This is a genomic window from Companilactobacillus nantensis DSM 16982 (assembly GCF_001435815.1).
GTDB lineage: Bacteria > Bacillota > Bacilli > Lactobacillales > Lactobacillaceae > Companilactobacillus > Companilactobacillus nantensis.
The window spans coordinates 1-57,671 of record NZ_AZFV01000007.1 but is presented as its reverse complement, the minus strand read 5'-3'; the positions used below and the strand labels follow the sequence as shown (position 1 = coordinate 57,671).

Genomic DNA, 57,671 nt, shown 5'->3' with positions numbered 1-57,671 from the left:
AACTATTCTCGATTCTTCCGACTGAAGTCTTTTATAAATCTTATTTTTTTGAAATTGTATGAGATATATTAAGATATGGTCAATATGTATTTTTTAAACCGGTATTTTCATTGCTTAAGCTTGTACTAGAACTACAACTAAATAATCATCTTATTATAATTATATGATACTATACGCATGATAGTAGTTAATTTTTAAACTTGAGAATTTATTTTTATTAAAACAACAGATAAACTAGCCGGAAGGAACAAGAATTTAGGTCGCAGTGAAGGTGGCGTTATGGCTTTAGCCATTACACCACGGGACGAGTTTTGAAACTCGCGATTTATGCGAGGTTCAAAATCGAGATTCGAGACCGCTCTTTGGCTCGAATCGGTCCCCACAGCGACCTAAATTTCTTGTTCCTGGAGGCGGACTATTACTATTCATTTATTAGGAGGGTTCCATGAATATTTTTACAGCAGATATAATTCTCTACTTATTACTAATTTCAGTTTTTAATAATCCCGTGTTAAATGTCATGCAAGCCATTGGTTGGAATTTTTTAGGTAGCGAAATGGTTATTGGCTTGGTTTTATTAGGTATAACCATATTGATTCATAAATTCGTTTTTCGGAAAATTTGGAAAAAATAATTGGTGATGTAATGAAAAAAACAATTTTATTGGTTGAAGATGAGGAGAGTTTAGTGGCTTATTTACAACCAGAATTAGAGTTTGAAGACTATCAGGTTTTAACAGCGACTGATGGTGAAATGGGTTGGAAGATGTATCAAGAACATGAAGATCAGCTTGATTTAGTGATTCTTGATTGGATGATTGCAAAGTTAGACGGGCTAGAAGTTTTGCGTCGGATTCGTAAACAGTCTGGCAAGCCAGTTATCATGTTGACGGCCAGAGATTACGTTGGTGATAAAGTGGCTGGACTTGATAGCGGTGCTGATGATTACATAACGAAGCCGTTTGAAATTGAGGAATTATTGGCACGGATTCGAGTCGTTTTGCGGCATCAACAAAAGAACTCGACTGAACCAACGATTTATAAGGTTAAGAATCTCATACTTGATACCAAAGCGCGACAGGTGAAACGTGATAATAAAGTTGTTCAGTTGACGCAACGAGAATATGAGTTATTGTTAATTCTTTTGAAAAATATCAATGAAACGTTGACTCGTGATGAATTGTTAAATGATGTTTGGGGTGTTGATTTTGAAGGACAGCCTAATATTGTGGACGTTTATATCCGCTATTTGCGTCATAAAATTGATAGTGATGACCAAAATTCAATCATTAAAACAGTTCGTGGCATTGGTTACACATTGAGGGATGACGATTATGAAACTGGTGAAAAATAATTCAAGTGCCGCCCAAATGACATGGACTTATACGCTGATATTGGCATTAGTTACCGTAATTATGGGACTATCATTAGTTATTGGTGTTGGTTATTCCTTAGCTGCTTCAACAGTTGATGATGCGAATGGCTTAATGGATAGTTTACAACGTTCATTTATAGATGATCGTCCTGATTGGGAACAGTGGCGACGCAACAGCAATATCAATACTAAGGATACTCATGTCCGGGTATCGTTTACTGAACAAGGCAAAAAACACGTTTATTATTCTCCAGGAACCAATAAGTTTTTGGCTAAAAAAGTTAAACATTTACCATTTGATCAAAATATTGAAATTCGAAATCTCTGGCGTCCATATTACTATACAGCACAGACGACTAAGGGGATTCGTTATGAAATCTGGGTCAGCTTTCACAGTGTGACACATATTTTTCATTTAATTTTTGATATTTTGTTAGTGGTTATGTTGATTAGTTTTTTGATTGGTTTATGGCTAGTGATTACTTTAGCTAAGAAACTTAATCGGCCACTCCAAAATTTAACTTCCTCCACACACCAAATAAATCAATCTGGACAGCTGTCTTATGATACCCAGTTGCCAATACCCGATAAACCACAAGAAGTTAAAGATTTGACCAATGAATTTAATCAACTTTTACGGCAACTGAATCAGCAAGCTATTCGTGACCGACAATTTGTTTCCGATGCATCACATGAATTGCGTACACCAATCACCGCGATTCGTGGACATGTGCAATTTATTCAACGACATGGACAAGATCATCCCGAAATAGTTGAACGTTCAGTAGGATTTATCGATAGTGAATCAAAACGAATGCAAAAGTTAGTTGAAAGTTTACTACGTTTATCACGAATGGATAATTTAAAAGTTAAACGTGAAAAAGTTGAAGTTAGACAATTAACTGAGATGATTTTAGAAACTTATCAAGAAAGTATTCCACAAAAGTTAGTGATAATAGGAGCGTCCAAATTATATTTAGTAGTTAATCGAGATAATTTGGAACAAATTTTAGTGGCATTGTTGAATAACGCTAGTAAATATTCTGATAAATCAACAACTATTACAGTCAACTTAACTGAACATGCCATTGAAGTAATCGACCAAGGTCAAGGGGTTCCTGATGAAGATAAAACAGAAATCTTTGAACGATTTTATCGAGTTGATAAGGCGCGTACCCAAAAAATTCCCGGAACAGGACTTGGATTGGCAATCGTGAAAAAATTAGCCGATCTCAATCAAATTAAAATACAAGTGGTTGATAATAAACCACAAGGCAGTAAGTTTATTTTGATTTTTAAATGAGAGATTTGTTGAAGTATGCAGTCACAGGATGAAAACTAAAAAAGTCGCTGTGAGGACCGGCTCGAGCCGAAGAGCGGTCTCGACCCTCGATTTTGAGCTTCGCAAAAAACGCGAATCTCAAAATAAGTCCAGTGGGTAAGTGATAAGTCGCTAACACCACTACCACTGCTGACTTTTTAGTTTTCATCCCGTGGCTAAGGTATTCGTTGTTTTTGGTATGATGTGACTTTTAATTTATATTAATAATATTTGGTTCCATATCGTAATTAATATTTGTAACATATATTATTATCTGAAAAACTTTAATAAGATAGAATGGAATTTCAAAGAGGTTAGATAAAATTTATTATAAATTTATCTAGCCTCTTATTTTTAACTTTTCTACTTTGATAGTTTGTTTAAGGTCATACAACCAACTCACAAACAAACTAGTCGGAAGAGCGGAACCATATTAACTGGCAGTGAAAGTGGCGTTAGAGCTTTAGCTCTTACACCACCGGGCGTGTTTGGAGACTTGCGTGCAAGGCTTCAAACCGAGAATCGAGACCTTGGCTCGAATCGGTCCGCACAGCCAGTTAATATGGTTCCGCTCTGGAGACGGCAAACATAAAAAAATCAATTCTGAAAAATTCTCAGAATTATTTCATTTTTTATACGTTTAACCTTCATGGCTAACTGATTAAACTAACGTTAATCAATTAATCATGGAGGTCTTTTTTTATGATAACTGCAATCGTAACTTTTCTATTTCACTTAGATACAGTTCTACCACAACTAATGAGCCAATCAGGTCTGATGGTTTATGGTTTGATTTTCTTAATGATCTTCATTGAGACAGGAATTGTTGTCTTACCATTTTTGCCAGGAGATTCATTGTTGTTTCTCTGTGGCTCCTTGGCTGCTATTTCGAATAGCTCCTTAAATCCCTTACTTTTGATTGTCTTATTAGGTTTAGCAGCATCTTTAGGGGATAGTTTGAATTTTGAGATTGGCAAACGTTTTGGTGAACACATTAGTCAGAGTCCGCGCTGGCAAAAAATTGTAAAGCCTAAGCATTTACAACAGGCACATGAATTCTTTGACCGTCATGGGAATTCAGCCATGTTCTTAGGCCGTTTTATGCCAATTATTCGAACACTCGTACCATTTACAGCTGGCGGTAGTGAAATGAAGTACAAGAACTTTTTGATTTATAACATTATCGGTGGTTTCTCATGGGTTTTGTTGTGTATCGGCGCAGGTTTCTTTTTCGGAAATATCGCAGTAGTTAAAAATCATTTTTCATTAATTATGGTGATGATTGTCGTTATTTCGTTACTACCAATTATGATTATCACTTTGAGAAATTACTTAAGTAATAGAGGAGGATTGGATTAGGGATGGATTCAAAAAAAATAAAAAAATATTCATATTATCCCATCGCGTTCTTGATTCCATTTTTGATTGTTATTTTAGTTTTTATTAATCTACGATTGACTCCATTTGGAAATGCCAATCTTTTGATAAGTGATACTGGTACACAGTATTTATCATTTTTGACGTATTTACGTAATACGTTAATTAGTGGTAAATTCTCATTTTATTCATTCAGCTTGTCACTGGGAGATAATATTTTTCCGTTAATGGCATATTACTTATTGAGCCCATTTAACTTAATATTGTTTCTTTTTCCAGCCAATCAAATTACAACTGCAATTGACATAATTATTTTGTTAAAAATTTCAACAATCGGTTTGACAATGAGTTACTTTTTAAAGAACGTTTATCAATTGAAATATAGTAACTTATTATTCTCAACTATCTTTGCTATGTCGGGTTTTGTAGCCTTATATTTCTATGATTTGATGTGGTTGGATGCTTTGATTTTATTGCCTCTAGTAACTTTAGGTATTAGAAGAATTTTTTATCAAGGCTCCAGTAAGTTGTATGTTGTCAGCTTATTAATGACAATCGTAGCTAATTATTATTTGGGATACATGACTTGTTTATTCTCAGTATGCTACTTTCTTTATCTATGCTACTTAGAAAAAAAGTTTCCTAAGAAAACAGTCAGCAAGTATATTGTAGCGTCAGTTTTAGGTGGATTAATGAGTGCCATCATCTTAATTCCAACTTTACTGGGTATGATGCAAACAAGTAAACAACAGTTGAAATTGGCTAGCTTTTTACCAACACCAACATTTGGTTTATCGGCATTCAGTCAATTAGGTGTTGTCGGCAGTGACTATACACAGCGTGTTTCACACAACCCTAGTTTTTATATGAGTTGCGTTGTAGCAATTTTAGTACTACTTTTCTTTTTCAATCGAAATATTGCTCGTCGTCAAAAAACTAGTGCAGGTCTTTTATTACTGACATTATTCTTAAGCTTATTTATCCGTACATTTAATACTATTTGGCACATGTTCCAGCAGCCAGAAGGTTTTCCCTTTCGAAATGTCTATTTCTTTACCTTCCTCACTATTATCCTGGCCTATGAAGCTTTTCAAAATAAAAATACTAATAAAAATATTTTTCTGGCAACGATTTTAATTATGGCAATGGTCACAATTGGTTATTTCTTTGCGATAAAGAATTCCCAACTGGTTAATGTCAAATATTTACCAATTAGTTTAGGTTTTATCGTCGCCAGTGGTTTGTTGTTAGCTGTTTATCAACGTTCAAATTATTACAAAGCATTCATAGTATTGTTAACTTGTTTGGAACTAGCTATCAATTTTAACTTTAGTCTCACAGGTGCTAGTTTCGGAGATCAAGGTCCATACGAAAAAAATTATCGAATTGAAAATAAATGGTTCAAAAAAATTCAAGCTTCTGACAGTAGTTTTTATCGAGTTGACAATGAAAAATCTTTAATCAATGGTGCTTTTGATATTAAATACAATAATTACAATGATGCACTTTTATTTAATAGCCGTGGTGTCAGTCTATATAGTTCAACGCTTAATGATCAAACACGACAAATGTTGAATAAACTCGGTTACTTTAGCAAAAATAGTCGTCGTATCGGTTCATTAGGTGGCACTCAATTAACGGATGCATTGCTGGCAGTTAAGTATCGATTAAGAATGTCAAAAAATGATTATGACTTATTCACAAATAAAGTACTTACATTGGGGACTGTCGCTGACCGTTCGATTTTAAAAGTAACTTTAGGTAGTAGTGCTTTTCAAAATCAAGAACGTATTTGGAAATCGTTAACAGACAAGTGGGAAGATTACTTTTTGGCACCAAAGGTTCAAAGTAGCGGATCAAAAACATTAGTCGTTAAACCACAAGCAACGGGCAGGCTATATTTATTAAAACCCAAAGGACTGACCAGTCTGAAAGTTGATAATAAAAAAATAGATGTTAGCTCTGTCAGTACTGGTGATGTGATTGATTTAGGAAAGCAGCAACAAAATCAATCCGTTACGATCAATAGTTCCAAAAAGATACCAATCAAAAAATTGGCAACATTAAATGAACAGACTTTTGCACAATCAGTCAATAAGTTGAATCAGCAGAAATTGAATGTCTATAAATCAACCTCAGATAATATGTTGGGAACAGTAACCATCGCTAAAAAGAATCAAGGTCTGTTCTTGAGTATTCCGTTTGATAAAGGTTGGCACGCGACTGTCGATGGTAAGGAAGTTCCCTTACAACAAGTCGCAGGAAATCTCAGTTATTTGAAATTAGACAAAGGATTTCACCAGATTGAGCTGCAGTATAAAGTTCCAGGGCTACAACTAGGAGCAATTGTCAGTTTTATTTCATTAATTATCTATGTGGCAATAATTATAAGAAAGAAGTTTTTATCATGATGTTTAAAACAAATAAAAATCGTTCCATTTTAACAGTGGTCTACTTGGTATTATTTTTATCGTTAGAAGTTTTGGTTACGACTAAAAATGCATTCATAGCAAATTTTGATACGCAAATCCAAAACAGTATCACACCAATGGTTAATGCGATGAGAACTTCAATTATGGTCGTTGTATCTTTTATCGGTAGTCCAGTGGTATCACTTTTGTTAGCCATGTTCATCGCCATTTTATTTTATTCCAAAAAACGCAAAGTCGATGGTATTTGGACAGCATTAACCTTTCTTGGTGGGGATGCATTAGCATTTATCGTTAAAGAGGTCGTTCATCGAGCTCGTCCAACGGACAAAGTTGTTCCAGATTCGGGATACAGCTTCCCAAGTGGACACATTTTTGGTTTAACGTTACTAGTTTTAATCATAATTTACCTAGTCTTACCATATGTTCAAAATCAAGAATCACGATTTGTTTTTGGCTTGTTAGCAGTCATTTGGTTACTCGTTGTTTCATTTGCTAGGTTGTATTTACGAGGACACTTTGCCAGCGATATTTTAGGAAGCATGTTATTAGCAGGTACTTGGTGGAAGTGTTGTGAAATGTTGTATATCAGATATTATCAAAAAGTAACGAGTTATTTAAAAATAAAATTAAATTAAATGCCGCCTCCAGGAACAAGAAATTTAGGTCGCTATGGGGACCGATTTGAGCCAAAGAGCGGTCTCAAAACTCGTCCGGTGGTGTAAGCTTAAAGCACTAACGCCACCTACACAGCGACCTAAATTCTTGTTTCCTCCGGCTAGTGTATCGTTATTTTGAATGTTTCATTTTCTGAATTGTCGGAGAGCCAAGATTTAAAGACTATTTTTAAGAATGATTTTCTTTAGTATGGACAATTAAATATTTTAATAAATTAACTGCTTTTTCTAGTCGCATGAACTTCGCCCTTTGGTTTTAAAAGTGTAAAATTAAAGTAACTACATTTCCACCAAAGGAGAGATTAGATGGAAAGCGATATTTCACAACGTGAGTTAGAAAATCAAGAATTAGCTAAGACGGCAGCTGAGGAAGCTATTGTCTTGCTACAAAATAAAAATCAAGTACTACCTTTACGCAATAAAACAGTTGCTTTATATGGACATGGTGCTTTTGCCACTGTCAAAGGAGGCACTGGTTCGGGTGATGTTAATCAACGTAGTATCGTAAGTATTTTACAAGGATTAGAAAACAAGGGTTTTACTGTTACTTCAAAATCATGGTTGATGCGTCTCCAACGTTATTATCAACAACAGAAGAGTTTATATGAAGATAAATTAAAAGATGATCCAATGGCTCTGTTAGCTCCTGCATTTAACTTCAAGGATCCTGAGATTGCTGAATTTGATGATGCAACGACTGGTATTTACGTAATTTCACGTAGTTCCGGGGAAAATTATGACCGTCGAAATCATAAAGGCGATTTTCGTCTAACAGATAATGAATTGTCGAATATTCAACGAATGAGTGAATACTATACTAACAGCATTGTTTTGCTGAATGTTGGTGGTGTGATGGATACTAGTTTCATTGACAAATGTCCCACACTTGATAGTGTCATTTTGGTTTCTCAATTAGGGATGACGATTGGCGATGCGATTGCTGATATTTTAGATGGTACGAAGAGTCCTTCAGGTAAATTGACTGATACGTGGGCATATTCTTATCATGATTATCCAACGTCGGAAAACTTTGGGATGTCGAATCCAGAATATATTGAAGGTATTTTTGTCGGTTATCGTTACTTTGATAGTTTTGATATTAAACCACGCTTTGAATTTGGTTATGGTCAAAGTTATGCTAATTTCTTCATTAAAACAACAAAGGCTAATGTGAATGAAAAACGAATTCGTCTTCAAGTAAATGTTGAGAATACGAGCGATAACTTTTCCGGTCAAGAGAGTGTGCAAGTGTACGTTTCTAAACCACAGACGGAAATTCCTGTAACTTATCAAGATTTAGTTGAATACAGTAAGACAACCAATCTTCGTCCTCATGCTCAACAAACGTTGGAGTTTGAAGTTCCAATTACTGATTTGAGTGTCTTTGATACCGAATTAGGAGCCTATGTTTTAGTTCCTGGAACTTATCTCGTTAGAGTTGGTAGCAGTTCACGTAAAAATGATGTCGTAGCTAGTTTTAAATTAGATGAAAAAGTTATTTTGAAGAAAGTAGAAAATGTTCTCAAGCCAAGAATTGACCCAACGACTTTATTGAAGAGCAAGGTGCCATTGAAACAAGTCAGTGGCGTGCCATTCTTTATTTTAAAAGCTGAGAATTTCCCCGAAACAAAGTTTGTTCAATATCAAGAAAGTTCTGATGTGACAACTTTTTTGGCTGAGCGTGAGAACTTACCTGGTAAAGGTTTAGATCAAGTCATCGAACACGTCCGAAACGCTGAAGGTAAGACTTTGCAAGATGTTGCCTCTGGGGATGTTGAATTGGCTGAATTTATCGCCAGTTTGTCAGAGCAGGAGTTGGTCGATTTAGTTGAGGGTCAAATGTCGAGTGGTGAGAATAACATGGTCGGCATTTCGTCTGATTTAGTACCGGGTGCTGCTGGTCAAACTGGTCAGATTGCTAATAAACGAGTCCCGGCAGTAGTTATGGCTGATGGACCTGCTGGATTGCGAGTTGAACCTGTTTTTGAACGAAATCAACAAACTATTACGCATTACGCGACAGCTTGGCCTATCGGAACGGCTTTAGCTCAAACATGGAATAAAGATTTGATTGAAAAAGTTGGCTTTGCTATTGGAACGGAAATGAAGGGATTTGGCGTTGATCTCTGGTTAGCTCCTGGGATGAATATTCATCGTGATCCACTTGGTGGTAGAAACTTTGAATATTTTGCCGAAGATCCTTATCTATCAGGAACAATGGCTGCTTTTGAGACTAAAGGTGTCCAAGCGCATGACAATGTTGGTGTAACATTGAAGCATTTCTTAGGTAATAATCAAGAAAATTTCCGTAATTTTGGTAATAGCGTTATCGGTGAGCAAGCCTTACGAGAAATTTATTTGCGTAATTTTGAAATAGCTATTAAATTAGGACAACCAATGGCTATTATGACGTCATATAACCGAGTTAACGGCATCTTCTCGGCTGCTGATTTTGGCTTGTTAACGAATGTTTTGCGTGATGAATGGAACTTCCAGGGGGCAGTGATGACCGACTGGTTCAGTGCCGCTGATCCAAAACAAAGCATGCATGCGGGAAATGATTTAATTATGCCTGGTAATTCTAAGTCAGAGTTGATGAGTGCAGTTAGTGACTTTGGACCTGAATTTGATGAACAAGGCAATATTAAGATTAAAAGGGATTACGATTTATTGAAGAAACAATTCATCGAAACAGAAATGTGGAATGATTTTGTGGTTGATGCTGACGGTGAAGTAATCGTGAAGGTTAGAATCGATAGTAATTCACGACTCAATGATCGTGTCAAAGACTGGATTTACAATGGCGAGGCTCAAATTATTGATGATGAACATGTTCTTTTGACTGGTAAGTGGGAAGACAATAATGAATTGTATCTGGGTGATTTGCAGAAGTCTGCGATTAATGTTTTGAGATTGGTCTTGAAGTTGAAATTTTAGCAGTATTCCACTTTTGGTTGCCGAAGGATATTGTACTTTTAAAGTGGATTGATAATTTTTATTATATTTAGAAATGATAAATGTTAATAAATAAAGCAATAAGAGCCACGATTAATTAAAATCGTGACTCTTATTTTTTTGCTTAATGAGCTTTTTTATATTGATTGTAAAAACGTTTTCATTGAGATATATTGTAAAAGTAATCGAGGATTAAAGGCATTTTTGACGAATAATAATATTGATGCATTAATATTATTTGAATGAATTAATTGTTTTTAATGCAACAATCCTCACAAATTTAATAGGGATGGTGATATTTGGGGAAAATAATTATTTTTTTTGCATAGGGAACCAGAGGGCTTAAAAATATATTCGAATGGTTTTAATAGGATAAGAAGGAGATTCTATTTATGAAAAAAAGATATATGATTTTTATCAGTGCTACGTTGTCAGTTTTGGCTTTACAAGTTAACAATGTTGATGCCGCAACAACTGATAATGGGGATAATAGTAAAGCAGAAAATGTCCAAGATAATTTTGAAACAAAGAGTAAAATTTCTGATGATTCAAAAACTACCACAGATCAAACCACAACATCAGATATTAACAATGCTTTAAAAAATGATAGACCAACTACCACTTATAATGCTTTAGTTCAAAATAAATCAGTTCCGCAAAAAGAAAGTATTACTACCACAACACCGCAATCAAAGAGCGTTGCTGTAGTAACGGCCGCCCAAGATACTCCCAAAACAGATACATCTAATAAAGATGACTACGACAAAATGTTACAGTCATGGAAAGATGTTGTCGTAGGTGATAGTTATTATGACAACTCCAATCAAGAAATGACTCAAATGGGTTCACAAAAGGACAAGAAAGTCACTCAACTTTGGAATTCTATGGATAAGAGTGATCAACGTAAGAACCTTTGGAATGGAATCGAGGAATTAACAACTTCAGCACATATCACAACTGATTATCGTAATTTGGAGTCGTTAGCTATTGCTACCGTCAATCCAGGTTCGAAGTATTACAATGACCCACAAATGGTCAAAGATGTTGTGGATGGTTTCAATTGGTTGAACGTCAATAAATATAATCAAAATATCAAGGCTTATGGTAATTGGTGGGATTGGGAAATTGGTACGCCACTTTTCGTCAACAATATTGCAACAGTTATGCAGCCATATTTAACCAAAGAACAAGTTAAAAATTCAATGGATGCAATTACTTTCTTTGTACCTGATCCTGATTATTTCCGAGGTAGTGTCTATCCCCAATATAAAGCCGAAGCAACGGGTGCCAATCAAGTTGATATTGCTAAAGTTAAAATCATTCAAGCATTGATTGAAAAGGATGAGTCTGGTTTGAAGAAAGCAATCAAGGCTTTGGAAAAAGTCTTTCCGCTGGTCAATGATGGAGAAGGGTTTTATCGTGATGGTTCATTCATCCAACATGAGAATGTTGGCTACAATGCCTCATACGGCAATGTTTTGGTTGATGGTGTTTCACAATTGTTGCCGGTGATTCAAGGCACTCCCTATGCTTTAAGCGATGATTCGATGAATTCAATTAAGTTTTGGGTTGAAAAAGGATTTTCACCTTTTGTTTATAAAGGTAATTCGATGGATATGGTCCGTGGTCGAGCAATTTCACGAGCTTATTTCCAATCAAATGACTCTGGGGCGGATCTAATCAGATCGATTACACGTGTTATCAGTACTTATCCAGCATCCGAAAAAGCCAAATTTCAAAGTTTGATTAAATATTGGCTGAGCTACGGTAATAATTATGAAAATTATATTCAACAATTGACGAGTTATCGTGATGTTGATTTGATTTCTAAGATTATGAATGATGATACGATTGAAGCCGCTGATTTTCAAAATACTAATCTATATAATTTTGCAACGATGGACAAAGTTTTGCTGAAGAATGGTTCCAAGAATTTTGCGATAGGAATCAATATGTCTTCTAGTCGTATCAAGCGTTATGAATCACTTAACAACGAGAATTTACATGGTTGGTACACAGGTGACGGGATGCTGTTTGTCTATAATAATGATTTGAATCAATACAATGACAACTATTGGGCGACAGTCGATCCGTACAGACTTCCTGGTACAACAGAAACTGATGCTGTTCAGAAGAATGCTGCCGGTGCCAAACCTTCAACCAAAAGTTTTGTCGGTGGCTCTGTATTTGGAAATATTGGTTCAATTGGTAATGTTGGTTCCATCGCCATGGATTTCATCAATAATGACGGAAATTTAACAGCTCACAAGTCGTGGTTCTTGATGAATGATGGCGTGGTTGCTTTGGGAAGTGCAATCAATAATACCTCCAAAAATAAAGCTCTGACAGTGATTGATAACCGTAAATTAGCAGATACTTCAAAATATACGATTTATGTTAACGGAGCTGTTTATGAACCAAAATTGAATAATCCTCAACAATTAGAAAATGTTTCTTCTATATATTTACAATCTGATAAGCCAGACGAGTCGATTGGGTATAAATTTATTACACCTCAAAATCTCAATTTGGGATTGATTGAACGTCAAGGTGCTTGGTCCGAAATCAATACTGCTGAGAGTAAGACCGAATATATTAGAAAGTATTTAGAAATTTATAAGAATCATGTTCAAGCGGATGATACTTATAATTACGTAATTTATCCGAATGTCAGTTTAGATGAGTTTAATAACATAACAGTTCCGAAGATTATTAAGAATACTAATGATGCTCAAATCGTTAAATATGGTGCTACTACTGGAATTAATATCTTCAAAGCTGGTGATGAAAAAGTTGATGGTATGGAGTTTACCAATCCAATTTCAGTCACAAAGATTGATAATGGTAATCAAAAGTTATTTGGTATTTCTGATCCAAGTCAAAATATTGGAGCTGAAACAACTTTCAAGATTAAAGATAATGGATATAGACTTATGAATAGTGATAAGAATTTACAAGTGAAATTGGTTGATGGATATTGGAATGTCAGTCTCTTAACCAACGGTCATAATGGAGAAACACATTTCTTGTCGTTAGCTAAGTAGAACTTTTTTCAGTTAGAATGATGGTTTAGTGAAAAATGTCATTTCCAGAACTGAAGGTATTCATTAGGTTGTGCGGAATCGTTCGATCCAAATGACAGTCTCGAGTTTTTGCTGCATAGGAATACTCTCAGCTCTTCCAACCATTTTTTTCAAATGAATTAATAATATAGAAGTAAAAAATCCAGATAATCTAAGAGAACATTAAAGTTCTCAAGATTATCTGGATTTTGTTTTTAAATTATTAAAATATCTTAGTCAGAGGTTTCTCATAGCAGGTAAAAAAAACAATGAGTAACCGGATAACGACATATTTTAGTATCTATTTACTAAACCAACATAAGCATCAACAATACTTTGTAAGAAGCCAACAGTACCTTCAGCAACGTTACCATCTTCATCAAGAATCTTTGTAACATTTCCGATGTAAGCTTCTGGTTGTTGTAATGTAGGCATATTTAAGAATACCAATGATTGACGTAGGGCATGGTTAGCACCAAAACCACTGATAGCACCAGGTGAGACGCTGACAACAGCAGCTGGCTTGTTATTCCAAGCATTTTCACCATAAGGACGTGAACCAACATCAATAGCGTTCTTTAAGCCACCAGGGATTGAACGGTTATATTCGGGTGTAACGAACAAGACACCGTCAGCAGCCTTAATTTGGTCTCTGAATGCAGTATATTCAGCGGGAACTGTTTCTGGTGTATCAATATCTTCACTATATAGTGGCAAGTTACCAAATTCCAAAAATTCTAATTCGTAGTCACTAGGGAACAACTTCATCATGTTCTTAGCAATTTGCTTTGAATATGATCCTTTACGTAGACTACCTACAACAACAGCAATTTTTTTTGACATTTAAAATTCCTCCATCACTTTCGATATTTCTAAATTATCACAAAAAAATTTATTCAACAAATATTTGTTCTCGCAAACAAACATTTTTTTATTTTTATCGTAATCGGTTACAAAAATATTGCTAAAAGTATCACAATATGTTAAAATTCTTCACTTTGTGTAATTACTAATAATATATTTAGTATTATTTGACCCTTATTACGAGAATGTTACAAAAAATGAGTTCAACAGAAATTTCTTATTATTCCTGTAATATGTTTGTTATATTCATCTTGTATAGTTGCCTCTGGTAAACATAAAACCGGGGAGAGATTAGTTGCTAAAGCAAATTAAATTAGATGCACTACTTATCATTAGTTTGATAATTACAGGGGGTATGGGATATTCAGTTGCCTATGCTGCAGATTCATCATCAAGCCAAGTAAGTAATACAACAGATTTTCAAAAGACATTAACTAACTTGGAAACAAAACAAGCAGTTAGTGGCGATGCTTATACACTAAACAAAAAAGTATCGTTATCAGACAATAAGGAATTTATGCCTGGTATCAGTCATAGTGAAAAGGATCCAAATATGGGGGACGTCACATCACAATCAGACGATTCAGATGTTGACCATGCACCAGTCCAAACTTCACAACCAGAACAAATCGAAGCATCACAACAAGCTATTACACAAGCGGCCGCAGAGCCACCAGTCGAAATGCAATCAACAGGTAAAAATGTTGGTACATTTAAAATTAGTTTTTACGATCCAGCTGTTTTAGGATCAGACATGGGTTATTCAGGAGTTGCTACAAATCTAAGTGTGATTCCACGTTGGTCACGTTTGAAGATTACTACAGCTCAAGGGGATGTCTACTATCGTACCGTTAATGATACAGGTACATTCGCCTATGACAATCCATACCAAATCGATATGGCAATGCCAAATAGTATGATTCCTTCATACGGAATTACTAGTGCAACTGTTGAGATTATTGGTTAATACATTTGAATATTGAAAAAACGACTTCCATTTTGGAGGTCGTTTTTTTGTTCTAGTAGCATATTGGTTTAATAAATACTATTGTTTGGCTTTATTAATTAAATTAAATAAGATATTATTAACGCATATTCTAAAAAGACTGGTAACTTAAATGAAAATTCTACATGAAACGGTGCAATCATTGGCACAATTGCCTTTTAAATTTTACGAGCATGACTCTCAAACGATTCATGTAAATCCACATTGGCATCAAGAAATTGAAATTAATTATTTGGTTCAGGGTGGACCAGTAAATTTTGTGATTGATGGGCAAACAAAACGCTTTCAACCTGGTGATATTTGGGCAACTAATCATCGAGAAATTCACAGTGCCACTGCACTGAGAAATGAACATTATTTGGAGTTTGGCTTAATTATTGATGATAATTTTTTACAACAACAAGTTCCCCAAAGCAAGGATTGGCAACTTATTTTAAAAGGAATTGATTCAGCGCACAGGCACCATCAATCATATCAACGGATTAAAAATCATTTACTAGCAATTCAACAAATCTTACGTGAACCTTTAACTGATCTTTCACGATTAAATGTTTTGAGTCATTTTTACGGTTTGTTAAATGAATTAGGTGAAAATTTTACGCAATCACATAGTAATAAGGATGTAAGTCCCAATTCAAATTTGGTCGATGATGTTATGGTACAAATTAATCAAAATTACGCTGAAGAGCTTGACGGCAATATTTTGGCAAGTAAACATCATATTTCTTTGACAACCTTAAATAAACAGTTTAATGCCAATATTCAAATGTCAGTCAATCAGTATTTGCGTTTGATACGCCTATTGAATTCACGACGTTTGTTGCTCGAAACTGACCGGACAATTGATTACGTTGCCGCCAGTTGTGGCTTTTCAAGCGGAAAGACTTTTAACCGTAATTTTAAAGCTTGGAAGGGAATCACTCCCAGTGAATATCGCAATAATTTTGCTAAAGATTATCAAATTGATACTAGTTGCTTTTAAAAATGTCCCTTGTTCAAGTTATTCAGATGCTAAACTACTGCTATCAATTAATAACGAGGTAAATTACTATGATCAAACTTATTGCAACTGATATGGACGGAACTTTTTTACGTTCAGATATGACTTATGATGAAGCAAAATTTGCACGGCTATATCAAGAACTCCAAAGCCAACAAATTCAATTTGTCGTTGCTAGTGGGAATCAATATTTCCAACTCAAATCTTTCTTTAAAGACTATCCAGATATTATTTATATTTCGGAAAATGGTGCCTATATTCGTAACACCAAACAAACTTTTGCCAAGCATGCTTTTAGTCAAAATAACGTTCAGACAATTTTAGATAAAATTCAAGCTATTCCTAATTTGAAACTTCTTGTTTGTGGTGCTAAGAGTGCATATGCTCTTTCTACAATGGATTCTGAACATGTTGAAGAAATGCGACACTACTACCATCATTTAGAAGTGATGGATGATTTTGAATCAATTGATGATGATATTTTAAAATTTGCTATTAGTTGTCCTGTTGCAGAAACTGACAATATTGTTGAGCAACTTCGTGAATCATTAGTTGGTTTAGCTGAACCGACAAGTAGTGGTCACGGTGATATTGACGTCATTCAACTAGGACTTAATAAAGCTGCTGGACTCAAAGAACTTGGTCAAATTTTGAATATTGATTTGAGTGAAATGATGGCTTTTGGTGATGGAGGTAACGATTTAGAAATGTTGCGTGAAGTAGGATGCGGCGTGGCTATGGAAAATGCTCAAGCTAACGTATCTGCTGTGGCTGACCAAACTACTGCCAATAATCAAGACCAAGGTGTTTTACAAACGATTGATAAATTCTTGGAACACTAATTATGAAACAAGTATCTGCTAAAACAACAATCAGTATTCTCAGTCTTTCAACTGTTAGTGGAATTACGACTGTCATTACGGGAATTATTCCACAATTAAAACAAACTTTTCCAACGATACCGACAACGTTTATTGAATGGTTAGTTACGATTGCTAATCTCAGTGCCTTATTAACTTTGCTACTAAACCCCTATTTAGTCAGAAAATTTAACCTTCGCAAAGTTGTAATTAGTGGGTTAGTAATCAGTGGATTATGTGGATTGATTCCCGCATTAACCAATAACTTTTGGTTAATAATGTTTAGTCGAATACTATTAGGACTGGGAATTGGTCTATTCTCGCCGCATGCTATCAGTTTAATCGCACACACATACCACGGAAACTTGCGAGCTCGATTATTGGGTTATCAAACCGGTTTGTCGGCTTTGGGAAATGCCTTACTTTTAGGTTTAGCCGGATTACTCATCAGTTTAAGTTGGCATGCAGTTTTCTGGTTGCATATGATATTGTTTATCATTGCTATATTAGTTGGATTTTTCGTTCCAGAACCAGTAGTCAAAGAAGAAGATACTACTCATTCGATCAAACTACCTAGCCGTCAGTGGAAATTAATTGCGTTAACTTTTCTAACCTACTTATTAATTTGGGGCGTTCAGTTAAAGCTACCCAGTTACTTTGAAATCCACCAGTTCGGTAATGCTCAAGTGATTAACTTAACTCTAGCAGCCATGAATATAGGTGGACTCATTGCTGGGTTAACATTTGGATACTTGCATCAACGATTACATCGATTTACTTTGACGCTTGGTTATGCTGGTGCTTCAATGGCTGTCTTGTTACTTTGGACCACTAATAATTCAAGTGTTGCCATCGGTTCAGCTATTTTCTTCAATTATATTTACTCTTACACAGGTCCTTATTTAGTTTTTACTAGTAATGCAGGACTCAAGCCAAATCAAGTTAATACTCTCAGTAGCTTTTTGACTATTGCGACAATTATCAGTGCTTTCTTTGCGCCAGTTGTTTGGAATCAATTAGGGAAAGTTGGTCCCAAAACTTTAACTGATAATGTCTTACTTTGGGTTACCGTAGCGTTGGCGATTATTGCTTTTTTAACCCTAATTTCAAAACCCCAAAATAAAAATTTAATAAATAAAAAGCAATAACTAACACTTGCATCGGATGATTCCGAACAAACAACAGACTCCTTGCATTGATAAATTAATGATTCTAAATAAACTCACCCTTCAGAGATAATTAAAAATCAAAGTCTATCAAGTAAAAGTGTTTGCTGAAAGAAGATCAAATAATTTAACCTCAATCTAATATTGAAAAATATTTAGAGTACAAAATTATTAATTGTTAAGTATTATCGGTTAATTTAAAGGGATTAGCTGGTAATGCTTTTTTTAGTATTTAACATGTGATGCTAGTTAATTATGTTAAAACTATAAAAAACAACCATTGGAAAATTACCATTCATTAACAGCGACCTAAATTTCTTGCTCTTGGAAGCGGCATACATAAATATAATTATCACGGGGGATAAAAATTTTCTCACTAACTTATTTGTTATAGAATGGAGTTAACGTGAAAAGAAGGTTGGATAAATGAAAGCATTTGGTGTTACTGACAATAAAATAGATAGTTTTGTAGAATTTGATAAGACTAAGGAAACAGCTACTGGCCGTGATTTGTTAGTTAAAATTGAGGGAATTTCAATTAATCCAGTTGATATTGCAACTAGAAAGAATATCACGGACAAGTTGAGTGAACCAAAAATTTTGGGATACGACGGTTATGGTGTGGTTGAAGAAACTGGTTCTGAAGTCGAGAATTTTAAAATTGGTGACAAAGTTTTCTTTGCTGGTGACTATACGCGCGATGGTTCAAATCAAGAATATGAAATTATTGATGAACGAATCGTTGCCCACGCACCTAAGGAAACTTCGATTGAAAAAAGTGTTGCTATGCCATTGGTAACTTTGACAGCTAGTGAATTACTTTTCGAAAAATTAAATATCAATCCAGCCGTTGATAATCGTAATAAAACAATTTTAATTATTAACGGGGCCGGTGGTGTTGGTTCAATTGCCACTCAATTGGCTCATTTAGCCGGTTTAAGAGTAATTGCGACTGCCTCAACACCGGAGAAGGTCGATTGGGTCAAGGACCTTGGAGCGGATCTTGTGGTCAACCATCATCAGGACTTAATTAACCAAGTTCATGATTTAGGAATTGAAAATGTCGATTACATTGTTGGCTTGAGCGATAATGATCCACATTGGAAAGAAATCGTAGAATTAATTAAGCCATTTGGAACGTTCGCAACAATTACTAATTTACGTGAATCACAAATCGCCGATTTGAAATCGAAGTCGGTTAATTTTGCTTGGGAGTGGATGTTTACTAAGGCCAAGTTTAAGTTAGATTCAATGTCAGACCAGGGAGCTTATTTGGAAAAGTTAGCAGATGGTCTGGACAGTAGTATGATTCACTCAACTGTTACGAAGGTTTTCCATGGTTTTAATTTGGAAAATATTAAGAAGGCTACTGAGTTAGTTGAAGGTGGTCATATGATGGGTAAGGTTGTTGTTAAAGCCTAGAAAATTGGGATGATACTATTTGGGGTATCGTCCTTTTTGCTCGATATGACAACTAATTAATTCGTTGAACAACAAGGAGAAAAAAATATGGCAAATGTTCTCATAACGGCCGCTATTCCACAAGCAGCTTTAGAAGTCTTGCAAAAGGCAGGATTAAATGTGGAAAGTTATACAGGCAATGATTTGATTACGAAAGATGAATTAATCAAACGTATCGCCGGCAAAGATTATTTAATCACGCCACTATCTACGCAAGTTGATCAAGATGTGATTGACGCTGACCCACAATTAAAACTGATTGCTAATTATGGAGCCGGATTCAATAATATTGATGTTAAATATGCTCGTGAGAAAAATATTCCAGTTACGAATACACCAAAGGTTTCGACCGTTTCCACTGCTGAGGTAACAACTGGTTTAATTATTTCCTTAGCACACCGCATTGTTGAAGGTGACAAGTTAATGCGAACGACTGGATTTGCTGGTTGGGCACCATTATTCTTCTTAGGTCATGAATTAGCTGGTAAAACATTAGGTATTTTTGGAATGGGTCAAATTGGTCAAGCTGTTGCTAAAAGAATGGCAGCCTTTGATATGAAAACCATTTATACGCAACGTCATCAATTGGCACCGGAAATTGAACAAAAATTAAATGCCAAATTTGTTTCTATGGATGAGTTAATTCGTCAAAGTGATGTTTTGACGTTACATGCACCATTGACGCCCCAAACACAACATATTTTGGGTGCTGATCAATTTAAACAAATGAAAAATTCAGCTTATTTAATCAATGTTTCTCGTGGTCCTGTAATTGACGAAGCTGCTTTGTTAACGGCTTTACAAAACAAAGAATTAGCTGGAGCAGCCTTAGATGTTTATGAAAAGGAACCAGAAGTAGCTGCTGGTTTTAAGAAGTTAGACAATGTTATTTTGACGCCGCATATCGGTAACGCCACAGTTGAAGCACGAGATGCGATGGCTAATATCGTTGCCAACAATGTTGTATTAGTAAATCAAGCTAAGGAACCTTTATATATAATCAATTAAAAAAACGTAATCATCAGTTAACAAAATAACTGGCGATTACGTTTTTTTGAATGCGATAATTTATATTTTCCTCAAGGTTAGTGAGTTTTAATAGTAATAAATAGTTTAGGAAATTAGATTAAATCAAAGTGTTTCAAACCGTTAACAATACCACCGTTAACGTTTTCAGTGGTAACATAAGTAGCAGCATCCTTAACTGAATCTATACCATTACCCATGGCAATGCTGTAATCGGCAAACTTAATCATTGGCAAGTCATTGGTACCATCGCCAAATGCATAAGTAGGTTTGTCTTCCAAATCTAAAGCCTGTAGCAAGTGTTGGATGCCACTCATTTTGGAAACGCCTTTAGCTACAGTATCGATTGAGTAATAACCGGTGTTGTAAAATTGCAAGTCAGGGAATTTAGTTTCGTAACTGGAGCCATCACCATCTGTTAAGATAACGAACATAGGGATGTCATCTTTTTTGTAAAAATCAGGATCGATTTCTGGTACATCAAGACGTAATTTATGGAAGAATTCTTTAATATAAGGAGTATTACCACTTAAGAAAGTTCTGTCTGGTGTATGCATGTATACTGTATCGCCAGATTTGTGTGCTAATTCCATGACGTCCTTAACTAGCTCAGGCGCAATATTTTTTTGATAGACAACTTTGTCTTGAGATTGGACAAATGCCCCATTTAAAGTAATATAAGTATCAATACCAGTTGTACTTGTTACGGCATCAATTTCGATGGGAGAGCGACCAGTACAAATAACTGGCAAATAATTGTTTTGTTCGACTTGATGGACTGCTTTTGCAACAGAGTCATCAACTTGAGATTGTGCATTTAATAGGGTTCCGTCTAAATCAAAAAAGACGGTTCCGCGATAATTCTTTTTCAAAAGATCACCAACTTAATTTTATTTTGTATACTTACAATATGTTAACAATTATCAATGTAATGAGATAGTCAAATTCTTAAAAACTTGGAGTGATATTTATGAAGATTTTAATGATAGAGGATAACAAATCTGTCTCCGAAATGATGGGCATGTTTTTCCAAAAGGAAAAGTGGGATGCAAGTTTCGCATATGATGGTAATGAGGCAGTCGACATGTTCAATGAGGACCCCGATAAGTGGGATATGATCACGTTGGACCTTAATTTACCAGGTAAAGATGGGATGGAAGTTGCTAAGGAAATTCGTAAAGTTTCTAAGACTGTTCCGATTATCATGCTAACAGCCCGTGATACCGAAAGTGATCAAGTCTTAGGACTAGAATTTGGCGCTGACGATTATGTAACGAAACCATTCAGTCCCATTACTTTGATAGCGCGAATGAAAGCTATTCACAGACGTGATGAAAACTTAGCTGAAAAACTAGCTGAAAGCACGCCAGTCAACGCTGAGGTTGAAGAAGCTGATGATGGTTTTGATATCAATACTGGTTTCTTCAAGCTAAATTCTAATACGCGTGAAGCATACTTAGATGGTAAGGAAATTCCCGATTTAACGCCTAAGGAATTTGATTTGTTGAAGACTCTTGCAAGTAAGCCTAAGCAAGTATTCTCACGTGAACAATTGTTGGAACAAGTTTGGGATTACGACTATTTTGGTGAAGAAAGAACCGTTGATGCCCATATTAAAAAACTTCGTCAAAAGATTGAAAAAGTTGGTCCCCAAGTTATCGAAACTGTCTGGGGTGTCGGCTACAAATTTGATGATTCAGGAGTAAAGGCTAAGGCATAATGAAATTAATTTATCAAAATATGCTGAGTTTTTTGATCGTTATTTTAACGACTCTGGGGATTATTTTGTATTCCGTAACGAGTGCTTCTACAAGTTGGGAATATAACCGGACATATAAAAGTTTGGAAAGTTATGCCGGTAACCTCGAGAAGATTGCCTTAAAGACTGATCCGAAAACTGGGCAAATTCATAATATTACAGGCGACAATATTCGAACTGTTGAACAAGTTTTATCGGAAAGAAATGTTCAATTTGCTATTTTTGATTACAACAATAATCAAGTTTATCCAACACCACCAACGAATGTTAAATTACATTTGAAGCAGTCGTATTGGAAGAAACTAAAGCAAGGCAAAACGATTCGAAATATTCAAAAGCCACAAAATACTGAAGGAAACCCGCGGCTTCGAAAAGATGACAATCGAAGTTACGTCTATGTTTTAACGCCGTGGTTCCAAAATGGTAAATTGATTGCGGCTGTTTGGGCTGGTTCAGATGTTTCTGAACTGCAAACAAATATCGGTGAAATCAACAGTCGACTTTATTTTGCCTTGTTGATTTCCTTACTAGCTGCGATTATTTTGAGTTTCTTGTTGTCGAGATATCAGGTCAACCGAATTAATCGTTTACGTAGCGCGACGAAGAAAGTTGCCAATAATGATTTCTCAGTTCATATTGAAAGTAAAGGTCGCGATGAGCTAGATGACTTGGCAGATGATTTCAACCAAATGGTTAAGTCACTAGAGGCCTCTGATACCGAAATTAAGCGTCAGGAACAACGCCGTAAGGAATTTATGGCCGATGCTTCACACGAAATGAGAACGCCGCTAACAACCATCAATGGACTTTTGGAAGGATTAGCTTATGATGCCATTCCGGAAGAGTCTAAGGGTCAAAGTATTCAATTGATGCGCAACGAAACGAAACGTTTGATTCGATTAGTTAATGAGAATTTGGATTATGAAAAAATTCGAACTAACCAGATTACGATGGCTAAACGTGTTTTTGATGCCAATAAACCATTGACTGATATTACTTCACAATTGGAGAAGAAAGCTAAAACTTCAGGTGATGAACTGATTCTCAAGCCATTCGACGGTGAATTGCAGACATATGCGGATTACGACCGTTTTGTCCAAGTGATTTTCAATATCATGCAAAATGCTATCCAATTTACTAATAATGGTAAGATTTTTATCAGTGGAATTCGTAATGAAGAACGTCATGCTTCAGTGTTTACAGTTTCCGATACTGGTATTGGGATGTCAGAAGACCAAGTTAAAAATATTTGGGATCGTTATTATAAAGCTGATCCATCACGTAAGAATCGTAAGTACGGCGAGTCTGGTTTAGGCTTGTCAATTGTTCACCAATTGGTTGAAAATCATGGTGGTGAAATTGAAGTTAAGAGTAAAGTTAATGAAGGGACAACCTTCATCGTAACCTTGTTTGACGAGGGATACGAACACAAGCAAAATCAAGAAAGTTGAGTTAGAATATAGTTACAAAGTGTATTCAGACTCAAGACGAAACCGAAATTTAGAATAAGTAAGACTAATTTGTCTTCAATCTGAGAGCTTTTATTTAAGAGGCTCTTTTTTTGTTTTTCAGAATCATAGGAACCTATATCGAGGGGGAAAGATTATGAAACTTAGAATAAATAAATTTACGTTGTCATGTGTTGCAGTTTTAAGTAGTGCTATTTTGTTTGGTGTTAATGGAATTAATGTTCAGGCGGCTGATAGTGGAACTGGAAGTGTCAACTCTGTAAGTACGGTTCAACCTAAAGATGAATATACATATGTTAATGGTGAAACTGCATATGGTGGTTTTAATTACTCTGGAATAACTTGGGCTGTTTATAAAATAAATGGTGATGATAATAATTATCAGTTGAGGTTAGGTAGTACTGATGGTTCTGTCGTGGAAAAACCAGAACAGTCGCAGGGAACTGGAAATTTTGACTGGGTAGACTATGACAGTAAAATAACTTCGGTTGATATAGTTGGAAAATTAAAAGCAAATGCAATACAGCAATCACTGTTTGAAGGATTAACTAATGCTAAGGTAATTTCAGGGTTAAACTTACTTGATACATCAGATACTGGTGACTTTTCAAATATGTTTAAAGGTGATAGTAGTCTTGAATCCCTTGATATTTCGGATTGGAATATGTCAAAGGAGACAGATACTAGAAATATGTTTACTGGAACACATTTAGTATCGTTAACTTTGGGACCCAATAGTGTTATTACTAGTTCGGATTTACCTTCAGATCCTTTTGAATATATGATTGCGGGAAATAAGTACACTGCCAACGGATGGAAAGATGCATCGGGTACTGTAAAACCTGTATCAACAACTGATTTAATATCTACATATTCTCTAGGGAATACTGGCAGAACTCAAACTACATGGGTACCTAATGTAATACCTGAGTCAGTTGATTATTATATTCAATATGCTGACAGTAGCTCTGGGGAAAATTTACCGGTTAAATCAAGTAAAACATACAAGGGAACAACTGGTGAATCTGTTAACTTATCAACAGCTACAAACGGAAGGGTGACGCTTTCTCAAATCGGTCAATTACTACCAGGATATTCTGCGGATTCAATTGAAAACGAAACGGGAACTGTCAGTGGCGACGGTAATGGAGGATATGCAGTTAAAGCTGAAGTTAAAAAACTCGATTCAATCAATATTGCGGTTTCACAAACAGTTGGTACTGATAAGTCAACTGATGCATCGTTTAAGATTCCTGTAAATGATGCTAGTTATAAATATTCCAATATCACAGCCCCTACTAATTCAACAATTGATTTGAATAAGTCTACAATTAAAATTGGTGATGGAACGGCAGAGTCATTTGCTAGTTATTCTCCTACTTCAAAAGATTTGAATTCTGTTTTGTCTGGCGCAATTACTAGTCAATTGAAAGATGGAATTTTTGGAGATAAAGCTGCAGGAACAACCCCAATTACAGTAAATGCCGTTTATACAAAGAAGAGTACAGGTGGAGGCAGCAGTAGTGGCAACCACCATAACAACGGCAATAATAACAATGAGGATAACAACACCGAAGATAAAGGTGGAACTACAAGTTCAGTGAGCCAAACCGTTTCCACAACAACTAAAGATGTTAATTTATACGATAATAAGGGCAAACTGATTACTAATAAAGCCCTAGGAAAAGATTCAGGCTGGTTCAGTGATCAAGAGTATACTTTAGATGGAATTTTATACTATCGTGTCGCAAGTGATGAGTACGTTAAAGCAAGTGATGTCTATGTTTATACTGCTCAAAATAATATCGTTCGTGTTAAAGGCAAATCAATTGTCTATATGGTTGATTCAGTGGGTCATAAGATAACTGACCGGGCTTTAAGTCCTGATACCGAATGGTATAGCGATAGATATACTATGATTAATGGTCAAAAGTATTACCGTGTTGCAACCAATGAATTTGTTAGTGCAGCAGATGTTTCACTTTTGTAATTATTGATAGACTTAGTGATTGCTAAGTCTATTTTTATTGGGATAAAATTAACCTAAATAACTGTGAGGTCAGAAAAATGAAATATGAATGGCGTAAACAAGAAAAAGATTTATATTCGACAAAAAAACAGCCAGTGATTTTAACAATTCCTAAACAAAGATTCATTTCACTACATGGTGTGGGAAACCCCAATGGACCAGAGTTTAGTCAAAAAGTGCAAACATTATATCCAGCTGCTTATGGTATTAAGGGAGCTTATAAGAAATTTTGCGTTGACAGGGATGTAACTTATGATGATTATGTCGTATTTCCATTGGAAGGTGTTTGGTCGCTAACTAAAAAGGGACAACAATTAGATCATTTAGATAAAAATGAATTTAGTTATGACATTATGATTCGCGTGCCTGATTTTGTGCCAGATGAGCTAATTAAGCCAACTTTGGAAAGTGTGAAAGTTAAAAAGGATTTGTCTGAGATTGCTGAAATAGAAATTAAAGAATTTCCAGAAATGGAAGTTGCTCAAATTCTTCATGTCGGAAAATACGATGATGAACCAGCCAGCTTTCAAAAAATCGATGCACTGGTTTCAGATAATAATAAGCAACGTATTTCCAAAATTCATCGTGAGATATACTTGTCAGATGCTAGACGAGTTGAACCTGAGAAGCTGAAAACAATTTTACGTTATCAAATTAAATAGTTAACAAAAAGGACTAATTCATTTTACGTGAATTAGTCCTTTTGCTATTTCTTATCTAAATACGACCAACTATCAATTGGAGTTCGATCATCTTGCAACTGAACTGAATCGGTAGTGTAGAGGTCAGTAGTTGATTTATTGCCATTTTGTGAATACAAGCTAGTGGATTTGTCGCCTAAACTATCCCGTAATTTTTCCATTTGTTGAACTTGGTTTTGATAGGAATAATTAGTTGGGTTAACAGGTATAAATCCTAGTGGGGTATAGAAACGAAGCAGATTCTTATTGTTGACGTTATCAGAAGTCTTGAGCTTCAAATCAACACGCTTTTCCCAATTATCGACTTTAGTCAATAATTCGGGATTATCACGCATATCAATTTCTTCACCAGTTTTATTTGAATAAACCTGAGCTGTATCACCGTCGCGATAAACAGTGTAGTTTGGTGTAACAAAATCTTTATTTCGAAAGGCAACTAGTTGACTATGTTGCTTAGAGAAGAGATCGGTTCCCATTTGGACGTATTGGTCAGTATTGATTCCTGCTAGATGTAATAACGTTGGTAGGACATCAATTTCGCCACCATAAGTATGATTGATGCCACCCTTAAGTCCATCCATATGAATCATGAAAGGAACGCGTTGCATTTGCGTTGTATCAAACTTTGTCCACGTCTCCGGAGTTTTACCAAAGAGAACAGAAGCTGGCTTTCTGTCCTTACTATCTTGGCCATTCCCAAGTCCATAGTGGTCACCGTAAAGAACGATCATACTGTTTTTATCAAGTCCAGTTGCTTTCAAATAATTGAAAAATTCTTCAACCGACTTGTCTAAATAATGAGCTGTTTTGAAGTATTGATTGACTTTAGAATCCGGATTATCGGTCGATTGGAAATCACCATTATCTTCATCAGAGAATTGATAAGATTCATGATTGGTAACTGTTAAAAATTTAACATAAAACGGCTGTTGCATTTGTTCGAGATACTTGACGCCTTCAGAAAAAAGAATTTTATCTTTGATTCCGTACGTATTTAGTGACTGTGTGTCAGGATTTTCGTGGTCATAATAACTTTGATCAAAGAAATAATTATAACCAAGATTCTTATAAACAATATTCCGACTCCAAAAACCACCAGTATTACCGTGGAAAACAGCACTCGTATAACCCTTCTTCTGAGCTAAAATGGCTGGAGCTCCTTGGAAGGTGTTTTCAGTACCAAGTTTAGTGAAGAATGAAGTACCCGAAGGTAGTCCGAAAAGTCCTGATTCAAGCATTGTTTCGGCATCACTGGTACGTCCAGTACCAACTTCATGATAGAAATTATCAAAGGAGATAGTGTTCTTATCACCGTAGAGACTATTTAAAAATGGTGTTACTTCCTCACCATTTGGTAGTTTAAAGTTGATTAAAAATTGTTCAAAACTTTCAAGATGAATAATTATGATGTTCTTACCATTAGCTTTGCCAAAATAAACTGGATTTGGAGCAACATAGTTTTTCTTATTATAGGCAAGAACATCGTCAATTTCTGTTTCAGTAGCATTCGATCGGACTTGGTCGTTTTGAAGAGATCGAATGGAATCATAAGGTAGAAAGCTGTTGATACCGAGATATTTTACGATGTAAGAGTGATCAAAAGTTCTTCCTAGTAGTTGGGGACGATTGGCTTCAGAACCAGCTAAGTCGGCTGAAAAGAGCATTAAGCCTATACAAGTAGTTGCCACGGCGTTGAGTTTTCGAAAGGGATGCTTATCAATTTTGATGAAATGACTGGCAAACAAAATAATGATTAAAACAAAATCAATTAAGTACATTGCATCACGAGGTTGAATCATACCAATGGTAGTAGTTCCCAAACCCTTGGCAACCTTACTGACACCAGTAATTGATCCAAAGGAAATGAAGTCTGAAAATTGTCGATAATACAAAACGTTACTATAAATAAAAAGCGAGTCAGCCAAGTAAATTATTCCCATAACTAAATAAGATAATTTAGCGCGATTGATGTATAAAGCTAAACTCATTAATAAAACAATCGTAGCGAATGGATTGACGACAGCAAAAAAATGCTGCAACAAGTTTTCTAAGCCTAAAGAGAAATCCACATAGTACGCAGTGATTGTTTTTAACCATAAACAAAGAATCAAAAAGGTCATAAAACCGATTCTAGTGTTTAAGATGGATTGAATTTTTTTCATGTTTATCCTCATAACTAAATTAGTTCACTGGTTAATAATACGTTATTTCGGAAAAGAAAAAAAGCCAGCTTCCGCTGACTTACTTAGTTGTATCGTTATCGCCCTTGAGAATCGTCGACCAACTATCAATGACTGAGCGGTCGCCGTTAAGCTCGGGAGCATCAGTGTTGTAAAGGTCGGTTGTAGATTTATTACCGTTCTTAGAGTAGACACTAGTTGATTTCAAACCAAGTGAATTTCTTGTTTGAACGAGTTTTTGAATCTCATTTTGATAACTCTCAGTTTTCGGATCGATTGGTGTAAAACCGGTTGGCGTGTAGAAACGTAACAAGTTTTTATTGTTGATCGTATCCGATAATTTTAATTTCGTATTGACGTAATCTTGCCATTTAGCAACTTTTTGTTTCAATTCAGGATCTTGTTCCAAGTCAACTTGTTCGCCTGTGTTATTTTTGAAGACTTCAGGATTGCCATCACTATCTTTTAAGACGGTGTAGTGCGGTGTGATGAAGTTCTTGTTACGGAAAATAACAATGGGATTATGTTGATTTGATAATAAATCAGTTCCCAATTGTACGTATTGCTTCGTATTGATACCAGCTAAATGTAGCAGGGTTGGTAAGACATCAATTTCGCCACCATAAGTGTGATTAATGCCACCTTTAAGTCCTTTCATATGAATCATAAAGGGAACTTTTTGCATTTGTGAATCATTAAAGTCAGTCCAATCGCTACTATCAACGCCTAATAACGATGATAAAGCTGTATTTTGACTGTTGGAGAGTCCGTAGTGATCACCATAGAGGACAATCATTGAATTGTCATAAATGCCACTAGACTTCAAATAATCAAAGAATTCCTTCAACGCATTATCAAGGTAATGAGCGGTCACAAAGTAGTTATTGACGGCACTATTATCAGTGTCAGGCGCTTGAAAACCGTCATTATCTTCATCCGGTAATTGGAATGGATAATGGTTTGTAACGGTGATAAATTTGGCATAAAACGGTTGTTGGAGCTGTTCGAGATATTTAACACTCTCGGATAGCATCAATTTATCTTTCATACCATATTCCAAACTGGAATCATCAGTTTTATTATAGTAACTGGAATCGAAGAAGTAATTATAACCCATATTTTTATAAACATTATCACGGTTCCAGAAACTTCCGATATTACCGTGGAAAACGGCGCTAGTGTAACCTTCCTTTTGTCCCAAAATGGCTGGGGCAGCTTGGAAAGTATTGTCACTACCTAATTTTGAAAAGAGGGAACCTTCGGGTAAACCGAATAGTCCAGTTTCGAGCATATTTTCAGCATCACTCGTTTTACCTTGACCTACTTCATGGTAAAAATTATCAAACGACATCGTATTTTTATCGTTATAGAGGCTGTTCAAAAACGGTGTCACTTCTTGACCGTTAACTTTATCGTTAATTAGAAATTGTTGGAAACTTTCTAGATGAATCACAATAATATTTTTACCTTGTGCTTTACCAAAATATTTAGCGTTTGGTTGCGCATAATTTTGCTTTGTATAAGCTAGGACATCGTCCATGTCAGTCCCAACTGCTTCAGAACGAACTTGGTTATTTTGAACCGTCTTAATTGAATCATAAGCTAGAAAAGTGTTGAGTCCCAAGTATTTAACAATGTAGGCACGATCAAAGGTCCGACCGAGTAATTGAGGACGGTTACTTTCGGCAATCGTTAAGTTGAAAGCAAAGAAAAAGATTCCTAAAAAAGTTGTCGCAATTGCTGTTAATTTTCTCATTGGTCGGTCGTCAATTTTGATATAATGAGTAAGTAACAATATTGCGATAATAATGAAATCTAAACCATAAATAAAATCATGTGGCTGCATCATATTGGCAGCACTGCCACCAAGGCCTTTCGAAACTTTTGAAACGCCGGCAATCGTATTAAACGACAAAAAATCGCTAAATTCACGATAGTAAAGAATGTTGCCATAGAGTAGAGCTGACTCTAAAACGTAGATAACGCCCATAACGATGTAAGAAATTTTTGGACGGTTGATGTATAACGCTATACTGAGTAAAATAACAGCTGTGGCAATTGGATTAATAATTAGGATCAAATGTTGTAACGGGTCCGAAACGCCTAATGAGAAATCCACGTAGTAGGCAATGACTGTTTTGATCCAAAGGAAAAAGATGAGGAGTCCCATGAAACCAAGTCTTTTGTCCAAAATATTTTTTAATTTATTCATAGATAATTCCTTGTTTGTAAAAATTCTTTAATAATTATTGGTAAAGTCTAAATAAAAGACTTAATTGTTAGTATAATACCTTATAGGTGAAAAGTGGGAAAGAATGAGCAAAATGATATTTTTAGGACCGTTATATGATTACATATACAGGTTATATGCAATGAAAATTAATCATTTTCCATTGATTCGGCTTTCCTTTTATGCTGTTGATAAAGCAATATTGTACACCTTATTTTTTATCGTTTTGAGATTCATTTGGGTAAAACTTAAGAATAAAAAGACGAATTTTGGTCGGGAATTTGGTTTGACCGTTTTCGCCTTTTATATTTTCCTACTTTTTGCTTTGACAGTTTTTCGGGATGGCTATTTCTTATGGCAATTCAAATTTTATTTCCATCGACCATTATCCCAAATAAACATTATTCCGCTCATTGAAACATTTAAATTGTCAAAAGGTCAATCATTAGTTGACTTCTTTTATAATTTATATGGTAATATTGTGTGGTTCGTACCAATGGGAGTATTTATCCCCGCACTGACCAAAAAACACCTAGGATTTTTCCAAGTAGTGCTGATTGGTGCCTTGATTTCAACGTCAATTGAGACTTTACAGTTCATTTTGAACACTGGAGTCACTGATATTGATGATGTAATCTTCAATACTCTAGGCGCGGCCGTCGGATATTTGTTATATTTTGTTGGAAAATGGATAAAAAGATTGATAAAAATTTGAAATTTTCTGCGAAAATGATTAATCTAGTTTTGACGATATATATGGAGGAGAGAAAATGTCACAAATTAAATTTGATGATTCAAAATTAAGCAAGTTTGTTCACGAAAACGAACTTGGCGAAATGCAAGCACTTGTTACAGCTGCTGATGACGAATTACGTAAGGGTACCGGTGCCGGTGCTGACTTCCGTGGTTTCATCGACTTGCCTGTTGATTATGACAAGGATGAATTAGCTCGCATTAAGAAAGCTGCTAAAAAGATCCAATCTGATTCAGAAGTATTTATCGGAATCGGAATCGGTGGATCATACTTGGGTGCCCGTGCTGCAATCGACTTCCTAAGTTCATCATTCTACAACGTTAAGAATGATAAGGATGTTCCAGAAGTTTACTTCTGTGGTAACTCAATTTCTCCAAACTACATTGCTGACTTACTAGAAGTTATCGGTGACCGTGACTTCAGTATCAACGTTATTTCAAAATCTGGTACAACTACAGAGCCTTCAATCGCTTTCCGTATTTTGAAAGCTAAGTTGATTGAAAAGTATGGTGTTGATGGTGCCAAGGGTCGTATCTATGCTACAACTGACCGTGCTAAGGGTGCTTTGAAGACTGAATCAGATGCTGAAGGCTACGAAGAATTCGTTGTTCCTGATGATATCGGTGGTCGTTTCTCAGTTCTTACAGCTGTTGGTCTATTGCCAATCGCCGTTGCTGGTATCGACATCGACAAGTTGATGGAGGGTGCTGCACAATCTCGTGTTGACTACTCATCAGCTGATCTTTCAAAGAACGATGCTTACAAGTATGCTGCTTTGAGAAATATCTTATACCGTAAAGGTTACACAACAGAATTGCTAGAAAACTACGAACCAAACGTTCAATACTTTGGTGAATGGTGGAAGCAATTGATGGGTGAATCTGAAGGTAAAGATCAAAAGGGTATCTACCCATCTTCAGCTAACTTCTCAACTGACTTGCACTCATTAGGTCAATATATCCAAGAAGGTCGTCGTAACCTTATGGAAACTGTTGTTCTAATCGACACACCAAGACATGATGTTAAGATTCCTGCTGAAAAAGATAACCTTGATGGTTTGAAATACTTGGAAAACAAGTCAATGGACTTTGTTAACAAGAAGGCTTACGAAGGTGTTGTTCTTGCACATACTGACGGTGGCGTTCCTGTTATGTCGGTTCACATTGAAAAACAAGATGCCTTTAACTTAGGTTACTTAATGTACTTCTTCGAAATTGCTGTTGGTATTTCTGGTTACTTGAATGGTATCAATCCATTCAACCAACCAGGTGTTGAAGCATACAAGAAGAACATGTTTGGTCTTCTAGGTCGTCCTGGCTATGAAGAACTAGGCGAAGAATTAAACAAACGTCTATAATATTTAAATAAAATAAATTATCGAGAGTGGGACAAAACATGTTCAGCTTTCGAGCATTAAGGCAAATAGCTTCAGTAATCCGATTTTGGATTGCTGGAGCTATTTGTTTTAAGCGGAAAAAGCTATGTTTTGTTCCACGTTTATGCAGCATGTTTAGGAAAAAAAGCAGTTATGTCACATTCCCGTTTTATACCGTTTCTAACCAGCTAAAATAAATTCCTAGCTTTAGTTAAAAATCCGTTGTCCATTTTAAATATCTGTATTATGATTATATTCATGCGGGGAATTTATGAATGAAAAATAAAAAAATAATTACAGCTGTCATTGCACTTATTGGATCAGTGATGATAGGTTTTGTAGTATTTGTTGTGAATAGTAATAATACACATACAGTCGAAGCAGAACAGAAATCTGCTAAGGTTGTTAAGAAAGCTAAGAAGACTGAAAAAGCTAAAAAATTAGCTGAAAAGAAAAAGATTTTGAATGAGTGGAAGCATCCCTCTGAAGCAAAGGATTATCCAGATTTAAACAAGCACCAAAATGCCTATTTGGAGGTTTCTATTCCAGAGCAAAGGGTTTATGTTAAAGATGGTAAAAAGACTTTATACACGATGAAAGCTGCTACTGGTGAGAAGAAGTCACCGACACCTAAGGGGACTTTTGAAATCCAAAATCGTGGTGATTCATTTTATAACGAGAGTTCTAAAGAAGGTGCCAATTATTGGACTTCCTTCAAGGACTGGGGCGTTTACTTGTTCCATTCTGTACCAACCGATAAAAATGGGAAGTACGTTGAAAGTGAAGCTCACAAACTAGGCAAACGTTCCAGTCATGGCTGTGTTCGTTTAACGATTCCTGATGCTAAGTGGATCAATGCCAGTGTTCCAGATGGAATGAAAGTTGTTGTTAAATAAAGATATCAAATTAAAAAGTCGTTTCTAAAATTCATTAAGAATTTAGAAGCGACTTTTTTGATTAATTTTTAATATAAACAACCTCATGTAAAATTCCATATTCAGTCTGATCGGCAATGCAGTCATCACTGGCTTCAAAACCAAACAGTTCGTAAAAAGCTCGAGCAATCAAGTTGTCTTTTAAAACAAGTAAATAAATCTCTGTAAAATCCTTTGTCAACGTGTTTAAAGCAGCCTGGAATAATTTTTGACCAATGCCCTGATGTTGAAATTGTGGCAGGACATAGAGTGAATAAATTTCACCAAATCCAGCATATTCTTGTCGACGTGCGGGTCCATATGTACAAACGCCAACAATCTTCTGATCCTTTGTCAAAGCAACTAAAGTATTATCAATTCTCGTTTCTGGGTGCCACGTTGCTTTAGGATTGAGATTATCTAGTAAAGCTTGCGGAACTAAACCAACATACGAGTATGACCAAGTTTGATAATAAACTTGTCTAACGCTGTCAAAATCAGTCTGTCGATTTGTTTTAACAATTTGGTAGTCCATATTAATTACGACTTTCCACAGCTTCATCAGCACTAGCAAAGACACCGAATTTTCCTAAAACTAAACCTAAGAAGAAACCAGCAAAAGTTGGTACAACCCAGCCAAGTCCTAAACTAGCTAATGGTACGTATTGATGATAAGCTGCTAAAACAGTTTTAACAAGATTCATATTTGTAACGGCAGCAGGTGAAGCGTTCAACATATCAAAGATGGCAGGTAAGACAGTAAACGCAATAGTCATCTTATAAACGACCCCAGCGTATGGTTTTGCATGAACAGTTAGTGAAACGAGGATCAAAGCAAGTGAGAGTGGATAAAGTAGCATTAGAACTGGCAATGACCAAGCAATGATGTTATCAAGTCCGGCATTAGCAACTACGAAAGAAAGGATAGTTGTTGTTCTCAACCAAGCTAGGTAACTAACTTTAGGGAACAATTTGTGGAAATCTTGCGCGAATGAAGCAACTAATCCCATTGCAGTTGTGAAAACTCCCAACGTAACTAAGACACCTAGGAATGCGGCACCGAATCGGCCAAAATAGTAACCGACGATTTGTGAAAGTGCAACACCACCGTTAGCCGATAGAGTCAATTTGCTCAAACTGAAAGCACCTAATAAAACTAATCCAAAGTAGACTAGAACTTCAACGGCAATACTTAATGAACCAGCCTTAGCTGTTAAAACTGATAATTCACGATCTTTATAACCAAGTCCTTTAACAGCGTGGACAAAAGTAACACTTAAAGCAAGTAAGGCAACGGCATCAACTGTGTTATAACCTTCAAGTAGACCACTAACAGTTGAATTAGTTTGATAAGCCTGTGTTGGCATATGGTTCAAACCACCCATTGGATGTAAAAATGCAACAACGAAGACAATGGCTAATAATACCAAAAAGATAGTGTTGAGATATTTCCCAACGTATTTCAATAATTGACTTTGATGAACAGTTAAAGTATATGCGAGTCCGAAGAAAGCAGCAGTGAATAATAACATCCCGACGGTGTCAAATTTTGCTGGTAGGAATGGTTGAACAGCCATTTGGAAAGCTGTTGCAGCGGTACGTGGTGTACCAAACAGAGGTCCGATTGTGAGGTGGACCAAAACTAGAAATAAGGCAGCGTAGAATTTACCAACTGGGCGTGCTAGGTCGTATAAACCATCACTTTTAGTAACGACAACCGCCATGATTGCTAGTAATGGGAAGAGGGAACCGGAAATTGCAAAACCAAAGGCTGCTGATAGCCAATTATTACCAGCTAATTGTCCTAAGTGAACTGGAAAAATTAAGTTACCAGAACCAAAGAACATTCCAAAAATTAATGAGCTGACTACGAGTAAGTGTAAAACTTTTTGTTTAGTGCTTTTTTCTCCTGTTAAATCTAAATCGTCTTTCATAAGTAATCCTCCTAAAAATGTTGTTTCTAATCTGGGCTGGGCTTTTAATGCCACTAATATCAGAATCCATCTTTACCACCTCTTTTATTGTTTTACTTGGCTGCCGCTTCCGGTTGAACGTGAGGATATTTATGCTGTGGGACCGCCTGGAGCCAAGGTCTCCAGGCTCGGTTTTGAACTCCACACAAACCGCGAATTTCAAAACACGTCCGTGGTGTAAGAACAACTTCGTTGTCCTAACGCCACCTTCACTGCATCATATCCTCACATGAAACCTCCAGCTAGATAATTGAATAATAATTCATCATTTTTTTCATGAATTTAATGATTAAATTGCTCAATCAATAGATATAAATAGCTAGGTAAGTCAACAATCCTACATAACTCACGTTGATTTTGGTACAAAAAAAGCCCTCTTCCAGCTAAGGAAAAGGGCTCAAGTTGAACGGTACCACCTTTTTTGGGTATTCTAAAAATACTCACTTTTTTAACGGACAATAATTCTATCTGCTAGCCAGTTAATGGTGGCAACCACGGTAACCTACTTGTCGGTACCGAACTCAGAAATGATTTTCGAAGGTCTCTTGACGGTCACTTTGCACTCAACATGACTCACTAGGCGTACTTGAGATTTCTACTTTTTTCTTCAACGTTTTGTTGGTTCGTATTATAGGCACCTAAAAATTAAATAGCAAGTATTTTTTTAATAAAATTACAAACTTTATAATTTAGTGGGTGTCCGATTGAGAAAATGTTTAGCTCCATCGATAACGTGGAAATAGGTCGCTAGACTGAACATATCAAAGTTTATACTCCTTAAGAAAGGCCACTCACGTAACGATCCTCGGAAGAGTGAATTATTTTGTTCAATAAATTTTTTACTGACCATTTGTGGTTGATCGGCAAAGACGCCAGACTGATATAAATAATTTGAATAGTCGAAGAAATATTTAGCAGTTTTTTGTTCACCAATTGTGTCACGCAGATTTTTTGTGCGGGCATTGATGAAACTAAAGCTGTTACGGACAACTTGTCGACCATTGTCAGAACTTGATAAGTAAGCAAATAATTCTTCAAAGAAATGTTGATAAGCGTGAATTTCACCACTACTCAAATAGGCACGGGGATGATTTTTGAATGGATATTTCCAATTGCTGAGGTTGTATTCCCATTTTTGACCAATCCAAATAGTGGCCGGCAATTCATAAAAGACTTGGGTCATATCTTGTTCAAAGCATTCGTTGATGATTTCTGAATAGTCGTAGGGAAGAAGTCGTTTAATTTCATTGTTTAAAGCAGGTGTAATGAATTTCGTACCATCCGAATCGTCAGTTAAATTGAAAAGTTTTTCCCAAGTATCGGGACTAAATAAATCAGGCTTAACATTTTTCACTAACTTTAAATTAATGGGAGCCGAATTCAGCGTGTAACCAGCATCAAAACAGTGGTCCATTAGTTGCAACGTTTGGACAAAATGTCCTCCGAGCGAATGACCGATTCCATAGACTAAAGATTGTGAAGCAATTTGACTATTCAAGTAGCGAATGAAGTCACGAGCAACAATTAATTGTCGATCTTCCTTGGTGCTACCAATCAAAATAGAATTAACGTTATAATCCCAATCCTTATAATTTTCAAGAATAGATTTTTCGAATCGCTTACTTCGAGATTTAATCGACTGATCAACGTTGGCTTCTGTCCCTTTAAAGGTGATATAACACTCTTTGACACCATCAATGACAATTTCATAAGCAATACTAGAAAAGCCACATTCAGCCGCTTCAGGGTTGATATCACGGACGTCGTAGGAACGAATGTAAGTTGGTAAACGATTAGTTAAACTGTAGATCAAGAATTTTAAATAATTTTCTGGGCGAAATTCTTGATAGAGATAACGGTCATAATCAAATTGTAAAAGTTTCGTACGAAAATCGGCGTTATGAAGTAATTCACCAGCTTGATATGGTTCGTGACGAATTTCTAGTGGCATTAAATTATTCAATAATAAAATGACATAAATTTGATTCAAATAACCCCGACAAGGATTGATTTGTTCATCTTCGATCATGGCAATCAATTGTTTTAATTTATTGATTTTTCGATTACGAGTTGGTAGTTCAAAATTAGTTTCTTGATGTGTTTGATCAATATTTCTAAGCCGAAGTGCCTTATCGATCAATTGGGGATGAATCGTCGAATCCTTATCAAATTGAGGAGCACGTAAATCAATTACTTGGTTTAAAACCAAATTGGTTAGACGTGTTTTTTCTTTGTTTAGATAAGAATAACTGAAATAAAGCCGTTTATTTTGTGGCAGCAATTTTTTGCTGTCTTCTTTGTTAAATGTTAAAGGAAAATTTTTATGAGCTCGAAAATTTAATAAGTCGAGTTGATCATAAACGCGATTTAAGCGATTTAAATTGTTTAAAAGTTCCCTCATTGGATCACCTCTCATCTGCTGAAAGTTTATTAAATATGCCGCCTCCAAGTGTAAGCGACAAATTCTGCTGTGGGACCGCCTGGAGCCAAGGTCTCCAGGCTCGATTTTGAGCCTTGCATAAACCGCAAGTCTCAAAATACGTCCTGTCATGTAAGGACTAAAGTCCTAACATGACTGTAACTGCTGTCTTTGTCGCTTACACTCGAAGACTAAGGTATTTATAAGTTTGGATTAAATGATAATTATTATTTTTACAGTTAATACCCTTAGTTCTGATTCATTTAAGTCTGTTAGATGTTCAAATATAACAGATAAAATAGCAGGTTGATTCCCCCCAGCTCCGGAAACGGCAGTTTAAAAAAATTAACTTTTAGCTATCACTTTTATTTTAACAAATTGTTGATACATAAGTAATTTAGAACATTTTTTAAATATATGTCACATTTGTGGCACTTCACACTTGTACTATATCACATTTGTGCTATACTGTAATTGTGGAGGTTGGAGAAAGATGCGAATAGATATTAAATCATACTTACAAGATAACGGATTAACGATTTACATTATTGCAAAGAAAAGCGGGTATGGTTATACGACGCTTCATAAATCTTTCAACAAAAAACAATCTTCCGCCACATCTATCAATTTGCGCGATATAGAGGCAATTGCCAAAGCGCAGGATATCGAAATGTGGAGAGTTCTGCGTGAATTGGAGTTGCATTATCTAAAGTGAGGAGGTCTTTATATGGCAAGATCATTTTGGGATGAAGATCCATTTAACAACAATATGGACGAAATTTTTAACAGATTAATGAGTCAACAAAACGGTGGTTCACAAGCTAAGTATTATGTGAACGGCAAGAAATTGACTCCTGAAGAATTAGCAAAATATCAAGAAGCTAGAACTGCTGGTCAAAATATTCCGGTCAGCGATAATAATAAACAAAAAAATGGCACGATTTTAGAGAAGCTCGGACGTAACTTAACTCAAGAGGCAAAAGATGGCCTACTTGATCCAGTTATCGGACGTGATAAAGAGATTCAAGAAACGGCTGAAGTTTTAAGTCGGAGAACGAAGAACAATCCTATCCTAGTAGGTGATGCTGGTGTTGGTAAGACTGCAGTTGTTGAAGGTTTAGCACAAGCAATCGTTAAAGGTAACGTACCTGAAGCAATTAAGGATAAACAGATTATTTCGATTGATTTATCATCACTTGAAGCTGGAACGCAGTATCGTGGTTCCTTTGAAGAAAATATTCAAAACTTGCTTAAAGAAGTTAAAAAAGCAGGCAATGTCGTATTATTCTTCGATGAAATCCATCAAATTATTGGTGCCGGTTCATCTGGTTCAGATTCTGGTAGTAAAGGTTTAGCCGATATTATCAAACCTGCTTTGAGCCGTGGTGAAATTTCCATTATCGGTGCTACAACACAAGATGAGTATCGTAACACGATTATGAAAGATGCCGCTTTAGCTAGAAGATTCAATGATGTTACAATCAATGAACCAAGTAAAGAAGCTACCTTAGCTATTTTGAAAGGGCTACGTAAAGCTTATGAAAATCACCATCACGTTGAATTACCTGATGATGTTTTGAAAGCTGCGGTTGACTATTCAGTTCAATATATTCCGCAAAGATCATTGCCAGATAAGGCAATTGATTTAATCGATATGACGGCCGCTCATTTAGCTGCTAAGAATCCGGTAACTGATAAAGTCAGTTTGGAAAAGGATTTGAAACAAGCTGAAAAAGATAAAGCTAAAGCCGCTGCTAAGGAAGATTACGAAAAAGCTGCTAGTTTGAAACAACAAATTGAAACTATTCAGAATAAATTGAATAAAGACGACACGACAACTGATGAGCCAGTCGCTACAATCAATGATATTGCCGCATCAGTCCAAAGACTAACTGGCGTTCCTGTTTCACAAATGGGTGCTAGCGATATTGAAAGACTTAAGAGTATGGGCAAGCGATTGAAGGGCAAGGTCATTGGTCAAAATGAGGCTGTTGACATGGTTGTTCGGGCTATTCGTCGGAACCGGGCTGGCTTTGACGAAGGCAATCGTCCAATAGGTAGTTTCTTATTCGTTGGTCCAACTGGTGTTGGTAAGACGGAATTAGTTAAACAATTAGCTCAAGATATGTTTGGTTCAAAGAATTCAATCATTCGTTTGGATATGAGTGAATATTCTGATTTGACCGCTGTCTCGAAGTTGATTGGTACTTCAGCTGGTTACGTTGGCTATGAAGATAACGGCAATACGCTAACTGAAAAAGTTCGTCGTAATCCTTATTCAATTGTTTTACTTGATGAAATTGAAAAGGCTAACCCGCAAGTGTTGACCTTATTGCTTCAAGTAATGGATGATGGACGTTTGACGGATGGTCAAGGTAACGTCGTTGACTTCAAGAATACGATTATCATCGCTACTTCAAATGCTGGTTTCAGTCATGGTAGTAAAGATGAGAAGTTGATGGATAAATTAGCACCATACTTTAGTCCTGAATTTTTGAACAGATTCAATGGTATAGTTGAATTTACTCATCTATCTAAGGACGACTTGAATCAAATCGTTGAACTAATGTTGAATGATGTTAACCGTAATTTAGCTAAGAAGGGTATTACTTTGGAAGTAACACCAGAGGCTAAAGAGTGGTTGATTGATGAAGGTTACGATGAAGCCATGGGTGCAAGACCATTACGTCGTGTGATTGAACAACAAATTCGTGATAAAGTTGCTGAATTCTATCTTGATCATATTGATGTTAAAAATTTGAAAGCTGATTTAGTTGATGGAACCATTAAGATTTCTGAGAAATCAGCTGTTACAAGTAGATAAAAAAAGAGGTTCTTCTCATGTATGAGAGGAACCTCTTTTTTTTATGATTTAGCTGTATCGGGATCAAATTGGAATCCGCCACTATATGGTGATTTGTCAATTGCATTCATTTCAGAACCTGTTAATTCAAAATCAAAATCGTCGAGATTATCTCGCATGTGATTAATACTTGTTGATTTAGTTAATGGAATAATATTTTTTTGAATTAGCCAGTGAAGGATGACCTGTGAAGGCTGTTTTCCATATTTTTTAGCAATTTCGTTAACTGTAGCATCTTTTAAAACATTGCTACCAGGACCTCCAAAGGGACTCCAAGCTTCGACTTGAATGTTTTGAGATTGAGCGTACTCAGCGGCTTCGGTTTGAGCAAATCCTGGATGATATTCGATTTGATTAATCATTGGTTTGATTTCACTATCTTCAATCAATGCTTTTAAGTGATGTGCTAAAAAGTTTGAAACGCCAATGGCTTTAATTTTACCAACCTTGTATAGGTCTTCTAATGCTCTCCAAGTGTCAGCGTTTAATTCACGCCAGTCATCATGCCATTTGGCGTTAGCAGGCCAGTGGATTAAATAAATGTCAACATAATCTAATCCAAGCTTTTGTAATGATTCATTAAAGGCAACTGTAGTTTTTTCATAGCCACGATGAGAATGCCAAGCTTTAGTACTGACCAAGATGTCTTCACGTTTAAGATTGTTTTCGACCATAGCTTCACGAATACCTTGGCCAACACTGACCTCGTTTCCGTAAATTTCGGCCGTGTCAATTAGACGATAACCACTTTTGATAGCGTCTTTTACAGCTGAGACCGTTTGTTCTCCGTCTGGAATAATTGTTCCAAATCCAACGACTGGAACATTGTATCCGTTATTTAGTGTGTATGTTGAAGTTTTATCCATTATTTTTACCTTTTCCTTTATTCTACTGAAAATTGTTTTGACATATCTAGCATATTTTGGAATCCTTGAGCGTCTTCTGGAAGATTAAATCCGTTACCAGTATTTAAAGATTTAATTTGATTCATTTCTTGATTGCTTAATTCGAAGTCGAAAATTTCTAAGTTTTCTTTCAAACGACTTATATGAACTGTCTTAGGGATAGCCACGATGTTTCTTTGTAATAACCACCGAAGGATAATTTGAGCGCTTGATTTTCCATGTTTTTGAGCAATTTTATTTAAGAGTGGTAGGTCAAAGACATTGTTACTACCTGAAGCAAATGGTGCCCAAGCTTCCATTTGAACGTTGTAGTCAATCATTGCTTGTTGATCTTCTTCACGTTGATTAAAGACGTTTGTTTCTATCATGTTGATTGCAGGGCGGACGTCTGTAAAGTTGATTAAGTCAACTAATTTTTGTTGGGTGAAATTATCAACACCCACAGCTCGAATTTTACCTGCCTTGTAGGCTTCACTAAGATAACGCCAAGCACCGTAATAATCACTTACTGGTTGGTGAATCAAATATAAGTCAAGGTAATCTAATCCTAAATTATTTAGGGAACGTTCTAGTCCAACTTTAGCACCCCCATAGGAATTATCGGTCAACCATAATTTTGAAGTAATAAATAATTCTGAACAATCAACATTACTTCTTTTAATTGCCCGACCCACGGCTTGTTCATTCCCGTAAGCTGCCGCAGTATCGATTAAGCGATAGCCAAGTTTAATCGCTTGATAAACAGCTTCTTCAGCTTCGTCCAAATCATTGACACGAAAAATTCCTAATCCTAGTTTTGGCATTTTAATACCGTTATTCAAAGTTACGTATTCCATAATTAAAGTTCTCCTTTTGTTATTTGAAATTTTAAATAGTCGATGGAAGCTATTTGTTTTTCAAAGTTATGAATTGTTGTTAATCTTTCATTTCTTTTTTTATTCAGAAGTTGCAATTTCTTACTTATTAGTTGGTCATTTTTTTGATTGAAATTTAGGTATTCTTCAATTTCAAAATGATTGAAACCAATAATATGTAGTTGAGTAATTGTTTGTATAATTGGTAAATCATTTTCAGAGTAAACATTGTTTCTAGTATTACGATGGTTCAGTCGCCAAGTATCAAAATCATCTAAAATTTGTTGACTGATTTGATATTTAATTTGTAGTTCGTTTTTATTCACATATTTCACCTCGAGTTGTAAAAATAAAGGTTCGTCGACTCGCATTGCTGTTTGGCTAATCGATAACTTTAGTTTAGATGCTAATTATTGACATGTTAAATGCCTATTTCAACTCAGTAGTTATTCAATATGTGCATTTCTTTAAACTGCGAATTGAAACCATTATATTTATATTAAAAAAGACTAGATATTTTTTCAGGATATGCCTGTACAAAAATATCTAGTCTTTTTTCTCAACTATTTTTGGGACTCTTTCATAACTTTATTTCTCGAACGAAATCAATAAAGGACTTTGTCACTTCTGAATGTGGCTGTTGTCCGCGCCAAGCTAAAACCGAACTTAATTCTAATTTTGGTTCTAATGGTATATATTTTAAATCGTCGAAATGTTGACTTGTTTTCAAACAAATTACCACCCCATGATTTTGTTGAGCCAACATGGCGGCACTGTAAAGTAAGTTGTATCGTGCTTTATTCTGCATTTGAACAGCATATTTTCCTGACCAATTACCAAGTTCATTTTGAACTACGCGATCTGAAATTGTAATTACCTTAGTTCCAACCAAATCTCCAGGACGAATTGCATCATAATTAGCAAATTTGGATTCCTTGTGAGCTAGAATACCCCATTCCTCTTTGCTATCCATATGAACGAAATCGTATTTACCTATATCAACTGGTTCGATTAAAAGTCCCATGTCTAAAACTCCTTGTTCAATCCAACCTTTAATATCATCATTATTACCACTTCTTAAATTGAATTTCACTTTATGATGCAGCTCTTGAAATTTGTCTATTAAATTCGCTAGTTCGGCCATACTGTGTAGTTCACTACAGCCGATTTCAATAGTTCCCGCTAATTCTTCAGTGGATTGTAATTCATCACGAGTATGTTCAAAAATATTTATGATGTCTTGAGCCCTCTGACGAAATAAAAGCCCTTCTTGGGTGAGATAAATACTGTGATTACTTCGCTTAAATAATTCCACATTTAATTCTGTTTCCAGTCCCTTTAGCTGTCGTGATAAAGTTGGTTGAGTTAGATGTAGTAGAGAAGCCGCCTTAGTAATATTCTCTTCACGTGCGGTAATTAAGAAATAGTTTAAAACTCGAATATCCATTTTTTTCACCAATTCTATAAGTTAGTTTGTATGAACAGAGTTTAACACAAAAAAATATTCATGCGATATTTGCATAACTATCCATCTAAAATAAGCATTTTAAATTAGTGGAAATTTCGCTTAAACTAGCCACTGAAATTAAAAATTATTTTTAGGATATGGTGAAACAAAATGATTAGACATATATTTATTGCGACAATTAAACCAAATGTTTCAGATATTGAAATAGAAAAAATTATTCAAAATATACGCAATTTAAAAGAACAAGTACCAGAGATAAGACATATAACGGTTGGTCGTGCTTTAGGCTTATTAGGTTCGAATGACACTGTGAGCATGATTGTTGATGTTGAAAATAGAACTGAATTTGAACGTTTCATAAATAGTGAAGCTCATCAACAAATTAGTGCAACTGCGGGTGAAGTCTTTCAAACAGATAATTTTGTAATATCACAGATTGAATTTTAAGGAGAAGAATAAATGAAAATAGCTGTTATTGGGGCTTTTGGAAAAACTGGAAGGTCTGTAATTAAAGAAGCTCAAAGTAGAGGTCACGAAATTATGGCGATTGCTCACAGGAATCATGAAGAAGTCGATTTGGGTGTTGAGCAATTATTGATTAAGGATATTATGGATTTGACAGTAGATGATTTAAAAGACGTTGATTCCGTAATAGATGCAATCAGTGCTTGGACACCAGAAACGTTTTACGTTCATACCGATGGTATTTCCCACCTTGCTAATATCTTGAAAGGTACTGGCATTCGCTATCTTAAAGTTGGAGGTGCTGGAACGTTATTCATAAACTCAAATCATACAAAAATGTTGAAAGATCGTTCAGATTATCCAAAAGATTGGCTGCCTTTGGCCGATGTACTGGCTGAAAGTCTGAATCGCTTACGTTCTTATTCTGATATTCGTTGGACTTATGTGACACCAGCATTCAACTATGATCCAGAAGGTATTAGAACTGGAGATTATCAAGTTGGCGGAGAAGAATATCACGCTAATGATGATAGAAAAAACTATATTAGTTATGCAGATTATGCAATAGGGATGCTAGATATTCTTGAAAAGGGATTATATATTCGTCAAAGAATCACCTTGTTTACTGATAAATAATGCTTTAAAAGCGGAGGAATTTATAAATGGAAAATGTAACTTTAAATAATGGCGTAAAAATGCCCGTAATTGGTTTTGGAACTTTTCAAACACCACCTGCATTAACTGAAGCAAGTGTTGCTAGAGCACTTAAAACCGGTTATCGCAGTATTGATACAGCACAAGTTTACGGAAATGAGGCCGGTGTAGGTGCCGCAATTAAGAACAGTGGTCTGGCACGTAATGATTTATTTATTACAACCAAGACTCAAACTGATGGCTATAACGAAACAGCTAAAGGTATCGATGAATCGTTAAGAAAATTGCAATTGGATTATGTTGATCTGATGATAATTCATTGGCCAACGCAAAACAGTTTAGAAACTTATCGTGCTTTGTCAGACGCATATAAAGAAGGGAAGATTAAAGCAATTGGTCTAAGTAATTTTAATCCTACCCAAATTCAAGCAATTTTGGATAGTAATGATGTGAAACCAACGATTGACCAAATCGAAACTCATTTGTATTGGCAACAAAATAAGATTGCACCATTCTTGACTGAAAACGAGATTGTTCACGAAGCTTGGGCTCCATTAGGTGAACAATATGCCAAAGAAATGATGCAACAACCTGAAATTGTGGAATTAGCTCAGAAATACAATGTTAGTGGTGCGCAAATATTATTACGCGCGATGACGCAACAAAAAATCGTTGTGATTCCTAAGTCAAATAACGAAGCTCATTTGCAGTCCAACTTAGATATTTTTGGTTTCAAGTTAACTGATGAGGAATTGGAAAGTTTGAAGAAGTTTGATCAACATCATTCAATTAAAGATTGGCCAGTTTCAATGCGTGAGAGTGTTTATTAAATCTGAATAATATAAAGGTTCAAATACAATGGGAGACGTTTAAGTGTATTTGAGCCTTTTTGTGCAGTACGTAGCCTTTTTGATATGTTTTAATGCTCAATTCTAAATAGAACTGATGAGAATTGTAAAATTTTTCAGAAAATTCAAGAATGAATGTTTCATAAAAATAAATTGCTGCAATAAAGTAAAACACGAACTTTAACTATCTTCATGAGTCTTTATGTACCTGATTAGCTGTTTAAATTAATAAAATTATAGCAAAACACGAACTATTTTTATATTAAAACATATAAATGTTTCTAAAACACTTGTAAAAATCCGAATTATTTGCAATACTATATAAGTTCAAAAAAGAGATTATATTTTCTAAGGGGCGTTTATAGTGAATTCATTAGATAATAGAGGGAATTTAAGTTTTATGGAACGTTTATTCCATCTAGAAGAAGCTCAAACAAATGTAAAGCGTGAAATCTTAGCCGGTTTAACGACATTTGTTTCAATGGCTTACATTTTATTTGTTAATCCGCAAGTTTTGGGAGACTCAGGGATGAACAAAGGTTCATTGTTCACAGCTACAGCTTTGACTGCCGTAGTTGGTTCAGTGTTGATGGGTATTTTAGCTAATTACCCAATTGCAATTGCTCCAGGATTAGGTGATAACGCCTTTTTCAGTTACTCAGTTGTTATAGCCATGGGTATTCCTTGGCAAACAGCGATGGCTGGTGTTTTCGTAGCCAGTTTGATTTTCTTAGTGCTATCATTAATGAAAATTCGTGAAGTCGTTATCAATGCGATTCCAAAAGATTTGAAACTGGCAGTTGCTGCTGGTTTAGGTATTTTTATTGCCTTTGTTGGTTTGCAGGGCGGGGGCTTGATCACAGCAAGTAAGTCATCACTTGTTGCTATCGGTTCATTCGCAAATCCAACAACTTGGTTAACAATTACTGGATTATTAGTTACAGCTATCTTGATGGCTCGTAAGATTCCAGGTGCTATTTTTATCGGAATGGTTTTCACAACAATTGTTGGTTTGGTAACAAAATTGATTCCAGCACCATCACATATTGTGTCAGCTATTCCTAGTTTGAAGCCAACCTTTGGTGTTGGTGTCGCACATATTGGGGACATTAGAGAACCACAGCTTTGGGCAGTTGTGATCATCTTCTTATTAGTTGCATTCTTTGATACAGCCGGTACTTTAATCGGTTTGGCAGAGCAAGTCGATATCATGCAAGATAAAGACGGTAAGATGCCAAGAATTGGTCACGCGTTGATGGCCGATTCAATTTCAATGGTCAGTGGAGCTGTCTTTGGAACAACACCACCAACAGCTTACGTTGAATCATCAGCCGGTATTGCCGTGGGTGGTAGAACTGGTTTAACATCCATCACAGTTGGCGTTTTGTTTGCACTATCAATGTTTTTCTCACCATTATTGACAGTTGTAACAAGTAACGTTACCGCACCAGTTTTAATCATTGTTGGGACTTTAATGGCTCAATCAATGAAAGGTATTCAATGGGATAGATTTGAAATTGCGCTACCAGCATTCTTAACAATCGTTGGTATGCCATTAACTTATAACATTTCATACGGTATTGCCTTTGGATTCTTAGTTTATCCAATCACAATGCTAGCAGCAGGTAAGAGAAAAGAAATCAATCCAATTATGTACGGATTGTTCGTAGTATTTGTTATCTTGCTTTATATTATTAACATTTTGCCAAAAGCAAGTTTGGCTTAATTATTTATACGTAATCTCTTTTTAGAGGATAAGTGAAATCAATGAATTTCATTTAACTCTAGAAAGGGATTTTTTTATTTTATTACGATAAAACAACGAGTTAACTTAGCCGGAAGGAGCAAGAGTTTTGAGACTTGCGGTTTGTGCAAGGCTCAAAATCGAGACGAAAGACCTTGGCTTTCGTCGGTCCCCACCGCTGCCCAAAATCTCTTGCTCCTGGAGGCGGCCACCTTTATAAATTTAAACAATAACTTTAATGGTATATAATATAGAAGTAATCGCTTACAAGGAGGGCAATAAGGAATGAAAAAGATTATTAATAACGTTGAGGATATCGTGCCAGAAATGATTTCTGGTCTCGTGAGAACGAATGCGGATCTAGTAAAGCAGATTGATGGGACAACTGCTGTTGTTAGAAATGATCCAAAGTTCAAAGAAAACAAGCAAGTCGGAATTGTTTCCGGTGGTGGTAGTGGTCACGAGCCATTGCACGCTGGTTATGTTGGTGACGGAATGCTTAGTGCCGCTGTTGCTGGGGAAGTTTTCACATCTCCTACTCCGGACCAAATTTATGAGGCAATCACTGCAGTTGACCAAGGCCAAGGTGTCTTGTTGATTGTGAAGAATTATTCTGGTGATGTCATGAACTTTGATATGGCCAAAGAAATGGCTGAAGCTGATGATATTGAAATTAAAACAATTGTCGTTGATGATGATATTTCGGTTAAAAATAGTGAATTCACTCAAGGTAAACGTGGAGTTGCCGGGACAGCTTTAGTTGAAAAAATTGTTGGTGCTGCAGCTCGTTCAGGTATGAATTTAGCCGATTTAGCAACACTTGGTCAAAAGGTGATCGATAATATTAAGACTATTGGAATTGCTTTACATGCGGCAACTGTTCCTGCTGTCGGCCACCCTGGGTTTGAATTAGGTGACGATGAAATTGAATATGGTATCGGAATTCATAATGAACGTGGCTATGCTGTGGAAAAGATTCGTCCAGCTAAAGAATTAGCTAATGAGTTGATTGAAAAGATTTTGAAAGAATTTTCTGACCAAAGTGGTGACTTTGCCATTCTTGTTAACGGTATGGGTGGTACTCCTTTGATGGAACAATATATTTTTGCTAACGATGTTTTGAATGAATTAGCTGCTAAAAAGGTTAAAGTCTCCTTCAGTAAAGTTGGTAATTTAGTAACTTCACTTGATATGCAAGGTATTTCTTTGACAATTATGAAGGCTGACGCTGACTGGATTAAATATTTGAAAGAACCAGTTACAACAATCGCTTGGTAGAGAGGAAAATTTTATGAAATTAGAATTAGTTGATGCTAAAAAATGGATTACATTATTTGTTGAAAAATTAGAGAGTAATCAAACCATTTTGAATGAGTTGGACACTGCTATTGGTGATGGTGATCACGGAACCAACATGAAACGTGGTGCTGAAGCTGTTACAGCTGCTTTGGAAAAGAAAGAACCTGAAACTTTAGCTGATTTGTATAAGACGACTGCCTTTGCGATGATTCAAAAAGTCGGTGGAGCTTCTGGACCTTTGTATGGAACGGCCTTTTTGGATATGTCAAAAGCTGTTAAAAATGACGACTTGGAATTGAGCGACCTGATTCAAATTGGAACTGATGGACTTAAGCGTCGTGGTGAGTCAGACACCGGTATGAAGACAATGATTGATGTTTGGCAACCAGTTAGTGACGCTTTGAAAGCTGATAAATTTGATCAAAGTGTAATTGATGCAGCTTTGGAAAATGTTAAGGGATTGGTTGCCACTAAGGGACGTGCTAGTTATTTGGAAGAAAAATCTAAAGGACATATTGATCCTGGTGCACAATCAAGTGCTTACTTATTTGAATCATTAATCGAAGTTTTAGGAGAATAAATCTATGAAGTATGGAATTTTAATCGTTTCACATTCAGCCAATATCGCTAAGGGTGTCAAAGATTTGATTGCTCAAGCTGCTCCTAATTTATCAATTACGATTGCTGGTGGAACTGAGGATGGTGGTATTGGTTCATCACTTGAGAAAATCCAACAAGCAGTTGATGATAATAAAGGTGACGAGATTTTAGCATTTTATGACCTTGGTAGTTCGAAGATGAATTTGGAAATGTTGCTTGAAATGATTGACAGAACGATTCATAAGTATGACGTTGCGTTAGTTGAAGGGGCTTATACAGCAGCCACTTTGGCCGAAGTTGATTCGCCATTGACTACGATTGAGGATAATTTGAAGAGTTTAAAAATTAAATAGAAGAAAATGCTCTTAATTACCAGAATATTCTGGTGGTTAAGAGCATTTTTTGACTAGTTAATTAGGATAAGCGAGTCTATTATTATAATTAAGATAAATAATGACGGGGTGAGAGCATGATTATAGTCAAATGGTTAACACATTCTACAAATGATGCCAGCAAATTTGTTAAAGCCATTTATGTTTTGTACCGTTTGATAGCTTTGATTATGTTAGGTAGTCAAATTTGGTTAGGACAAGGCAATGAGATTCTTATCGTATTACTTACGTTGATACTGTTTGAAATTCCCGCCATTATTGAAAATAAATTCAAAATTATGATTCCTGATATTCTAGAGTTTGTAATCATCTCATTTATCTTCAGTTCAACCATTCTCGGCGAGTTGAGCGACTTCTATGGACACTTACCATTTTGGGATACTGGGCTTCATACTTTGAATGGTTTTTTAGCAGCAGGAGTAGGTTATTCTTCCATTTATTTGTTAAATGAAGGGATGACATCAATTCGTTTAACACCAATTTTCATTGCTATAACGTCGTTTTGCTTTTCCATGACGATAGGAATCATGTGGGAGTTTGGCGAATTTACAGCAGATCAATGGCTCAATACCGACATGCAAAAAGACCGTATTGTCCAAAAAGTTAACAGTGTCGAGTTGGCAGATAAACCGAATACCGTTGAACATGTGAAGAAGATAGACTATACAGTCATTCACACAAAGGATAATAAGAATATTGTCGTTAAAGGTGGGTATTTAGATGTCGGATTGATTGATACCATGAAAGATTTATTCGTCAATTTAATCGGTGCAATTTTCTTTAGTATTTTTGGTTATTTTTACTCAGCTAGTCATAGTCGCAGATATAAGTTTATTCGGAATTTTATGGTTTCGAAGGGGAAGTAGAATAATCTAAAGTATCAAAAAAGAATACCTATAAGAAACTATTTTTGTCAGCTTCTTACAGGTATTCTTTTTGTAACTGAAGGTTTAATTGTGGATCTATTTAATTAAAACTATCCGTTGTACTTAGATAACTTAAATTCAACGTGATCTTTATTCTTTAACTTTTTCTTGTCAGCAGAAACGTTAACTTGTTTCTTGTTAACGGTATAAGTCCAGTAAATTTTCTTCTTGTTATTTTGTTTGTGGCCATCGATTTCTGAGATGAAACCTTTCTTGTCAGTTACTTTCCAGCCCTTTTTCAAACCAGTTGTAACAGTTGCACCTTTTTTAAGTGTAAGAGTCTTTTTAGCAATTTGTTTCTTGTTCTTCTTCAAAGTGTAAGTAACTTTGATGTTCTTAGTTGAACTAGCTTGAACGGTTGTGGCAGTAGCTGGAGCAAATACTCCCATCAACATTAACAAGGAAGCTAAGAATGTAGCAATTTTTTTCATTGTATTTCTCCTCCCAATATTTAAACAACGGTTTTTATTATAGCAGAGAAAAATCGACGTGAATCAATTAGATTTTTTTGCTCAGTAAGTTAGAATAAGAATATTGACTAGTAAAGGAGTGGTGAGATGAACAAATTAATTGTTAATTTTCAAAGAAATATTAATAGTGTCGCAATGTTTGTTTATTTGATTGCAGTTATCTTGATTACACTCCTTTACAACAATCCTTTTGTTTTATTAGGACTGAATGTTGCGTTGATTGTGATGGTGATTTTAACACGACATGAGAAAATGAGAACCTATTTGAAATTTGCGAGTATCATTTTTGTAGTGACCGTTTTGTTTAACTTACTTTTAAATCAACGCGGAACCAATGTTTTATTAAAATGGCCGTTACTAACAATTACGTCAGAATCTTTGGTAAATGCTGCTGTTTTAGGAACTTCGTTTGTTAATTTATTCTGGGCGTTCAGTTTATACGATGCATTGATCCGAATTAAAACAGTCTTTGAGTTGTTAGCTCATTTATTTAAAAGTATCGCAATTATTTTTATTTTAACGGTTAAATTTATTCCACAAATTATTAAAATTTATACTGAAACAAAATCTGTCAGTAAGTTTCGAGTTAAACAGCCTTCAAACAGTGGTAAAACTTTTGAAAGAATCAAGCAAACAATTTCCCTAAATGAGATTGTTTTGAACAAATCAATTGCCAGCTTTATGAATGTATCTGATACGTTGATTTTAAAAGGTTATGAACAACGTCAACATAAGTTGGGGCAAATTGAGTTCAAACGGATTGATTGGTTAATGGTCGTATTAACCGTTGCTGCGGTAGTTTTTAATACTGTGATGTCAATTCAAGGCTTAGGTAAAATCAATTTTGGCTCATCTAAATTAAATATTTCGTTCCAAGGGATTTCCGTAATTTTAATTATTGATAGTTTATTTATTTTATTACCGTTATTGATGGGAGGCATGAATTACTTATGGTGGAAATTTTACAGTTCAAAGATTACAGCTTCCGATACAATAACAGCCAAAAATTATCGTTAAATCACGTAAATTTTACGCTTCAAAAGGGTGAATTCGTAACGTTGATTGGTGCTACTGGCAGTGGAAAAAGTACCTTTTTAAAACAAATGCTACCTAAGCTAATTGTTGGAAAGGTTTTGTCAGGAGAGTTAATTAAACAAACTGATGATTTTGCCTATGTTTCTCAATTCGTTGATAATCAGATGATTATGGAGACGCCTCGGGATGAATTGAAATTTGTTTTGGATAATTATGGCTATTCAACAAATGAAATTCAACTAAGAATCACGGAAATTGCTAGTTTCTTAGGAATTATCGAGCTATTGGATCAGCCAGTTGAGCAGTTATCTGGTGGGCAAAAACAATTAGTTAATTTGGCAAGTGCCTTGATTTTAAAACCAGAGGTCTTGCTATTAGATGAACCGACCGCCCAACTAGACCCGATTGCTTCAGAAAAGTTATTGCAGCTCGTTCATAAAGTTAATATCGAATTTAATATGACCATTATTTTAGTGGAACATGAATTAGAACATGCTGTTAAGTTTACCAAGCGATTGGTGGTGATGGAGCAGGGAAGATTACTTCTAGATGAACCAATCGCGATTGGATTACAAAAACTGTTCCAATCAGAACGGTATCGTAATTTTTTGACGCAAAATGATCGTTTAGTTTCAGAATTAAAGATTGATGCGACCTTACCAGTGGATAACCAAACATTGAATCGATTGATTGGAGCTGATTCAACCCATTTAAAAATTATTAAACCCAGCAAATCGGTAGTTAAAAACCAAGTGTTGTTAAAAGCTAAAAAATTAGGTTTTCGTTTCGACTTCAATGGTCGTCAAATTATTGATAATGTCAGTTTAGAATTAAATCAAGGCCAATCGTATTGTATTGTTGGCCCCAATGGTATGGGCAAAACCACCTTGTTAAAGGTCTTGACGAAACAACTAACGAAACAATCAGGGCAGTTAAAATTTCATGATCAAAAATTAACGGCTGATTTTTATAGAAAAGTTTTTGTTTTACCTCAGGATCCAGCCAGTTTATTTATGAAGGATACTGTTGCGGAAGAATTAACCTTTCAAATTCAACAAAGTCAAAGTTCACAAAAGCTAGCTGATGTTTTACAGACATTTTCGTTGACGGGTTTAGAAAAACAAAGTCCCTATGATTTAAGTGGTGGTCAGCAGGAATTTTTAGCCTTAGCGTTAGGATTTATCAAAAATCCAGAGATACTCTTCTTAGATGAACCAACGAAGGGGCTCGATCCTAATAAACGGTTAGCTTTAGGACAACTGTTGCAACAATTTCAAAAACAAGGTGGGACTATTTTGGCAACGAGTCATGATTTAATCTTTGCGGCCAGTTATTTTGATCAAATCGCGATGATGTTTGACGGTAAGTTGAGTGATTTTGCGGAGTCAACAGTATTTTTTAGTGATAAGTTCTTTTATACAACCGAAATCAATAAAGCTTTGCGGGATATTTTTCCACAAGCTTTAACATGGAAGGATATTGTAAATCTTGAATCGTAAATCAGTATCATTATTAACTTTAGCAATTGCTATCTTAGTGCTCATGGTTGTTTTTGCTAGTAAAAATTATTTGTTATTTTCATTTGGATTTTTAATTTTAACATTAGGAATTTACTTCTGGCGTTTTGAAAAGTCGCAACACAATTCGCGTGAAATTGTCTTTATTGCCATTATTTGTGCTTTAGCTGTCGTTGGTCGAATTATCTTTGCGGCGTTGCCAGCAGTCAAACCAGAGCTATTTATTTTGATTATGGGTGCAATCGTTAGTGGTCCCGAGACAGGTTTCTTGATGGGAACGATTATCGCTCTGACATCAAACATGTATTTTGGACAAGGAGTCTGGACGCCATGGCAAATGTTTGGCTTAGGTGTGATAGGCTTAGTTTCCGGCTTGATGATGAATAAGAATGTTCCCACGTGGTTATTGGTTGTCTGGGGCTTTGCCAGTGGTTTTGTCTTAGGTTGGATCATGGATATTTATTATATTATTGGTTTCGTTAATCCAATAACGTTCAAAAGTATTTTGACATCAGTTTTGGCAAGTTTTTACTTTGATTTTGTCCATGCATTATTTACAGCCGTGTTGTTGCTATTTGTTGGTAAGCGATGGATAAAATTGTTCAATAATTACAAAACTAAATATGATTTATTCAGAAGTTAAAGAGATAAAATTATTTGTAGATATAAAAATAAGAAAAATATATTTCACTGGAGGAGATTATTATTAATACTCTTTTGCAAGCAGAGACAATAAAACAGTTGCAAGATCAGCACAGACAATTGCCACGTCTTGTTAGAATGGGAAATGTAAGACAGATACTAGAACTGACATTTGGCTTTTTATTAGCACCAATCGGAATAGGGGCGCTACTAATAATGGCTTTTCCATTAGATTATTTTGTGTTTTCAAAAATATATCGTGTAAAAAATATGACAACTGGTGAAAAATTCAGTATAAGTAAAAGTGATTATAAAGAATATAAAAAATTAAAAAAAATAAATCTAAAGAGATTAGGACATTAGAAGATATTATTTAGAGAGTGGGACAAAACAAGGTCAGTTTTCGAGTGTTAAGACAAATGAAGGTAGCAACCCGTTTTTTGGATTGCTACCTTCATTTTTTTTAGATAAAAAAGTTACGTTTTGTTACATGGTTAAGGGTAATAATAATTCTGTCTTAGCCGCATACTTAAGGAATTAATAAATATGCGAGTGCTGCAACAGCACCACCAGCGAAAGGTCCAAAGATTGGAACCCAGCTATATGCCCAATCTGACTTGCCTTTGTTAGCGATTGGTAAGATTTGGTGCGCAATTCTTGGTCCCAAGTCCCGGGCCGGGTTGATAGCATAACCAGTTGTTCCACCAAGTGAAAAACCGATAGCTGTGATCAAGAGACCAACGACCATTGGGTTTAATCCGGAAGTAAATTTACCACGAGTAAATGCCAATAGGGCAAAGACTAGGACAAATGTTCCAATAAATTCACTTAAGAAGTTGAAGAAATAATTTCTAATAGCAGGTCCAGTTGCAAAAACGCCTAAAATGGCTGCTGAATCATCAGTTTCCTGCCAATGTGGATAATAATTGAGCCAGACAATAACGGCACCCACGATTGCTCCTAATGTTTGAGCAATGATGTAAGGGATGACTGATGACCAAGGGAAGACCCCGGCAATCGCCATACCGACAGTTACGGCTGGATTCAAATGAGCGGGACTTAAAAAGGCAGAACAATAAATACCTAAAGTAACAGCTAATCCCCAACCTAAAGCAATGGCAATCCAGCCAGCACCTTCGGCTTTTGATTTCTTTAAACTAACGGCAGCAACAACACCGTCACCCAATAAAATTAAAACTAGGGTTCCGATGAACTCACCGACCAATTGTAATGTTAAACTATCTTGCATAAGCTTCCCTCCATAAATTCACATGACTACGCTTACATGCTATTATTATACATAGCTGCATAGCATAACACCATGAATTTACGTTTTGAAAGCATGATTTAACTAGACATATTGTATGAGGAGTATTCAAAATGAAAATTTATACCAGAACTGGTGATAAAGGTAAGACAAGAATAATCGGCAATGATGTGCTTTATAAGTCAGCCCCCAGAATTAATTCTTATGGAACAATTGATGAATTAAATTCATTAGTTGGGGTCGTGATTGCTAATTTATCTGACAAAACAGCTGTCTTAACGGAAGAACTTGAGGAGATTCAACAGTTATTATTCGACTGTGGTACTGATTTAGCTGTTTCACCGACAGACAAGAAACATGAATTTATTTTCAAAGATGACAATGGTTCAGTTGATTGGCTGGAGAAGAAAATCGACGAATATACTGAAAAGACACCCAAGATTCAAAAATTTATTTTACCAGGTGGTTCCAAAACGGCTGCTAATTTGCATATGGCTCGAACTGTAACCAGACGTGCTGAACGTGAAATTGTTGCTTTAATGCAAGAAGAACCGATCAATGATTTTGTTTTGAAATTCATCAACCGTTTGTCTGATTATTTCTTTGCGGCAGCACGTTACAGCAATGTGCTTGATGGTGTTGAGGATATTCAATACCGTAACAGTAAACCAGTCTTTAGATAGGGAGAATTTTTTTAATGCGTACTGAAAAAGAAAAAATGTTAGCTGGGGATTTATATATCGCCCATGACCCTGAATTACGTAAGGATTTTAAAAAAGCCAAGGAGTTAGTTCGAGAATTTAATCATACAACTGAGAATCAACCGGAAGAACGCCAACGTATCATCAAGAATTTGTTTAAAAAGAGTGGCAAAGGTGTTTATCTTGAACCACCATTTTATACAGATTATGGTTGTAATACGATTGTTGGTGAAAATTTCTATGCCAATTATGAATGTATTATTTTAGATATCGCAAATGTAACGATTGGTGACAACGTATTCTTTGGACCTCGTGTCGGCATTTATACGGCTGGACACCCGATTGACGCGGTTATTCGTAATGAGGCATTCGAGTACGGTAAACCGGTGACAATCGGCGATAATGTTTGGGTCGGTGCTAACGTAGCAATCAATCCTGGTGTGAAAATTGGTAGTAATGTCGTAATTGGTTCGGGTGCTGTCGTTACCAAAGATATTCCGGATAATGTAATTGCTGTTGGTAACCCTTGTCGTGTTTTACGTAAAATCAATGACGAAGATAAAAAGTATTGGGAAGCAGAAAAACAACGTTATTACGAAAATTAAAAAAGAGTCGCTGTGACGTTTACCCAAAAAGTTAG

Annotated in this window: 50 protein-coding genes; 37 read left to right on the top strand and 13 right to left on the bottom strand. The window is 35.6% G+C overall.

Going from position 1 to position 57,671, the window contains the following annotated elements:
- Positions 1-445: 445 nt before the first annotated feature.
- From FD31_RS04285 to FD31_RS04250, 8 genes are all read left to right on the top strand, one after another.
- A complete protein-coding gene (locus FD31_RS04285; RefSeq protein ID WP_057891532.1) occupies positions 446-634 on the top strand; it encodes a hypothetical protein in 189 nt (62 codons plus the stop codon).
- 11 nt (positions 635-645) lie between these two features.
- The gene (locus tag FD31_RS04280) at positions 646-1,353 is read left to right on the top strand and encodes a response regulator transcription factor (protein ID WP_057891531.1); all 708 of its coding nucleotides are present in this window, start codon (positions 646-648) and stop codon (positions 1,351-1,353) included.
- Positions 1,334-2,677: a sensor histidine kinase gene (locus FD31_RS04275; RefSeq protein WP_057891530.1), complete on the top strand. Its 1,344-nt coding sequence runs from the start codon at positions 1,334-1,336 to the stop codon at positions 2,675-2,677. The genes FD31_RS04280 and FD31_RS04275 overlap by 20 nt, the downstream gene beginning before the upstream one ends.
- A gap of 720 nt (positions 2,678-3,397) precedes the next feature.
- Positions 3,398-4,054, top strand: coding sequence for a VTT domain-containing protein (locus FD31_RS04270; RefSeq protein ID WP_057891529.1), 657 nt, complete (start codon positions 3,398-3,400; stop codon positions 4,052-4,054).
- Positions 4,055-4,056: 2 nt separating this feature from the next.
- Positions 4,057-6,483: a YfhO family protein gene (locus FD31_RS04265; protein WP_057891528.1), complete on the top strand. Its 2,427-nt coding sequence runs from the start codon at positions 4,057-4,059 to the stop codon at positions 6,481-6,483.
- Positions 6,480-7,139, top strand: coding sequence for a phosphatase PAP2 family protein (locus tag FD31_RS04260; RefSeq protein ID WP_057891527.1), 660 nt, complete (start codon positions 6,480-6,482; stop codon positions 7,137-7,139). Before FD31_RS04265 ends, FD31_RS04260 begins: the two co-directional genes overlap by 4 nt.
- A 345-nt stretch (positions 7,140-7,484) precedes the next feature.
- Complete coding sequence (locus FD31_RS04255; RefSeq protein WP_057891526.1) at positions 7,485-10,115, top strand: glycoside hydrolase family 3 protein; 2,631 nt, start codon at positions 7,485-7,487, stop codon at positions 10,113-10,115.
- Between the two features lie 410 nt (positions 10,116-10,525).
- Positions 10,526-13,177: a polysaccharide lyase 8 family protein gene (locus tag FD31_RS04250; protein ID WP_057891525.1), complete on the top strand. Its 2,652-nt coding sequence runs from the start codon at positions 10,526-10,528 to the stop codon at positions 13,175-13,177.
- A 312-nt stretch (positions 13,178-13,489) separates the two neighbouring features.
- On the opposite strand, the gene FD31_RS04245 is transcribed toward FD31_RS04250, so the two are convergent.
- Positions 13,490-14,038, bottom strand: a complete 549-nt coding sequence (locus FD31_RS04245) for an NADPH-dependent FMN reductase (RefSeq protein ID WP_057891524.1) — start codon at positions 14,036-14,038, stop codon at positions 13,490-13,492.
- A gap of 316 nt (positions 14,039-14,354) precedes the next feature.
- On the opposite strand from FD31_RS04245, the gene FD31_RS14320 reads away from it, so the two are divergent.
- From FD31_RS14320 to FD31_RS04215, 6 genes are all read left to right on the top strand, one after another.
- The gene (locus tag FD31_RS14320; protein ID WP_057891523.1) at positions 14,355-15,026 is read left to right on the top strand and encodes an RlpA-like double-psi beta-barrel domain-containing protein; all 672 of its coding nucleotides are present in this window, start codon (positions 14,355-14,357) and stop codon (positions 15,024-15,026) included.
- Between the two features lie 151 nt (positions 15,027-15,177).
- Positions 15,178-16,047, top strand: a complete 870-nt coding sequence (locus FD31_RS04235; protein WP_057891522.1) for a helix-turn-helix domain-containing protein — start codon at positions 15,178-15,180, stop codon at positions 16,045-16,047.
- Between the two features lie 68 nt (positions 16,048-16,115).
- Complete coding sequence (locus FD31_RS04230; protein WP_057891521.1) at positions 16,116-16,907, top strand: Cof-type HAD-IIB family hydrolase; 792 nt, start codon at positions 16,116-16,118, stop codon at positions 16,905-16,907.
- A 2-nt stretch (positions 16,908-16,909) separates the two neighbouring features.
- The gene (locus FD31_RS04225; RefSeq protein WP_057891520.1) at positions 16,910-18,073 is read left to right on the top strand and encodes an MFS transporter; all 1,164 of its coding nucleotides are present in this window, start codon (positions 16,910-16,912) and stop codon (positions 18,071-18,073) included.
- A 444-nt stretch (positions 18,074-18,517) separates the two neighbouring features.
- Entirely contained in the window at positions 18,518-19,513 is a 996-nt protein-coding gene (locus tag FD31_RS04220) for a zinc-binding alcohol dehydrogenase family protein (RefSeq protein ID WP_057891519.1), read from the top strand.
- A gap of 87 nt (positions 19,514-19,600) precedes the next feature.
- A complete protein-coding gene (locus FD31_RS04215; protein ID WP_057891518.1) occupies positions 19,601-20,560 on the top strand; it encodes a 2-hydroxyacid dehydrogenase family protein in 960 nt (319 codons plus the stop codon).
- Positions 20,561-20,673: 113 nt separating this feature from the next.
- Here FD31_RS04215 and FD31_RS04210 read toward each other — a convergent pair whose 3' ends face one another.
- A complete protein-coding gene (locus FD31_RS04210; protein ID WP_057891517.1) occupies positions 20,674-21,450 on the bottom strand; it encodes a Cof-type HAD-IIB family hydrolase in 777 nt (258 codons plus the stop codon).
- Positions 21,451-21,548: 98 nt separating this feature from the next.
- On the opposite strand from FD31_RS04210, the gene FD31_RS04205 reads away from it, so the two are divergent.
- The 4 genes from FD31_RS04205 to FD31_RS04190 all read left to right on the top strand — a co-directional run bounded on the left by FD31_RS04205 (position 21,549) and on the right by FD31_RS04190 (position 26,497).
- Positions 21,549-22,298: a response regulator transcription factor gene (locus FD31_RS04205; protein ID WP_057891516.1), complete on the top strand. Its 750-nt coding sequence runs from the start codon at positions 21,549-21,551 to the stop codon at positions 22,296-22,298.
- Positions 22,298-23,788, top strand: a complete 1,491-nt coding sequence (locus FD31_RS04200; protein WP_057891515.1) for a sensor histidine kinase — start codon at positions 22,298-22,300, stop codon at positions 23,786-23,788. Before FD31_RS04205 ends, FD31_RS04200 begins: the two co-directional genes overlap by 1 nt.
- Before the next feature lie 154 nt (positions 23,789-23,942).
- The gene (locus FD31_RS04195) at positions 23,943-25,796 is read left to right on the top strand and encodes an SLAP domain-containing protein (RefSeq protein WP_057891514.1); all 1,854 of its coding nucleotides are present in this window, start codon (positions 23,943-23,945) and stop codon (positions 25,794-25,796) included.
- A 77-nt stretch (positions 25,797-25,873) separates the two neighbouring features.
- Entirely contained in the window at positions 25,874-26,497 is a 624-nt protein-coding gene (locus FD31_RS04190) for a GyrI-like domain-containing protein (RefSeq protein WP_057891513.1), read from the top strand.
- 44 nt (positions 26,498-26,541) lie between these two features.
- Here the strand turns inward: FD31_RS04190 and FD31_RS04185 are convergent, their stop codons facing one another.
- Positions 26,542-28,698, bottom strand: coding sequence for an LTA synthase family protein (locus FD31_RS04185; protein ID WP_057891512.1), 2,157 nt, complete (start codon positions 28,696-28,698; stop codon positions 26,542-26,544).
- Positions 28,699-28,777: 79 nt separating this feature from the next.
- Positions 28,778-30,928: an LTA synthase family protein gene (locus FD31_RS04180; RefSeq protein WP_057891511.1), complete on the bottom strand. Its 2,151-nt coding sequence runs from the start codon at positions 30,926-30,928 to the stop codon at positions 28,778-28,780.
- Between the two features lie 112 nt (positions 30,929-31,040).
- On the opposite strand from FD31_RS04180, the gene FD31_RS04175 reads away from it, so the two are divergent.
- The 3 genes from FD31_RS04175 to FD31_RS04165 all read left to right on the top strand — a co-directional run bounded on the left by FD31_RS04175 (position 31,041) and on the right by FD31_RS04165 (position 33,971).
- Entirely contained in the window at positions 31,041-31,661 is a 621-nt protein-coding gene (locus tag FD31_RS04175) for a VanZ family protein (RefSeq protein ID WP_057891585.1), read from the top strand.
- Positions 31,662-31,716: 55 nt separating this feature from the next.
- Positions 31,717-33,057: a glucose-6-phosphate isomerase gene (locus FD31_RS04170; protein ID WP_057891510.1), complete on the top strand. Its 1,341-nt coding sequence runs from the start codon at positions 31,717-31,719 to the stop codon at positions 33,055-33,057.
- Between the two features lie 293 nt (positions 33,058-33,350).
- On the top strand, positions 33,351-33,971 hold the full coding sequence (locus tag FD31_RS04165) for a L,D-transpeptidase (RefSeq protein WP_057891509.1): 621 nt from the start codon (positions 33,351-33,353) through the stop codon (positions 33,969-33,971).
- Between the two features lie 61 nt (positions 33,972-34,032).
- Here FD31_RS04165 and FD31_RS04160 read toward each other — a convergent pair whose 3' ends face one another.
- The 3 genes from FD31_RS04160 to FD31_RS04150 all read right to left on the bottom strand — a co-directional run bounded on the left by FD31_RS04160 (position 34,033) and on the right by FD31_RS04150 (position 38,363).
- Complete coding sequence (locus tag FD31_RS04160; RefSeq protein WP_057891508.1) at positions 34,033-34,524, bottom strand: GNAT family N-acetyltransferase; 492 nt, start codon at positions 34,522-34,524, stop codon at positions 34,033-34,035.
- Position 34,525: 1 nt separating this feature from the next.
- On the bottom strand, positions 34,526-35,923 hold the full coding sequence (brnQ, locus tag FD31_RS04155) for a branched-chain amino acid transport system II carrier protein (protein WP_057891507.1): 1,398 nt from the start codon (positions 35,921-35,923) through the stop codon (positions 34,526-34,528).
- 721 nt (positions 35,924-36,644) lie between these two features.
- Positions 36,645-38,363 carry a DUF6792 domain-containing protein gene (locus FD31_RS04150; RefSeq protein ID WP_057891584.1) on the bottom strand — a complete coding sequence of 573 codons (1,719 nt, stop codon included), beginning with the start codon at positions 38,361-38,363 and terminating at the stop codon, positions 36,645-36,647.
- Positions 38,364-38,874: 511 nt separating this feature from the next.
- Here FD31_RS04150 and FD31_RS04145 point away from each other — a divergent pair.
- Both FD31_RS04145 and FD31_RS04140 read left to right on the top strand, forming a co-directional pair.
- On the top strand, positions 38,875-39,096 hold the full coding sequence (locus FD31_RS04145; RefSeq protein WP_057891506.1) for a hypothetical protein: 222 nt from the start codon (positions 38,875-38,877) through the stop codon (positions 39,094-39,096).
- Positions 39,097-39,108: 12 nt separating this feature from the next.
- Positions 39,109-41,205, top strand: a complete 2,097-nt coding sequence (locus tag FD31_RS04140) for an AAA family ATPase (protein ID WP_057891505.1) — start codon at positions 39,109-39,111, stop codon at positions 41,203-41,205.
- Positions 41,206-41,246: 41 nt separating this feature from the next.
- Here FD31_RS04140 and FD31_RS04135 read toward each other — a convergent pair whose 3' ends face one another.
- The 4 genes from FD31_RS04135 to FD31_RS04120 all read right to left on the bottom strand — a co-directional run bounded on the left by FD31_RS04135 (position 41,247) and on the right by FD31_RS04120 (position 44,450).
- Entirely contained in the window at positions 41,247-42,110 is an 864-nt protein-coding gene (locus tag FD31_RS04135) for an aldo/keto reductase (RefSeq protein WP_057891504.1), read from the bottom strand.
- A 17-nt stretch (positions 42,111-42,127) separates the two neighbouring features.
- Positions 42,128-42,985: an aldo/keto reductase gene (locus FD31_RS04130; RefSeq protein ID WP_057891503.1), complete on the bottom strand. Its 858-nt coding sequence runs from the start codon at positions 42,983-42,985 to the stop codon at positions 42,128-42,130.
- Positions 42,986-42,987: 2 nt separating this feature from the next.
- Positions 42,988-43,329 carry a hypothetical protein gene (locus FD31_RS04125; RefSeq protein WP_057891502.1) on the bottom strand — a complete coding sequence of 114 codons (342 nt, stop codon included), beginning with the start codon at positions 43,327-43,329 and terminating at the stop codon, positions 42,988-42,990.
- Between the two features lie 254 nt (positions 43,330-43,583).
- Positions 43,584-44,450 carry a LysR family transcriptional regulator gene (locus tag FD31_RS04120; RefSeq protein WP_057891501.1) on the bottom strand — a complete coding sequence of 289 codons (867 nt, stop codon included), beginning with the start codon at positions 44,448-44,450 and terminating at the stop codon, positions 43,584-43,586.
- A gap of 171 nt (positions 44,451-44,621) precedes the next feature.
- Between FD31_RS04120 and FD31_RS04115 the strand changes: the two genes are divergently transcribed.
- The 8 genes from FD31_RS04115 (at position 44,622) to FD31_RS04080 (ending at position 51,339) form a co-directional block, all read left to right on the top strand.
- Positions 44,622-44,918, top strand: coding sequence for a Dabb family protein (locus FD31_RS04115; protein ID WP_057891500.1), 297 nt, complete (start codon positions 44,622-44,624; stop codon positions 44,916-44,918).
- A 12-nt stretch (positions 44,919-44,930) separates the two neighbouring features.
- Positions 44,931-45,572, top strand: coding sequence for an NAD(P)-dependent oxidoreductase (locus tag FD31_RS04110; RefSeq protein ID WP_057891499.1), 642 nt, complete (start codon positions 44,931-44,933; stop codon positions 45,570-45,572).
- Between the two features lie 26 nt (positions 45,573-45,598).
- Complete coding sequence (locus tag FD31_RS04105) at positions 45,599-46,420, top strand: aldo/keto reductase (RefSeq protein WP_057891498.1); 822 nt, start codon at positions 45,599-45,601, stop codon at positions 46,418-46,420.
- Positions 46,421-46,838: 418 nt separating this feature from the next.
- Positions 46,839-48,164: an NCS2 family permease gene (locus tag FD31_RS04100; protein WP_057891497.1), complete on the top strand. Its 1,326-nt coding sequence runs from the start codon at positions 46,839-46,841 to the stop codon at positions 48,162-48,164.
- Between the two features lie 303 nt (positions 48,165-48,467).
- The gene (gene dhaK / locus FD31_RS04095; RefSeq protein ID WP_057891496.1) at positions 48,468-49,460 is read left to right on the top strand and encodes a dihydroxyacetone kinase subunit DhaK; all 993 of its coding nucleotides are present in this window, start codon (positions 48,468-48,470) and stop codon (positions 49,458-49,460) included.
- Between the two features lie 13 nt (positions 49,461-49,473).
- The gene (gene dhaL / locus FD31_RS04090; RefSeq protein WP_057891495.1) at positions 49,474-50,061 is read left to right on the top strand and encodes a dihydroxyacetone kinase subunit DhaL; all 588 of its coding nucleotides are present in this window, start codon (positions 49,474-49,476) and stop codon (positions 50,059-50,061) included.
- Positions 50,062-50,065: 4 nt separating this feature from the next.
- Positions 50,066-50,434, top strand: a complete 369-nt coding sequence (gene dhaM, locus FD31_RS04085; protein WP_057891494.1) for a dihydroxyacetone kinase phosphoryl donor subunit DhaM — start codon at positions 50,066-50,068, stop codon at positions 50,432-50,434.
- A gap of 116 nt (positions 50,435-50,550) precedes the next feature.
- Entirely contained in the window at positions 50,551-51,339 is a 789-nt protein-coding gene (locus FD31_RS04080) for a DUF2238 domain-containing protein (protein ID WP_057891493.1), read from the top strand.
- Positions 51,340-51,449: 110 nt separating this feature from the next.
- Here the strand turns inward: FD31_RS04080 and FD31_RS04075 are convergent, their stop codons facing one another.
- Positions 51,450-51,830 (bottom strand): DUF4430 domain-containing protein, encoded by a 381-nt coding sequence (locus FD31_RS04075; protein ID WP_057891492.1) that lies wholly within the window; start codon positions 51,828-51,830, stop codon positions 51,450-51,452.
- A 126-nt stretch (positions 51,831-51,956) separates the two neighbouring features.
- Between FD31_RS04075 and FD31_RS04070 the strand changes: the two genes are divergently transcribed.
- The 4 genes from FD31_RS04070 to FD31_RS04055 all read left to right on the top strand — a co-directional run bounded on the left by FD31_RS04070 (position 51,957) and on the right by FD31_RS04055 (position 55,426).
- Complete coding sequence (locus tag FD31_RS04070) at positions 51,957-52,886, top strand: energy-coupling factor transporter transmembrane component T (RefSeq protein ID WP_057891491.1); 930 nt, start codon at positions 51,957-51,959, stop codon at positions 52,884-52,886.
- A complete protein-coding gene (locus FD31_RS04065; RefSeq protein ID WP_057891490.1) occupies positions 52,820-54,403 on the top strand; it encodes an ABC transporter ATP-binding protein in 1,584 nt (527 codons plus the stop codon). The genes FD31_RS04070 and FD31_RS04065 overlap by 67 nt, the downstream gene beginning before the upstream one ends.
- The gene (locus FD31_RS04060) at positions 54,393-55,064 is read left to right on the top strand and encodes an ECF transporter S component (RefSeq protein WP_057891489.1); all 672 of its coding nucleotides are present in this window, start codon (positions 54,393-54,395) and stop codon (positions 55,062-55,064) included. The genes FD31_RS04065 and FD31_RS04060 overlap by 11 nt, the downstream gene beginning before the upstream one ends.
- Positions 55,065-55,162: 98 nt before the next feature.
- Complete coding sequence (locus FD31_RS04055; protein ID WP_147007284.1) at positions 55,163-55,426, top strand: hypothetical protein; 264 nt, start codon at positions 55,163-55,165, stop codon at positions 55,424-55,426.
- A 166-nt stretch (positions 55,427-55,592) separates the two neighbouring features.
- On the opposite strand, the gene FD31_RS04050 is transcribed toward FD31_RS04055, so the two are convergent.
- A complete protein-coding gene (locus FD31_RS04050; protein WP_057891487.1) occupies positions 55,593-56,312 on the bottom strand; it encodes an MIP/aquaporin family protein in 720 nt (239 codons plus the stop codon).
- 131 nt (positions 56,313-56,443) lie between these two features.
- On the opposite strand from FD31_RS04050, the gene FD31_RS04045 reads away from it, so the two are divergent.
- Positions 56,444-57,013, top strand: a complete 570-nt coding sequence (locus FD31_RS04045; RefSeq protein ID WP_057891486.1) for a cob(I)yrinic acid a,c-diamide adenosyltransferase — start codon at positions 56,444-56,446, stop codon at positions 57,011-57,013.
- Positions 57,014-57,027: 14 nt separating this feature from the next.
- Entirely contained in the window at positions 57,028-57,636 is a 609-nt protein-coding gene (locus tag FD31_RS04040; RefSeq protein WP_057891485.1) for a sugar O-acetyltransferase, read from the top strand.
- The last annotated feature ends 35 nt before the right edge of the window (positions 57,637-57,671 follow it).

What these genes read in the sequence shown, in the direction of transcription:
- dhaL (WP_057891495.1), top strand. Translation starts at nt 49,474, where the DNA reads ATGAAATTAGAATTAGTTGATGCTAAAAAATGGATTACATTATTTGTT.
- FD31_RS04265 (WP_057891528.1), top strand. Translation starts at nt 4,057, where the DNA reads ATGGATTCAAAAAAAATAAAAAAATATTCATATTATCCCATCGCGTTC.
- FD31_RS04130 (WP_057891503.1), bottom strand. Translation starts at nt 42,985, where the DNA reads ATGGAATACGTAACTTTGAATAACGGTATTAAAATGCCAAAACTAGGA.
- FD31_RS04285 (WP_057891532.1), top strand. Translation starts at nt 446, where the DNA reads ATGAATATTTTTACAGCAGATATAATTCTCTACTTATTACTAATTTCA.
- FD31_RS04075 (WP_057891492.1), bottom strand. Translation starts at nt 51,830, where the DNA reads ATGAAAAAAATTGCTACATTCTTAGCTTCCTTGTTAATGTTGATGGGA.
- FD31_RS04100 (WP_057891497.1), top strand. Translation starts at nt 46,839, where the DNA reads ATGGAACGTTTATTCCATCTAGAAGAAGCTCAAACAAATGTAAAGCGT.
- FD31_RS04245 (WP_057891524.1), bottom strand. Translation starts at nt 14,038, where the DNA reads ATGTCAAAAAAAATTGCTGTTGTTGTAGGTAGTCTACGTAAAGGATCA.
- FD31_RS04045 (WP_057891486.1), top strand. Translation starts at nt 56,444, where the DNA reads ATGAAAATTTATACCAGAACTGGTGATAAAGGTAAGACAAGAATAATC.
- FD31_RS04220 (WP_057891519.1), top strand. Translation starts at nt 18,518, where the DNA reads ATGAAAGCATTTGGTGTTACTGACAATAAAATAGATAGTTTTGTAGAA.
- FD31_RS04205 (WP_057891516.1), top strand. Translation starts at nt 21,549, where the DNA reads ATGAAGATTTTAATGATAGAGGATAACAAATCTGTCTCCGAAATGATG.
- FD31_RS04180 (WP_057891511.1), bottom strand. Translation starts at nt 30,928, where the DNA reads ATGAATAAATTAAAAAATATTTTGGACAAAAGACTTGGTTTCATGGGA.
- FD31_RS04135 (WP_057891504.1), bottom strand. Translation starts at nt 42,110, where the DNA reads ATGGATAAAACTTCAACATACACACTAAATAACGGATACAATGTTCCA.
- FD31_RS04170 (WP_057891510.1), top strand. Translation starts at nt 31,717, where the DNA reads ATGTCACAAATTAAATTTGATGATTCAAAATTAAGCAAGTTTGTTCAC.
- dhaM (WP_057891494.1), top strand. Translation starts at nt 50,066, where the DNA reads ATGAAGTATGGAATTTTAATCGTTTCACATTCAGCCAATATCGCTAAG.
- FD31_RS04065 (WP_057891490.1), top strand. Translation starts at nt 52,820, where the DNA reads ATGGTGGAAATTTTACAGTTCAAAGATTACAGCTTCCGATACAATAAC.
- FD31_RS04185 (WP_057891512.1), bottom strand. Translation starts at nt 28,698, where the DNA reads ATGAAAAAAATTCAATCCATCTTAAACACTAGAATCGGTTTTATGACC.
- FD31_RS04120 (WP_057891501.1), bottom strand. Translation starts at nt 44,450, where the DNA reads ATGGATATTCGAGTTTTAAACTATTTCTTAATTACCGCACGTGAAGAG.
- FD31_RS04110 (WP_057891499.1), top strand. Translation starts at nt 44,931, where the DNA reads ATGAAAATAGCTGTTATTGGGGCTTTTGGAAAAACTGGAAGGTCTGTA.
- FD31_RS04200 (WP_057891515.1), top strand. Translation starts at nt 22,298, where the DNA reads ATGAAATTAATTTATCAAAATATGCTGAGTTTTTTGATCGTTATTTTA.
- dhaK (WP_057891496.1), top strand. Translation starts at nt 48,468, where the DNA reads ATGAAAAAGATTATTAATAACGTTGAGGATATCGTGCCAGAAATGATT.
- FD31_RS04255 (WP_057891526.1), top strand. Translation starts at nt 7,485, where the DNA reads ATGGAAAGCGATATTTCACAACGTGAGTTAGAAAATCAAGAATTAGCT.
- FD31_RS04280 (WP_057891531.1), top strand. Translation starts at nt 646, where the DNA reads ATGAAAAAAACAATTTTATTGGTTGAAGATGAGGAGAGTTTAGTGGCT.
- brnQ (WP_057891507.1), bottom strand. Translation starts at nt 35,923, where the DNA reads ATGAAAGACGATTTAGATTTAACAGGAGAAAAAAGCACTAAACAAAAA.
- FD31_RS04270 (WP_057891529.1), top strand. Translation starts at nt 3,398, where the DNA reads ATGATAACTGCAATCGTAACTTTTCTATTTCACTTAGATACAGTTCTA.
- FD31_RS04260 (WP_057891527.1), top strand. Translation starts at nt 6,480, where the DNA reads ATGATGTTTAAAACAAATAAAAATCGTTCCATTTTAACAGTGGTCTAC.
- FD31_RS04195 (WP_057891514.1), top strand. Translation starts at nt 23,943, where the DNA reads ATGAAACTTAGAATAAATAAATTTACGTTGTCATGTGTTGCAGTTTTA.
- FD31_RS04115 (WP_057891500.1), top strand. Translation starts at nt 44,622, where the DNA reads ATGATTAGACATATATTTATTGCGACAATTAAACCAAATGTTTCAGAT.
- FD31_RS04165 (WP_057891509.1), top strand. Translation starts at nt 33,351, where the DNA reads ATGAAAAATAAAAAAATAATTACAGCTGTCATTGCACTTATTGGATCA.
- FD31_RS04190 (WP_057891513.1), top strand. Translation starts at nt 25,874, where the DNA reads ATGAAATATGAATGGCGTAAACAAGAAAAAGATTTATATTCGACAAAA.
- FD31_RS04230 (WP_057891521.1), top strand. Translation starts at nt 16,116, where the DNA reads ATGATCAAACTTATTGCAACTGATATGGACGGAACTTTTTTACGTTCA.
- FD31_RS04160 (WP_057891508.1), bottom strand. Translation starts at nt 34,524, where the DNA reads ATGGACTACCAAATTGTTAAAACAAATCGACAGACTGATTTTGACAGC.
- FD31_RS04140 (WP_057891505.1), top strand. Translation starts at nt 39,109, where the DNA reads ATGGCAAGATCATTTTGGGATGAAGATCCATTTAACAACAATATGGAC.
- FD31_RS04275 (WP_057891530.1), top strand. Translation starts at nt 1,334, where the DNA reads ATGAAACTGGTGAAAAATAATTCAAGTGCCGCCCAAATGACATGGACT.
- FD31_RS04215 (WP_057891518.1), top strand. Translation starts at nt 19,601, where the DNA reads ATGGCAAATGTTCTCATAACGGCCGCTATTCCACAAGCAGCTTTAGAA.
- FD31_RS04225 (WP_057891520.1), top strand. Translation starts at nt 16,910, where the DNA reads ATGAAACAAGTATCTGCTAAAACAACAATCAGTATTCTCAGTCTTTCA.
- FD31_RS04235 (WP_057891522.1), top strand. Translation starts at nt 15,178, where the DNA reads ATGAAAATTCTACATGAAACGGTGCAATCATTGGCACAATTGCCTTTT.
- FD31_RS04150 (WP_057891584.1), bottom strand. Translation starts at nt 38,363, where the DNA reads ATGAGGGAACTTTTAAACAATTTAAATCGCTTAAATCGCGTTTATGAT.
- FD31_RS04080 (WP_057891493.1), top strand. Translation starts at nt 50,551, where the DNA reads ATGATTATAGTCAAATGGTTAACACATTCTACAAATGATGCCAGCAAA.
- FD31_RS04250 (WP_057891525.1), top strand. Translation starts at nt 10,526, where the DNA reads ATGAAAAAAAGATATATGATTTTTATCAGTGCTACGTTGTCAGTTTTG.
- FD31_RS04145 (WP_057891506.1), top strand. Translation starts at nt 38,875, where the DNA reads ATGCGAATAGATATTAAATCATACTTACAAGATAACGGATTAACGATT.
- FD31_RS04070 (WP_057891491.1), top strand. Translation starts at nt 51,957, where the DNA reads ATGAACAAATTAATTGTTAATTTTCAAAGAAATATTAATAGTGTCGCA.
- FD31_RS04105 (WP_057891498.1), top strand. Translation starts at nt 45,599, where the DNA reads ATGGAAAATGTAACTTTAAATAATGGCGTAAAAATGCCCGTAATTGGT.
- FD31_RS04050 (WP_057891487.1), bottom strand. Translation starts at nt 56,312, where the DNA reads ATGCAAGATAGTTTAACATTACAATTGGTCGGTGAGTTCATCGGAACC.
- FD31_RS04040 (WP_057891485.1), top strand. Translation starts at nt 57,028, where the DNA reads ATGCGTACTGAAAAAGAAAAAATGTTAGCTGGGGATTTATATATCGCC.
- FD31_RS04175 (WP_057891585.1), top strand. Translation starts at nt 31,041, where the DNA reads ATGATATTTTTAGGACCGTTATATGATTACATATACAGGTTATATGCA.